Below are 55,846 nucleotides of genomic sequence, written 5' to 3'. Positions count from 1 at the left end.
CACATTGCACTCCCGGAAATGATAGGCGATCTCGTCAAGCGCGCGCTGCTCCCATTCCTGAGCTTGCGCAAGCCAGAAAAGCCGGCGCTGCAAATCAAGCGCGGCACGCTCCCGGCACAGGGATTCCTGACTGCGAATTTCGACCAGCCTGTTCATGCACTCCACTCCTGCCGTGTGAAGCCATTCCCCGCGAATCAGCGTAACAGAATCCCGAACCCTTCGTTCTCATGATTTCTGTGCATGTTGCGACGCAGAATGGGACAGCAGCGCTTCCCGTGCAGTGCGGTAGTTCGCGGACCAACATCAAGCCTACATCATCAATATGTGATCGAGGCTCGGACGGTCCTCGTGACCGAGCGGTCTTAACTCTTGTGGCGCAATGGCGTGCAGCAATTTGTGAAGAGAAGTTCTAAACGCCTCACCGAATTCCCGACTCATTGTCGTCGCACGGTCTTCATGCAGCGCCTCTAACAGAGGCGCACGAACGGCACTACGGCTTGAGGCAACATGAGCAACGACATCGACTTCGATCTTTCGCCAGACCAATGGGAGGTTCTGAAGGCGCTTCGCGACCCGGTGTCGAACGGTCGCCTTTCCAAGGCCTATCTCATCGAGAGCCTCGTCAAGTTCGGTCTTGTCGTCGTCTGCGACGGCGTGCCGGTCATGACGCCGAATGGACGCAAGGTGCTGGTACGCGGATCGTGTCGGCTGCTGGATCTCGCGGCGTGACGCGGCCACCCGCGCGCAGAACGTGACTGTGGACCGCAAAATCGTCTGTCCACGTGACCGACGGCACCTGGAACGGTTTCCCGGCGCCGATGCGGATGCCGGTCGCACCGCAAAAAGACCGAATAGACCTCCTCCTCAGCGAAAACCGCGACAATCTGGCACGCTAGTTGCTCCTTTCGACGATCGAGACGTCGTCAAAACGGGGGAGTCACCATGTCGACCATTGCCGCGGCCCCGGCCGCCGAGCCAAAGCCGCTCTACACGTCGCTGTTCGTCCAGGTCCTGGCCGCGCTGATCCTCGGCATCATTCTCGGGGTGGCCGCGCCGGATTTTGCCATCTCGCTCAAGATTCTGAGCGACGCCTTCCTGAAGCTGATTTCGATGATCGTGGCGCCGATCGTGTTCTGCGTCGTCGTGCACGGCATTGCTGGCGCGGGCGACCTCAAGAAGGTCGGACGGGTCGGCGTCAAAGCGCTGGTCTATTTCGAGGTGATGACCACAGTCGCGCTCGTGGTAGGTCTCATCCTGGCCTACACTTTCGGCCCCGGTCATGGCATGAACATCGACCCCTCGACGCTGGACGCCAAGGCGCTCAATACCTATGCCGACAACGCCCACAAGCTTCAGGGCGGCGGCATCGGCTCCTTCCTCCTCAACGTGATCCCGAGCACCTCGTTCGACGCGTTGTCGCGCAACGACGTGCTCCAGGTGCTGTTTTTCGCCGTGCTGTTCGGCGTAGGCCTCGCACTGGTCGGCGGCGAGAAGGGCAAGCTCGTGACGTCGATGATCGATGCCGCCTCGACCGTGCTGTTCCGCGTCATGGGGCTTATCGTCCGCGTTGCTCCACTTGGCGTGCTCGGCGCAGTCGCCTACACCGTCGGCAAATACGGCGTCGGCTCGCTCAAGCAGCTCGTCTCACTGGTTGCGCTGTTCTACGTCTCGGTCGGCATCTTCGTGCTGGGCGTGCTCGGCGGCGTCATGGCGCTTGCCGGCATCAACATCCTCAAATTCCTCGCCTACCTGCGCGAGGAGTTGACGATCGTGCTCGCGACCGCCTCGTCCGACGCCGTGCTGCCGCAGATCATGAAGAAGCTGGAGCGGATGGGCGTGAAGGATTCCGTCGTCGGCCTCGTGATTCCGACCGGATATTCCTTCAACCTCGACGCGTTCTCGATCTACCTGACGCTTGCGGTCGTCTTCATCGCGCAGGCGACCAACACGCCGCTGTCCTTCGGCGACCTCCTACTGGTGCTCGGCGTCTCCCTGATCACCTCCAAGGGCGCGCATGGCGTGCCGGGCTCCGCGATCGTGATTCTGGCGGCGACGCTGAACGCGGTGCCCAGCATCCCTGCGATCGGCCTCGTGCTGGTCTTGTCGGTCGACTGGTTCATCGGCATGGCTCGCGCGGTCGGCAACCTCACCGGAAATTGCGTTGCGACCGTGGTGGTGGCCACCTGGGAAGGCGACCTCGACCGCGCCAAGGCGGCCAAGGTCCTCGACGGTGGCGAGCTTGTGGACGTGACGGCGGGGTAACGACCGCCGTTCAGTCATTCCACTGGAGGAGCGGCGTTCCATGCGCCCTCCTCCAGACGGAGAGGAAACGCGGAAACCAGGAGTGGGCCACGGCACCCTTGTAGGCCCAGGTGCGATACTTCAGGCCCCGCTCCGAGATCAGTTCCTGATAGCCGCCGTGGACTTCGGTTGCGGTGCGAATGTCCTTCAGAATTCCCTGGGCAGAGGAACGGTAGGTATCGCTGCACGAGAATTCATCATAGTCCAGCATGCGATCCGCGAATTCGACGTTGAACGTCGGCCAGGAGGAACGTCCCTGATAGGCGGGAGCCGCGATCTTGTGGATCATCTTGTTCCGCGGATTATCCGCGGACACCAGGAAGTGGAATGTGCCGGGGATGCGAAAGCGCGGCTCCGCAATGATCAGATCCGCCGTGGCTGCGAACAGCGCGCGCTCGGCCGGCTCGTTCATATCCCAGAAGCCGCGATGCACACTGACGAAATCCAGAGCGACCGAGGACACCGGCGAGCCTGGGGGGCCATCCAGGGAATGCCTGATATAGCCACCCTTGCCGAACAGGCGGAGCAGGTCCCTCTTGTACTGCGCCAGGTCGCGTCCGAGCCGCCGCTTCAGCTCGTTCTCGTCGATGATCCCGAGCCGCACGCCCCACACGAAGGTCGTGTAGACGCAGGCATTGGTGACGAAACGCCTGCGCTCGGCGCGCGTGTCCGTTGCCGCAGAGCGCGGAGCACTGGCATCGCACAGCAAATACGTAGAGCCATCATCATTGAACGGCTCGAGCTCGCTTGCGAGCTGGAGGATCGCGCGCTTCAGATCACCGCAATATTCGGCCAGCAGCAGGCGACCGGCATGCACGCATTGCGACATCGCCAGATAGGACGACGCTCTCTCCTCGGCAGAGATCATCTGCCGCAGGCCGGCCAGAATGCCGAGCAGCGTATCCGAAGGGCGCGAGAAATAGTTCACGCCGAGATACCGGGCGCGCGCCGCCGGGACGATCGTCGTCGTGACGACGTTGGCGCGAACCGCTTCCAGCAGCAGGCGGACGCTCTTTTCGAGCAGACGAGCCCGGCGAACCGCATCCTGCGAATCCATGATGGTGTCGGGGTCGAGGATGTCGGGATAGAACCAGGCAAAGTCGCGCGGATAGTACGCAGAAGCGTGCGGCGCGCCCGTAACGAGAAAGGACTCAGATACCGCAAAAGCACTGTCCATCGAGTGCCGGTAAAGGTCCTCGATAGCCGTGAACGGATGATGCGACTTCCTCAGGAATCGATCACCGAGAAAGTTCACCGCCTGAAGCGCGTTGGCAACGAAGGTCGCCGCCATACCCTGGTAAAATCGGTTTTCGCCATGGGATGGAAAAGAGATGCCGCTGTTCATACGCGCAGTCGAATGTTGTCTCGTGGTCCGGCGGGACGCCGTTACGACGCTAGACCTGTCTGATTCTTATCTCTAGCCGGTGACGTGAGGAGCCGATTTACCCTTGCCGCGGCCGAAAATTCTCGATCAGCCCCAGCAACACTCGCGCGCCGGCGTCGGCATCGGCGAGCTCGACATGCTCGTCGGGGTGATGGCTGATTCCGCCGCGGCAGCGAACGAAGATCATGCCGACGTCGGCAATGTCGATCATGGCCATGCCGTCATGCCCCGCCCCGCTCGGCAGCTCGAACACGGAAAAACCTTCCGCTTTGATCGCCTGCGCGATCTGCTCCTTGAGCCAGGGCGCGCAGGGCGCGGTGCGGTTCTCGTGGGTGACGTCGAGCTGAAGTGTCAATTGGCGGCGCTTTGCGATGGCCTCGATCTGCCTCACGACATCGGCGACCGCGCGCTTGCGGTGCATGTCGGTCGGCGCCCGCATATCGATGGTGAACGACACCTCGCCCGGGATGACGTTGGTCGCGCCGGGCCTCGCCTGGATGTAGCCGACGGTGCCGACCAGCCCACCCTCGTCGGTGCGGCAAAACTGCTCGATCGCACCGATGCATTCGGCCGCGCCCGCCAACGCATCGCGCCGGAGTGCCATCGGCACCGTGCCTGCGTGCCCCGCCATGCCGGTCAGCCGCGCGGCAAGCCGTGTCGCGCCCGCGATCGCAGTGACAACTCCGACGGGGAGGTTTTGCGTTTCCAGCACCGGCCCCTGCTCGATGTGCAGCTCGAAATAGGCAAGCAGCTCGCGCCGGGCCCGCGCGGCCGCGCCGATATGATCGGGGTCGAGCCCGAACTGCACCAGCGCATCGCGCATCCCGACGCCATCGCTGTCGCGTGTGTTGAGGACGCTTTCGTCAAAAGTGCCGGCCACGGCGCGGCTGCCGAGCAGGGTCGAGGCAAAGCGCACCCCTTCCTCATCCGCAAAACCGACGATTTCGATCGCGAACGGCAGGCGCTTGCCGCGGCGGTTGAGATCGGCGACGCAGGCGATCGCCGTGATCACGCCCAACGGCCCGTCCCATTTGCCGGCATCGCGCACGGTGTCGTAGTGCGAGCCGAGCATCAGGCAGGGCGCGCCCGGCCGCTCCCCTTCGTAGCGCCCGCAGACATTGCCGATCGCGTCGAGACGCGCGCTCATGCCGGCGTCGCGCATCCAGCTCAGGATGAGGTCCGCGGCCTTGCGCAGCTCGCCGGTCAGATAGATGCGGGTGAGCTTGTCGCCTTCTTCCGAGATCGCCGCGAGCTCGTTGATTCTTCGCACGATCTCTTCGCCGAGCGAACCATTATGAACGGCGGTACCAGCAGCCATCTCGGCGGGCTTTCCATCTCTTGGGACCGCGGCGACGGCGGTCCTGGCGGCAATCGATTCAAGTTCGGTGCCAGCGAAATCACGCTGTCGACATCGTTCCGATCAGCGCGTGGTTAGCATGAATGCGGTTGCCGGCAGACCACCCGACCCTCGTCATGCACATGTCCAAGCCGGTTAAGACTGCTTAACTCCATTGCATACAATTATAAAATACTGCCTATATTTTCATCTGCTGCTTTCCTGATCAAGCTCGGATCACCGAAAATAGCAAATTGCTCTCAATAACTTAAGTGGAAATCCTCCCTCGGTAGCCTCTGGCACGAAGCTTGCGACAATCTATCCCGGGCTCCGCCAGACCGGCGCAGCGCGAGATGAGGCGGTGCATCCGCCAAGGGGAGCAAGCAATGGAATTTGGCAGGGTCTCACGACGTCATTTGTTGCAGGGCGGCGCGGCCGTCACCCTCGGTGCGGCGACGGGCATTCGTCCGGCCTTCGCGGCCGAGACCACCATCGGATTCATCTACGTCGGCTCGCGGGACGACTATGGCTACAACCAGGCGCATGCGCAGGGCGCGGCGGCGCTGAAGAAGATTCCCGGCCTCAAAGTCGTGGAAGAAGAGAAGGTGCCGGAGACCGACGCGGTCGAGAAGACGATCGAGTCCATGATCAATCTCGACGGCGCCACCCTGCTCTTCCCGACCTCGTTCGGCTACTACAATCCTCACATGGTCAAGATGGCCAACAAATTCCCGAAGCTGCACTTCGAGCACTGCGGCGGCCTGTGGAGCGACAAGGACCCGAAAAACGCCGGCAGCTATTTCGGCTACATCGATGAAGCCCAATACATCTCGGGCATCATCGCCGGCTATAGCTCCAAGAGCGGCAAGCTCGGCTTCGTCGCCGCGAAACCGATCCCGCAGGTGCTGCGCAACATCAACGCCTTCGCGCTCGGCGCGAGGCTTGCCAATCCCAAGGCCACCACGCAAGTGATCTTCACTGGTGACTGGTCGATGCCGGTCAAGGAAGCCGAGGCCACCAACAGCCTGATCGATCAGGGCGTCGACGTACTGACCTGCCATGTCGACGGTCCGAAGACCATGGTCGAGAACGCCGCGCGTCGGGGCGCCATGGTGTGCGGCTATCACGTCAACCAGTCGCCGCTCGCGCCAAAAGCGTATCTCACGGGCGCCGAGTGGAACTGGGAAGCGCTGTACCCCAAGTTCGTCAAGATGATCGCCGCCGGCGAGAGCATTCCGAACTTCTATCGCGGCGGCCTCAAGGAGGAGATCGTCAAGACCTCGCCCTATGGCGAAGCGGTCTCCGCCGAGGCGCGCAAGCACGCCGACCACGTCAAGGCCAAGTTCTTGTCCGGTGACGGCTACGCCATCTTCAAGGGAGGGCTGGTCGATAACAAGGGCAAGACGGTGATCGCGGCCGGCACCGATCGCGGCCAGAAGGATCCCGAACTCGAGAAGATGGACTATCTCGTGGAGGGCGTGGTCGGGGCGACTTCGTGACGACGGAAGCTGCAGATCTCGCTGAAGCGGTCGGGACCGTTGCCCCGGCCGCCGATCCGGGATTCCTCCAGCGTCACGGCGGAGCGATCGAATATATCCTGATCCCGGGCGCGGCGCTGGCCGGCGCGCTCGGGGTCTTCGGCATCTTCGTCGCAATGTTCGGCAAGAGCCCGCTCGACCTCTATTTCTACATGTACTACGGCGCGTTCGGCACCTGGTTCTCATGGCAGAACACGTTGACGCGCGCGGCGCCGCTGATCCTTACCGCACTCTGCACGGCGCTGCCCGCGCAGCTCGGCATGGTTATCATCGGCGGCGAAGGCGCACTCCTGATCGGCGCGCTGTCGGCAACCAGCGCAGCGCTGGTGCTTCAGGGCATGCCGCCGCTCATCGTGCAGATCGCCATGGTCGTCGCCGGCGTGATCGGCGGCGGCCTCTGGGTCATGCTTTCGGGCGCGCTACGGCAATATCGCGGCGTCAACGAAACGATCTCGAGCCTGCTGCTCGTCTATATCGCGCTCGCGGTCCTCAACCATCTCGTCGAAGGCGCAATGCGCGACCCCGGCAGCCTGAACAAGCCGTCGACCCGCGAGATCGGCGCGGCCAACATGATCGGATCGATCCCCGGCACCGATGTGCATTGGGGTCTCGTGTTCGGCCTGATCGCCGCGTTCGCCGCCTATATCCTGATCTATCACACTGTGTTTGGCTTCGCCGCGCGTGTTGCCGGCGGCAACATCCGCGCTGCGAAGATCGTCGGTCTCAATGTCAGCAAGCTGATCCTGATCGTCTGCTTCCTCGCCGGCGGCGCCGCGGGCCTTGCAGGCATGGTCGAGGTCGCCGCGGTGCAGGGGCGCACCAACGCGAACCTCGCCGCAGGCTACGGCTTCACAGGGATTCTCGTCGCCTTCCTGGCGCGGCAAAATCCGCTCGCCATTATCCCCGTCGCGATCCTGCTCGGTGGTATCAGCGCCAGCGGCGGGCTGTTGCAGCGCCGCCTCGGATTGCCGGATGCATCCGTGCTGGTGCTGCAAGGCATCATCTTCGTCTTCGTGCTGGCCAGCGATGCGCTCTACGGCCGCATCGGGTTTCTGAAGGGAAAGTCCTGAGATGGCAGACGGCTCGATCGGACTCTGGACCGTTCCGCTCGCCGTGCTCGGCGGCGCCATTCGAGTCTCGACCCCGTTCCTGTTCGTGAGCCTGGGCGAATGCATCACCGAGCGCTCCGGCCGCATCAATCTCGGCCTCGAAGGCACGCTGGTAATGGGCGCGATGAGCGCCTACGGGATTTCCTACCTTACGGGATCGCCGTGGCTCGGCGTGCTCGCCGCTGGCATCACCGGCGCGCTTCTGGGCGCGCTGCATGCCGGCATCTGCTCGTTGCCGCGCGTCAACGACATTGCGGTTGGCATCGCCTTGATGCTGTTCGGCACCGGGCTTGCCTTCTATCTCGGCAAGCCGCTGATCGAGCCCACCGCGCCGCGGCTGCCCGCGATCGATTTCGGCTGGTGGAGCGACATTCAACAGGTGCGCGCGGCACTACGGGTCAACGTGTTGTTCCTGATTGGTGTCGCGCTCGCCCCAACTCTCTACTGGGCCTTCCGGACCACGCGCTGGGGCCTCCTGATCCGCACCGCCGGCGAGAGTTCGGACGCCGCGCGTGCGATGGGCAACTCCGTGCTGTTGATCCGCTTGCGCGCGACCATGGTCGGCGGCTTCCTCGCCGGCATCGGTGGCTCCTTTCTGTCGCTGTTCTATCCCGGAAGCTGGAACGAGGGCCTGTCCTCGGGCCAGGGCATCACGGCCGTGGCGCTCGTGATCTTCGCGCGCTGGGACCCCTTGCTGTGTCTGTGGGCCTCGCTCGCCTTTGGCGGCGCCGCAGCGCTGGGCCCGGCGCTGCAATCGGTCGGCGTCACCTCCGGCTACCACCTTTTCAACGCCGCACCCTACATCCTGACGCTGGCGATCATGATCATCACCTGCTCGCCGAAACGCACGCTGACCGGAGCCCCGGCCGAATTGTCGATCACCCGCTAGAGAGCCAAATCATGCCCGAGCGCACCATCAAGTCCGAGCCCTATGCCTGGCCCTATAACGGCGACCTGCGTCCGGAGAATACCGCGCTCATCATCATCGACATGCAGACCGATTTCTGCGGCGTCGGCGGCTATGTCGACAAGATGGGCTATGACCTCTCGCTGACGCGGGCGCCGATCGAGCCGATCAAGAGACTGCTCACGGCAATGCGGAGCCGAGGCTTTCACATCATCCATACCCGCGAAGGCCACCGTCCCGATCTCTCGGATTTGCCTGCCAACAAGCGTTGGCGCTCCCGGCAGATCGGCGCCGGCATCGGCGATCCCGGTCCCTGCGGCCGCATCCTGGTGCGCGGCGAGCCTGGGTGGGACATCATCCCGGAGCTCGCGCCGCTGCCCGGCGAACCCATCATCGACAAGCCCGGCAAGGGCTCGTTCTGCGCCACCGACCTGGAGCTGATCCTGCGCGTCCGCGGCATCGAGAACATCGTGCTCACTGGCATCACCACCGACGTTTGCGTTCACACCACCATGCGTGAGGCCAACGACCGCGGCTTCGAATGCGTGCTGCTGCACGATTGCTGCGGTGCCACTGACAAGAGTAACCACGACCACGCGCTGAAGATGATCAAGATGCAGGGCGGCGTGTTCGGCGCGGTCTCGACCGCCGACGCCTTCATCGGAGCGATTTCGTGATCGTCGGCGAAACGTCGCCGCCATCGGGCGCCTTCGGCGTCGATGCCATCGCCATGAGCATGCGTTTCGGTGATTTCCTGGCGCTGGACAATGTCGCGCTGAAAGTGCGGCCGGGTTCGTTCCATGCGTTGCTCGGCGAGAACGGCGCCGGCAAGTCGACGCTCGTCAAATGCATTATGGGCTATTACCACGCCACCGAGGGTGACATTCTCGTCGGCGGGCGCGAGCAGGCGATCGGCAATCCGAAGGACGCCCACGCCCTCGGCCTCGGCATGGTCTACCAGCATTTCACGCTGGTGCCGGCGATGACGGTCGCCGAAAATCTGGTGCTGGCGCGCGATGACGTGCCGGCTGTCGTGAACTGGCCGAAAGAGATGAAGGAGCTCGAGGCCTTTCTCGCGCGCATGCCATTCAAGGTACCGCTCAGCGCAAAGGTCTCCGACATCTCCGCGGGCGAGCGCCAGAAATGCGAGATCCTCAAGCAGCTCTACCTGAAGCGTCGCTTCCTGATCCTGGACGAGCCGACCTCGGTGCTGACCCCGGCGGAAGCCGACGAGGTGCTTGGCATGCTCCGCGACATGGTCGTCAAGGGCGAGCTGACCATCCTGATGATCACGCACAAGTTCCGCGAGGTCATGGCCTTCGCCGACGACGTTACGATCCTGCGCCGCGGCAAGCTCGCCGGCGCCGGCAAGGTGTCCGAACTGACGCCGGACGCCATGGCGCGCACCATGATCGGCGCCGAGGAGCTGACGCTACAGCCGCCGCGCACCGGTGAGGCCGGCAAGGCGAGGCTGGAGCTGGCGAAGATGCGCGCGCGCGACGACGCCGGCGCCATCGCCGTGCACGACGTCTCCCTTACGGTCCGCGCCGGCGAGATCGTCGGCATCGCCGGCGTCTCCGGCAACGGCCAGCGCCAGCTCGTCGAGGTGCTGGCCGGGCAGCGCGGCGCTGAGAGTGGCGAGATCCGCGTCGCCGGCGATCCCTATCACGCCAGCCGCGAGGAGATGCGGCGGCACAATATGTCACTCCTGCCGGAGGAGCCGCTGAAGAACGCCTGTGTCGGCGGCATGAGCGTCGCCGACAACATCGCCTTCCGCGAATTCGACCGCGCGCCTTTCGCTAGCCTCGGCTGGTGGCTCAACCGCGGTGCCTTCCGCGTCGACGCGCGGAAGAAGATCGCCCAGTACAAGATCAAGACCCGCACGCCCGACACGCCGATCTCGGCGCTGTCGGGCGGCAATGTCCAACGCGCCGTGCTGGCCCGTGAGCTCGGCGGCGACGTCGAGGTGCTGATCGCGGCCAATCCCTGCTTCGGGCTCGATTTCGCGGCGGTGGCGCAAATCCATGCCGAGATCATGGCCGCGCGCAACCGCGGCGCCGCGGTGCTGTTGGTCAGCGAGGACCTCGACGAACTCCTTGAACTCTCCGATCGGCTGGTGGTGATGTTCCACGGCGAATTCGTGTATGAAGCACGGACCAGCGAAGCCGATCTCACCGTGATCGGCCGGCACATGGCGGGGCATTGACCAGGGAAGAGCGATGAGCGGCGGGTCCGAGCGTGACGAGCACTTCCTTCGCCTTTCCTTCGCGGTCGCCCGCCGTTCCCTCACGCACGGCAACCATCCCTTCGGCTGCATCGTGGTCGATGCCGAGGGCAAGGTCCTGATCGAGGCCGAGAACGGCTACATGCCGGATCACGACGGCACCGCGCATGCCGAGCGCCTCGCCGCCACGCAGGCCTGTCGCACGCTTGGCCGCGAGGTGTTGGCGAGAGCCACGCTCTATTCCTCCGCCGAGCCCTGCGCGATGTGCGCCGGCGCGATCTACTGGGCCGGCATCGGCCGTGTCGTCTATGGCCTCAGCGAGCACCGCCTGCGCGGCATCACCGGCGATCATCCGGAGAACCCGACGCTCGACTTGCCCTGTCGCGAAGTCTTTGCCAGCGGCCAGCGGCCGACAGAGGTTGCGGGGCCGCTGCTCGAAGACGAGGCCGAAGCGCTGCACGACGGCGTGTGGACGAAGTAGCAAACACCAATTCAATTTCGTAGAGCGGATTGCGCCTACGGCTCATCCCCTACCTACCTTCCTGCCCACAAACGAAGATGACGCCGCGGAGGTTTGACGCGGCGCCATCGTCGTTCACCTGAAGCGTGTCAGGTGGCTAGAATTTCACAGTGACACCGGAGTAGAGCGAGGACTCGGTGCAGGAGCCGGTGCTCACCCTCGCGCCACCGGCCAAAGTGGTGCAGGCCACGGCGTTGTTGTGATCGAGGCCGAACTTGTTCTGCCAATAGCGATAGGCGACCCAGACGTCGACGAAGTGCGAGTACTTATCACCCCAAATCGCCTTCGAGGCATCGAGGGTCAGGCGGATCGGCTCGGAGTTGAACTCGACCTTGGTGGGATAGACGCCGTTGGCGACGCTGGCGGGAAGCGGCTCAGTGTCGGTGCCCTTCTTGCCATACCACGCCGCGCGGCCGCTGATCGAGAAATACTGCACGTTCTGCGGCAGGAAGCCGAGGTCCATATAGTAATTGGTTTCGATCGCCCAGGTCGGCTTGAACGACGTGTTGCCGTCGGCAATACACGGAGCGGACCAACCGGCGCCGCACTGCGAGAAGGAGTTGTGGTTGGCGAACTCCCAATACACCAGCGGCGCGACGTTGAAGTAGCCCTTATAGGGAAGATCGAAGGCAAACTGCAGACCCGCGACAACGTCGCGCTTGGCGGCGCCGAAATACCGGTTCTCCGTGTTGGCATCCATGCCAACCTCGAACGAGATGTTATGCAGCGGGCCCTGAGTGAAGGCCTTGGTGTTGAAGATCTCGTTCCAGCCGAAGGTCGAGCGGAAAAGACCGTAGATTTCTGTCGCGCCGGCACAGCTCGTGGGTGTCGCTGCGAAGCCTGCAGCCGGCGACACGACCACGCCTGTGGCGGTACACGGGCCTGCCGGATCGTTGTGGTCCGACTTGAACATCGAGATGGTGAAGAAGTTGGTGCCGTAAGTCCAGGCATCGAAGTGGGTGAAGGAGTAGACCTGCTTCGTCGTCTTGGCGTTGATCACGCCGTTGGTGTTGGTGAACGCTCCGGGCTGCGAGGCATTGAAGATATAGGAGAAGGTGACGCGGTCGTCGATCACCAGGAAGAACGGAAGGTCGGCCGCCTTCTTGGCAGCCTTGACCGGCAGATCCGCCGCCTGAGCCAGGCCACTGGTAGCAAGCGTAGCAAGTGACAGCGCGCCTGCTGCAATTGCCTTGAAACGAAACGACATCCTGAATACCCCCAAGTTTGGACACGTAAAAATGAACGTCCCTTGGGTGCGACACTTGCGCCGATCTCCCGGAGTGAGAAGCCTCAACTTGTTTCAAGGCATGCCGCTTGTTTGCACAGGGCGCGGCGTTCACCGGCCGATTTGGAAGGCCAACCTCACCGCCACGCCGTCGGCCGAGAGCGACCCATTGCCGGATATCCCCATTTGATTTCGTTCGCCTTTTCATGTCGACCGGACAAGGCAAACAAGATGGGTGGAAGCTACTGTCGCGGTGTTCGCAAATGCATACGCGTGCTGGCGCGTCTCTGCTTAACTTCACGCCAAGCCTGCATAGCGGTTCCGATTTGGCTTGAGCCGTCACAAATTTGCAACAGGCGTCACACGCAAGCCGGGACTGCAAAGGCTGCTCGGAAGGTGTCTGAGGACGATCGCCGCCGGCGAGAGCCGAGACTCGCCGACACCTCCTGCCTGCCGAAGCGTTGAGCAAGGGATGACGCTTTTTCACACCTTACGCGGCGGTTCAAACTAGCCCAGTATTGAGGCACTTCACCCCATGCAAGCGCATCAGCGAATGTTGGATCCCACGGCTAAGAGCCTGCATTCTGGCGAGTCCCCGCTCCTCAGGACGGTCGGGCTCACCAAGCGCTATGGCGATTTCCTCGCCAACGATGCCATCGACATCGATATCTGGCCAACGGAAATCCACGCGCTGCTGGGCGAGAACGGCGCCGGCAAGTCGACGCTGGTCAAGGCGATCTACGGGCTGATCCAGCCCAGCGCTGGCCAGATTTTCTGGCAGGGCCAGCCGATCGTGCTGTCCGGTCCCTCGGAAGCGCGCAGCCGCGGCATCGGCATGGTGTTCCAGCATTTCTCGTTGTTCGACAATCTCACCGTCGCCGAGAACGTCGCGCTCGGCCTCGACGGAAGAGAATCCTTCAAGGACATGTCGGCGCGGCTTGAGCAGGTGTCGAAGACTTATGGTCTGCCGCTCGACCCCAAACGCGAGGTCTGGCAATTGTCGGTCGGCGAGCGCCAGCGCATCGAGATCGTCCGCGCGCTGATGCAGGATCCGCAATTCCTGATCCTTGACGAGCCCACCGCGGTGCTGACGCCACAGGAAGCCGACCAGCTCTTCGTCGTGCTGGAGCGGCTCAAGGCCGAAGGTCGCGCCATCCTCTACATCAGCCACAAGCTCGAGGAGGTGAAGCGCCTGTGCGACACGGCAACGATCCTGCGCGGCGGCAAGAAGGTGGAGACCTGCAATCCCAGGCTTGAGACCGCCGCTTCGCTGGCGCGCATGATGGTCGGCGGTGAGATCAAGGAGGTGAAGGCGGCCGCCGGCCGGCAGACCACGGTGCCGCGTCTCGTCGTCAACGACCTCTCGCTCGCCCCCGGCGAAGCGCATGGCGTGCGGCTCGAGCACATCTCGTTCGAGCTGAAAGGCGGCGAGATCCTCGGCATCGCCGGGGTCGCCGGCAACGGCCAGGACGAACTTTTCGCCGCGCTGTCCGGCGAACGCCTGTCGAGGGATCCCGGCACGATCGTCATCGAAGGCCTTGCTGCCGGCCATCTCTCGATCACGCAGCGCCGCAAGCTCGGCGCGGCATTCGTTCCCGAGGAGCGGCTCGGCCACGGCACCGCGCCGCGCATGAAGCTTTCCGAGAATGCGCTTCTCACCGGGCACGCCGCCAGCGGCATGGTCCATCACGGCTTCATCGATACTGCCGCCACGCTGAAGACGGTTGACCGCGCAACCGAGACCTTCGACGTCCGCAAGGCCAAGCGCGATCCGGAAGCAGCATCCCTCTCCGGCGGCAATCTGCAGAAATTCATCGTGGGACGCGAGATCCTGCGCAATCCCGCGGTGCTGGTGGTGAGCCAGCCGACCTGGGGCGTCGACGCTGGCGCTGCCGCCGTCATCCGACAGGCGCTGCTTGATCTCGCAACCGCAGGCGCCGCCGTGCTCGTCACCAGCCAGGACCTCGACGAGCTCGCGGAAATCGCCGACCGCATCGCCGTGATGTTCCATGGCCATCTGTCCGCACCGCTCGCCACCAGCGAGGCGACGCGCGAAAAACTAGGCCTGTTGATGGGCGGCAGCACGCTGGAGCCGAAGGAGGCCGCGCATGCAGTTGGTGCTTGAGAAGCGCGCCGAACGCTCCAACACGATCGCGCTGATCTCGCCGCTGATCGCGATCGGCCTCACGATCGTGACCATGGTCATCCTGTTCGCGATCCTCGGCAAGAATCCGCTGCTCGCGCTGCACGCATATTTCGTCGCGCCTTTGACCGACAGCTATTCGCTCCAGGAAATCGCGGTGAAGGCGACACCGCTGGTGATGATCGCGATCGGGCTGTCGCTCTGCTATCTCGCCAATGCCTGGAACATCGGCGCCGAAGGGCAGTTCCTGATCGGTGCAGTCGCCGGAAGCTGGATTGCGGTGAAGACGCAGGGCACCGACGCCGGTGTCTGGGTGCTGCCGGTCATGCTCGTGCTCGCCGCCGCCGCAGGCGCGCTCTACGCACTGATCCCGGCAATCTGCAAGGTGAAGTTCGGCGCCAGCGAAATCCTGACCAGCCTGATGCTGGTGTATGTCGCCGATCTCTTCCTCGACTATCTCGTGCGCGGCCCCTGGCGCGATCCGCACGGTTTCAACTTTCCGACCACCGCCGAGTTCGACCCGGTCGCAACGGTGCCGCTGCTGATCGAAGGCGGCCGGCTGCATCTGGGCTCGATCATCGCCCTGCTCGTCGTCGCGGCAGCCGCAATCCTGCTGGGACGCACCATCAAGGGCTTCGAGATCCGTGTGGTGGGCGCCGCGCCACGCGCCGCGCGGTTCGGCGGCTTCAATTCCAACCAATTGATCATCCTGACCTTCGCCGTCTCCGGCGCGCTGGCGGGCCTCGCCGGCATCATCGAGGTCGCGGGTCCGGTCGGGCATCTCCAGCCCGGCATCTCGCCGGGTTACGGTTTTACGGCGATCATCGTCGCCTTTCTCGGCCGGTTGAACCCCCTTGGAATATTAATTGCAGGCCTTTTTCTCGCGTTGACCTTTATCGGCGGCGAGCAGGCGCAGATCGCGATGAAGATCCCGTTGGACGTGACAAAGGTTTTTCAGGGCATCCTGCTGTTCTACGTGCTCGCCTGCGATTCCCTCATCCTCTACCGCTTCAAGCTGGTTTTCCCGAACCGACAGGTGGCTCGTGGAACTCATTGAAGCCATCATCCTCGCGGTGCTCGCCGCCTCGACGCCGCTCCTGATCGCGGCGACCGGCGAGCTCGTGACCGAGCGCTCCGGTGTGCTCAATCTCGGCGTCGAGGGCATGATGATCGTCGGCGCCGCATGTGGCTTTGCAGGTGCGTGGTTGACCGGCTCGATCTTTATCGGCGCACTGTTCGGCATCGTCGCCGGCACGTTGATATCACTGGTCTTCGCACTGATGGCGCTCGGGCTTGCGGTCAACCAGGTTGCGACAGGGCTGGCGCTGACCATCCTGGGTGTCGGACTCTCCGGCCTGATCGGCGCTGGCTTCGTCGGCGAGCGCATCACGCCGGCGCTGCATCTCAACATTCCCGGTCTCACGGATATTCCGCTGGTTGGCCGCGTGTTGTTCGGCGAGGACGCCTTCGTCTATTTCTCGCTGGCGCTGGTCATCGGCGTCTGGTGGTTCCTGTACCGTACGCGGCCGGGATTGATCCTGCGCGCCTGCGGCGACAACCACGTGTCTGCGCATGCGCTCGGCTATCCCGTGCTGCGCATCCGCACCTTAGCGGTGATGTTCGGCGGCGCCTGCGCAGGACTTGCCGGCGCTTATCTGCCGCTCGCCTATACGCCCTTCTTCATTCCGGGCATGACCGCAGGCCGCGGCTGGATCGCGCTGGCGCTGGTGGTGTTCTCGTCCTGGCGGCCGGGCCGCCTCGTGGTCGGCGCGTATCTGTTCGGCGCGGTGACGATCCTGCAACTGCACGCGCAGGGCTGGGGCGTCGGCATTCCCTCGCAGCTGATGTCGGCGCTGCCTTACCTTGCGACTGTCATCGTCCTGGTCCTGCTCTCCCGCGCGCGCACGGGTGGATCGACCGCACCGGCTGCGCTTGGCACCGTGTTCGTGCCTGACCGCTAGCGTTTCATTTCCGCACCGTGCGCGATGGGGCGCGCACGTTGCGGATCATGGCTTTCCCCTGATGTTTGGAGATTGATGATGAGGAAATCACTTCTTGCGCTGGCCGCCGGGCTCTTGCTTGCCGGGAGCGTCGGTGCAGCCTCCGCCGCCGACAAGCTGAAAGTCGGATTTATCTATCTCGGCCCGGTCGGTGACCTCGGCTGGACCTATCAGCATGAGCTGGCACGCCAGGCGCTGGTGAAGGAGCTCGGCGACAAGATCGAGACCACCTTTCTCGAAAACGTGCCTGAGGGCCCCGACGCCGAACGCTCGATCGAGCAGCTCGTCCGCGCCGGCAACAAGCTGATCTTCACCACCTCGTTCGGCTACATGGATCCGACGCTGAAGGTCGCGAAGAAATACCCGAACGTGCATTTCGAGCACGCGACCGGATACAAGCGCAACCCGAACATGTCGACCTATTCGGCCAAATGGTACCAGGGCCGCTACATCCAGGGCCTGATCGCGGCCAAGATGTCGAAGTCCGGCGTGCTCGGCTATATCGGCTCGTTCCCGATTCCCGAGGTCGTCTCCGGCATCAACGCGACGATCCTCGCCGCGCAGACCATCAACCCGAACATCAAGGTCAAGATCATCTGGGCCAACACCTGGTTCGACCCAGGCAAGGAAGCCGACGCCGCCAAGGCGCTGATCGACCAGGGCGCCGACATCATCATGCAGCACACGGATTCGCCGGCGGCAATGCAGATCGCCAGCGAACGCGGCAAGCTCGCCTTCGGCCAGGATTCCGAGATGATCAAGTTCGGGCCGAAGACCCAGCTGACCTCGATCCTCGACACCTGGGGTCCCTACTACATCGCCCGGGTCAAGGCCGAGCTCGACGGAACCTGGAAATCCGAGGACACATGGGGCGGCCTCGACAGCCACATGTTCGCGATGGCGCCCTACACCAACATGCCTGACGACGTGAAGAAGATCGCCGAGGATGCCCAGGCGGCGATCACCGCGGGCAAGCTGCATCCGTTCAAGTGCCCGGTCCTTGGGCAGGACGGCAAGGAGGTCGAGTGCAAGGGCGGCGCCAATCTCGACGACGGCCAGATCCTCGGCATGAATTTCTATGTCAAAGGCATCGACGACAAGCTGCCGGGCAAGTAGCACGCTTCTTGCATCGCCTAAATCACCTGCTCCTCCCGGAGGAGGTTCGGAGGGGGTGGCCAGAAGCACCCGGCACTTGTGGTCGCCCCCTCTTTCTATTTTCGCCTGATTATTGTCCGGCCTGCATGGCCCGCGCCGCCGAACTGTGGCGGTGGATGAGGTCTGCCACATCAAGGCCGGGGATCGCGCCGTCGATCACGGCCCATTTTCCCGCCACCATCACCCTGTCGGCCCGATGCGCCCCACACAGCACCAGTGCAGCCAGGGGATCGCCATGGCCGGAGAAGCGGAGCTCGTCGAGCCTGAACAGCGCGAGATCGGCCGCCTTGCCGATGGCGATCTCGCCAAGTTCCGGCCGGCCGACGCAGGCCGCCGAGCCCTTGGTGGCCCAGCGCAGCGCATCCCTGTGACTGACCTTCGTCACCCCGTAGCGCGCCCGTTGCAGCAGGAACGCGGCCCGCACCTCCTGCATCAGGTTCGATCCGTCGTTCGAGGCCGAGCCATCGACGCCGATGCCGATGCCGACACCAGCCTCCTCCATCTCGCAGACGGGACAGCAGCCGGAGGCCAGGAGTTGGTTGCTGCAGGCGCAATGACTGATCGTCGTCTTCGCCCTGCCTAGCCGCTTCATCTCGTCTGCATTGAAGAAGATGCCATGGGCGAGCCACGTCCGTGCATTGAGCCAGCCACATTGTTCGAGATAGTCGAGCGGACGGCAGCCAAACATCTCCTGGCAGAATTTGTTCTCGTCCTCGGTCTCGGCGAGATGGGTGTGCAGACGTACGTCGAGCTTGTCGGCGAGATCGGCGGTGGCGCGCATCAGGGACGTTGTCACCGAGAACGGCGAGCACGGCGCCAGCGCGATCTGCACCATCGCATCAGCACCGCGCTGATGATATTTCGCCACAACGCGCGCGCTGTCCGCGAGGATGGTGTCCTCATCCTGTACGACGCTATCGGGCGGCAGACCGCCGTCGCGCTGCGACAGGTTCATCGAGCCGCGCGTGAGCAGCACGCGCACGCCGAGCCGCTTTGCGACCTCGACCTCGATGTCGACGGACTCCTCGAGCCCCGCCGGGAAGACGTAGTGATGATCCGTCGTCGTGGTGCAGCCCGACAGCAGCAGTTCGGCCATCGCCACCGTGACAGCGAGCTCGAGCGCATCAGGCGTCAGCTTCGCCCACGCCGGATAGAGCGCCTGGAGCCAGGGAAACAACTCGCGGTCCATCGCCGCGGGAAGCGCCCGCGTCAGCGTCTGGTAGAAATGGTGATGGGTGTTGATGAGGCCCGGCAGCACGACGTGGTCGCCAGCATCGAACACCGCGACGTCAACGGTTGCGGGCGCGCCGCCGGCCGGCACCAGCTCGACGATCCGGCCGTCCTGCACCACGACGCCGCGCTCGGCGCCATCGGCGAGGACGGCCAGGGGATCCCTGATCCAGATCGGCTTTGCGTCGCTCATGAATCTGCTCCTCCTCACATCCGCTCACGACACGCCTGCAAGGCAGGTGCCGGCCTGATTGCGCTTTTGCTGCGACTTGTTGTTGCGACTTGGCGCTCGTCTTGCAAGACTTTCCCTTGGCTCGATTCACTCGTTGGAAGCGTTGGCGTCGCCATGGACTTGAATACCATCACAGCGGTTGCCCATCCGCAAACGCGCGCGCAGCTGCCCGTTTGGACGCCAGGTGATGCATGGCTCGCGGGCGGCACCTGGCTGTTCTCGGAACCGCAAGTTCACCTGACTCGGCTCATTGATCTCACCGACCTCAAATGGCCGGCGCTGACGGTCACCGAGAGCCATTTCAGCATCGCGGCCACCTGCACCGTTGCGCAGCTCGATGGATTCGCCTGCCCACCCGACTGGTTCGCGGCACCGCTGATCAACCAGTGCTGCCGCGCCTTCCTTGCTTCGTTCAAGATATGGAAGACGGCGACGGTCGGCGGCAATCTCTGCATGTCGCTGCCGGCGGGACCGATGATCTCGCTCACCGCGGCGCTGGAGGGCGTCTGCACCATCTGGAAGGCCGGCGGCGGCGAACAGATGATGCCCGTCATCGACTTCGTCACCGGCAACCAGCGTAACCTTCTGGCGCCGGGGGATCTGCTCCGGCAGATCGATATTCCGATCGCCGCGCTGAAGCGTCGTACGGCCTTCCGCCAGATCTCGCTGGCGCCGGTCGGCCGCTCGGCGGCGCTCCTGATCGGCAGTCTGGATGCCGATGGCACGCTGACGCTCACGGTCACCGCATCGACGGTGCGGCCGATCCGGTTGTCCTTTCGCGAGGCCCCCGACACGAAAGCGCTTCGCGACGCCATCGCGCAGCAGATTACGGACGATCTGTACCACACCGACATCCACGGCAAGCCGCTCTGGCGCAAGCACATGACATTGCGGCTTGCCGAAGAGATTCGCGACGAACTCCTCGGAGCACCGTCGTCATGAGCTTCGAGGTCAATGGCACGACGTTTCCGCAGGAGCCACGCGCCGGCCAGTGCCTGCGCACGTTCCTGCGCGAGCTCGGCCATTTCGGCGTGAAGAAGGGCTGCGACGCCGGCGATTGCGGCGCCTGCACCGTGCTGCTGGACGGCGAACCGGTGCATAGCTGTCTGATCCCGGCCTTCCGCGCCGAAGGTCGCGCCGTCACCACGATCGAAGGTCTGGACGGAGACGGCGGCGCGCACCCGATGCAGCAGGCTTTCCTCGATGCGCAGGGCTTTCAATGCGGCTTCTGCACCGCCGGCATGATCCTGACCTGCGCCTCGCTGAACCAGGCGCAGCGCACCGATCTCGGCGTCGCGCTGAAGGGCAATGTCTGCCGCTGCACCGGCTATCGCGCCATCGAGGACGCGTTGCTAGGCAAGACCAACATCGAGGAGAGCGTCGAGGCCGGCGCCGCATTCGGCCGCAGCCTGCCGGCGCCAGCTGGCCCCGATGTCGTGCGCGGCAAGGCGCGCTACACGTTCGACACGCAGATCGACGGCCTGCTGCATATCAAGCTGCTCCGTTCGCCCCACGCCCACGCGAAGATCGTCGCGATCGACAAGTCGGACGCGCTGGGCGTTCCCGGCGTGCAGGCGGTGCTGACGCATGAGGATGCGCCTACGATCCTGCTCTCGACCGCGCGGCATGAGAAGGACTGGATGGATCCCGAGGACACTCGTGTTCTCGACGAAATCGTCCGCTTCATCGGCCAGAAGGTTGCCGCCGTCGTCGCAGACAGCGAAGCCGCCGCCGAGGACGCTTGCCGCCGGTTGAAGGTCGACTACGAGGTCCTCCCCGCGCTGATCGACCCTGAAATAGCAATGGCGCCCGGCGCACCCATCATTCATCCCGACCGCACCACCGCGAACCGCGTCGCCGACGCCCAGCGCAACCTTGCCGCGGAGACGCATGGCGAATTCGGCGACGTGGCGGCTGCGCTCGCGACATCTGCCGTCACCTTCGAGGGCACCTTCCATAGTCACCGTGTGCAGCATGCCGCGCTGGAAACCCATGGCGGCCTCGCCTGGCTCGATGCTTCCGGCGTGCTCAACGTTCGCACCTCGACGCAGGTGCCGTTCCTGACCCGGCGCGCGCTGTCTGATATCTTCGAGCTTCCCATGGACAAGGTTCGCGTCTTCTGCGAGCGCGTCGGCGGCGGCTTTGGAGGCAAGCAGGAGATGTTCGTCGAGGACATTCTGGCGCTCGCCGCGCTCAAGACCGGACGGCCGGTGAAGCTGGAGCTCACCCGGGAGGAGCAGTTCGTCGCAACCTCGACGCGGCACCCGATGCGGGTCCACGTCAAGGCCGGTGCCGACGCGGACGGCAAGCTCACCGCGCTCCAGCTCGACGTGCTCTCCAACACCGGCGCCTTCGGCAATCACGCCGGCCCGGTGATGTTCCACTCGCTGGCGGAATCCATCAGCGTCTACAATTGCCGGAACAAGCGGGTCGACGGCCACGCGGTCTACACCAATACAGTGCCGGCAGGCGCGTTTCGTGGTTACGGCTTGCCGCAAACACTGATCGCGGTCGAGGCCGCGATCGACGAACTGGCCAAGCAACTCGGCATCAGCCCTTACGAGATGCGCCGGCGCAACGTCGTCAAGCCCGGCGATCCCATGGTGTCCCCACCGCCGTCGGAATTTCACGACGTGTTCTACGGCTCCTACGGGCTCGACCAGTGCCTCGACCTCGTCGAGCGCGCGATGCAGGCCGATGGCCCGCAGCCGGACCTGTCGCCGGAGTGGCTGATCGGCGACGGCGTCGCGCTGACCATGATCGACACGGTGCCCCCGGCGGGCCATCTCGCGGACGCGATGGTCACCCTCAACGACGACGCCAGCTTCGACCTCACCGTCGGCACCGCCGAATTCGGCAACGGCACCAGCACCGTGCACCGGCAGATCGCGGCGACCACGCTTGCGACCACCGTCGACCGGATCCGCCTGCGCCAGTCCGACACCGCCCATGGCGGCCACGACACCGGCGCCTATGGCAGCGCCGGCATGTTCGTCGCCGGGAAGGCGACGCATGCGGCAGCCGTGCAGCTCGCAACCGAGCTGAAGGCGGCCGCCGCCGGCGCATGGCTCTGCGAAGTCGGCAGCTGCACGCTCGAGAGCGAGGCCGTCGTCAGTGGCGTGCGGCGCATGTCCTTTGTCGAGCTGGCAAAGCTCGCGCGCGAGCGCGGACAGCCGTTGGCAGGCGCCGGCAATTCCGGCGGGACGCCGCGTTCGGTCGGCTTCAACGTGCAGGGCTTTCGCGTCGCCGTGAACAAGGGCACCGGCGAGCTCCGGATTCTCAGGAGCGTGCATGCGGCGGACGCCGGCGTCGTCGCCAATCCCATGCAATGCCGCGGCCAGGTCGAAGGCGGTGTCGCGCAGGCGCTCGGTGCCGCGCTCTACGAGGAGATGGTGATCGACGCGGACGGCCGCGTCGCCAACCCCAAATTTCGCGACTATCACCTGCCCTCTTTCGCCGATGTCCCCCGCACCGAGGTCTTCTTCGCCGAGACCTCCGACACGATCGGCCCGCTGGGGGCGAAGTCGATGAGCGAGAGTCCGTACAATCCGGTCGCCGCCGCGCTCGGCAACGCGATTGCCGATGCCACCGGCATCCGCTTCACGGCGCCGCCCTACAAGCCGGACCGGCTGTTTCCGGCGCTGCACGAGAAGTTCGGCAATTAACTGCCGCGATAGGTCGAATAGCTCCACGGCGTGACGAGCAACGGCACGTGATAGTGGCTTTCCGGCTCGCTGATCGCAAAGCGTAGCGGGATCTCGTCGAGGAACGGCGGGTCGGTGAGCTGCACGTTGCGCTCGGCGTAATATTTGGCGACGCTAAACCGGAGCTCGTAGCGGCCGATCGGCAGCGGGCGGCCGCCAATCAGCGGCTGGTCGGTGCGGCCGTCCGCGTTGGTCACCGCGCGCGCAATCACGCGGCTCTCGCCGAGGTTCGCGAGCTCGACCAGCTCGACCGGAATGCCCGATGCGGGCTTGCCGGCGTGGTTGTCCAGCACATGGGTCGAGAGCCGGCCGTGCACTTTCAGCTTGTCGTCAGCACTGACGAGCTGGTCCAGCCGCAGCGCAGCGATGCGGGAGATTTCCTCGAGCGCGCGGCGTGTCTCGGTCTTGGCAATGTTCTGCAGTCGCGACTCGAAGTCACGCAGAATGGAGTCCTTGGTGTGCCGGCGCGCACAGACGATATAGGGGATACCGAATTTTTCGCGATACGCATTGTTCGCCCGCTCGAAGGCCGCATATTCGGTGTCCGACAGACGGTCTAGACCAGCGCTGCTCTGCTCGGCAGTCGAGTCAGGCGTGAGTCCCGCTGCGCGCTGGGTCTTGTTCGCGAGGTCGGGATGCGCGCGTATCAACGCCAGCTGCACCTCGGGCTCAGCGCTAGCGATCGCCGCCTTGATCGCGTCGAGCAGTGAATTGATGCCGGCAAACGGACGGCGCGCCGCCGCTTCTTGGGCAATCCAAGGCGAGTACTCGACCACGTTTTCAAGTACGGCCACGAAATCATCGAAGCTCGCGGCATTGAGATCAGACAAGGCGATCTGTGACATTGCTGCCCTATCCGATCTCGAAAGCATCGTCGGCAAGGCCCGCATGCTTGTCGTGCCAATGCTGGGCGATCTGCAACCGTGTCGGCACCCAGACGCGCTCGTGCTTGCCGATATAGTCGAGGAAGCGGATCAGCCCCGCCGCGCGGCCGGGGCGGCCGGCGAGACGACAATGCAGGCCGACCGACATCATCTTCGGCGCGCTCTCGCCTTCGGCATAGAGCACGTCGAAAGCATCCTTCAGATAGGTGAAGAACTGCTCGCCTTCGGCAAAGCCTTGCGGATTGATGAAGCGCATGTCGTTGGCGTCAAGCGTATAGGGAATGATGAGCTGCTTGCCGCTGGCGCCCTTGACCCAATAGGGCAGATCGTCGGCGTAGGAATCGCAGAGATAGAGGAAGCCGCCCTCCTCCATCAACAGACGGTTGGTGTTGATCGAGGAGCGTCCGGTGTACCAGCCGAGCGGCCGCGAGCCGGTCGCCGCAGTGTGGACGCGGATCGCTTCCGCGATCTCCGCGCGCTCCTGCGCCTCGGTCATGTCCTTGTGCTCGATCCACTTCAGGCTGTGGCTGGCGATGTCCCAGCCCGCTTCCTTCATGGCAGCTACGATTTCCGGATTGCGCTTCAGCGCTGTGGCGACGCCGAACACGGTAGTCGGCCACTTCCGCTCGCTGAACATCCGCCAGAGCCGCCAGAAGCCGGCGCGCGAGCCATACTCGAACATCGATTCGATATTGGCGTGGCGCTGGCCGGGCCAAGGCTGTGCGCCGAGCACGTCGGACAGAAACGCTTCCGAGGCCGGGTCGCCATGTAGGATGTTGTTTTCGCCGCCCTCCTCGAAATTGACGACGAACTGCACCGCGACCCGCGCGTTGCCGGGCCATTGCGGGTGCGGCGGGTTGCGGCCGTAACCGCGGAGATCGCGCGGGTAGCGGGCACCAGTCACTCAGACTTCCTCGAAGCGGATCGGCAGCGCGCCCTTCCACAGCACGCTCTTGCCGAGCGTCGCCAGATTCTGCAGGCCAGAGGTCAGCGTGATGAAATGGTTGCCGGCGAGTTGGCCCATCTTGCTCGCGAAGTGCACGCCGCCATAGGCCATCAGGATCTCGGTCTCGCTGATGCCGCCGGGATAGAGGATGATCTGGCCGGGCGCGGGATAACTGGTATGGTTCTCGTAACCGACACCGAAGTCCAAGTCGCCGAGCGGCATCCACACCCCCTCGCCGCTCCAGCGCACGTGGATGATGTGGCTTTCGAACGGCAGCGCCTTGCGGAACGCGGCGACAGTCTTCGGGGCCGCTTGCTCCTCGAAACGAGCATCGAAGGTGAAGTCGCCGGCGCGGATAACGAGTTTGGTCATCTCATCTCTCTGGATCGGGGGCGGTGGCCCCACGGGGAATTTTCAGGCAAAGAGCACTCCGTCGGGCTTCGCGCAAGGGGCGCGGCCCGTTACCTGCGGTCGTAGGACCAGCCGAAAACGCCACTCCGCCGCGTCTCGGGCTCCGGCTCGGCGGCGGGCTGCGGCGCCTCCCTCAGTTCCGCCTGCGGCGACGGAGGCGGCACAGGCAAATTCTCGCATTTCATGGAGTAGACCAGCTTGCCGTCCGCCGTCCGCCCGATCGGCGCGCAGGGGTCCGGATGCGCCGCCGATGTTTTTGGGGTCAGCTTGACCTGCGCCACGGCCGGCGAGGCGATCAGCAGAAGGACCAGCAGATATTTCGACATCATTGTCGCCTGAAAACCAGATTTGGCCCATTGAACCGGATTGGAGCAGGCAAGTCCACCGGTGCCACCGGTCGCGATTGCCGAATATTTAGCCGAGGCTAGAAAATTGGCTCGCCCCAATGTGATGTCGCGAGCGGTGATATCGGCCGGGCGCGTCGCCTTGTCAGCCGCGACGGCGACACACAAAACACACATCTCACAGCCGGGCGTCGTCACGGGAGAAAGAAACAATGCAAAAGACTTTCATCATTCTCGGCGCGACGCTGATTGCCGCCGCCACCATCCAGACTGCCGCGGCGAACGACCGCCGTCATGTCCGCAAGGCGCAGCCCCATCCCATCACCCAGTCGGTGCGCGACTCCAACGCCGCGCTCTGGCCGTCGCAGCCGACCGGGCCCGACTGGTCCCGCTATTCCAACGGCGCGATGTCTGCACCAGCGGGACGGTGATGCCGGAAGCCTAGCGCGATCAGCGAAACTGCCTCCACGTCGTCATTGCGAGGAGCTCTTGCGGCGAAGCAATCCAGACATTTTCCACGGATGCATTTCTGGATCGCTCGCTGCGATCGCAATGACGGAGTATGAGGCGGCAGCGCCACTCTTCCAGCTCGCATTTTTACTTGCAGACACAGCTTCGCGTTCTCGCGGCTGATTTCGCCCGAGCTTTGCTTGATCGCTCCACCCTCTTGTCCAAGAGGGCGCAGGGAAGGCCGGGTGCCGGCTGGCACCCGCGGTCCGCTGCGCGAAAAGCACACGCAGGAAAACCGCACAGCAGCATACAGGTGTAGCCAATCACTCGGCCTTCCCTGCGCGATGGTTGAACGGCTTATGCCGTGCTCTCTCGGGAGCCGAGTTCTCTTTGGCCTCCCTCGCCCCAACGAAAGTCACCGGCACCGCGCCGGTTGACGCGGATGCCGCATTCGCCAGGGCTTGACCGTAGCAACGACGGCCAGGACCACACGGTTTTGCCGTACGCACGGCTCGCCATTTCGCCGCAGTTTTTCCAGCCCTGTCGACGGAGCCGGAAACTTACAGACGAGACGAAGCCTAGCAGCGCCGCTCGTCGGAACGCAGCCTTGGGCTCACGGAGAGCAATCCGCCCTGCCCTTGGCCTCTCGCACCCGAACGCTGCCGCGTCCACCGCAAGCCCGGCTCGCGAACATGACGACCACAAGATCGCCCCTCAAGGATGAGCCGGGATGGGCGACACATACGCCAATTCCGAATTTCGGTAAAGCGGAATCTTTTTTTCTGGAGGGGATTGACGCGCCCGCGACACAGGTCGCGCAATGAGACGCCTCGCGCAGAAGCAACAAGGGGCGGTGCAAAACACCGCCCATTGGCGAGAACGAGACTGCGGCGAGGACAGGCGCCTAATACGGCTGATAATAGCCACGCGGACCATAGTAGGGACCGCCGCCGTAATATCTCTGGCCGCCGTAGTAAGGACCGGGACCGTAATTATAGCGGTCCTCGTAGTACTCCTGGCGCCTGCTCTCTGCGATCGCGCCGCCGATCAGACCTGCCGCCACGCCCATGAAAGCGAGGCCTGCAGCGTTCGGACCTCGCCGATAATAGTGGTGGCGGCGAGCCGCGCTGAAATCGGTGGCAGCCGGAGCGACCGAGCCCGCGGCAGCGGCTTTGGTGGGCGCGGGCGAGTTGGCAGCCGAAGGGGTGATCGGGGCCGTCATCAGAACAAGACTTGCGAAAGCTGCCAGCCCAACGCTGCGGCCGGCTGCGGAAATCATCGGTCCTTTATTCATCTTGACCTTCCTGTTCTCGCTCGAAGCGACATAATCAAACAAGACTAAACGTCCAAACCACTGAAATGGTTTCGTGATCGCGGCAATCTGCCACGCGTTGAACGATTGTAGATCGAACGTCCAGATCCAGCTTGAACCATCCAACATGAGCGGATAATGAACAGGCGCACCGTCTTTCGGTCGCCGTAAGCGTTTTACGTGAACCAACGCATCAACCGACGCCGTCGGGATCGATGCCATTCTTGGGTTCACCGTGACTGACGCGTCTTATTCCAAGAGAAACCAGATGATTGCGGTTCGCAAACTGCCGGCGCGCTATGCGTCGATCGTGATGCCATTTGTGCTGTCCATCCTCATGACAGCCGTGGTGTCGGTCATTTCCACCCTTCGAAGCCTCGGCGCAACGCCGGCGTTCCTCGCGACCTGGCCGGGCGCCTGGGCGCTGTCATGGCTCGTCGCCTTTCCGACGCTGCTGATGGTGCTGCCACTGGTCCGCCGGATCGTGGCTAGCGTCGTCGCTGCTCCCTTGCAGCCAGGCCGATAGCAGGCGCGGACGGCGGCGCATGACGCACGCCGTCCCGCTTCCGCGTGACCTTACGACAGCGCGCCGAGTACGCCGCGCGTCGCCTTGTCGATCTCCTCGACATAGCGGCGGCGGGCGAAGGTCTCGGTAAGGAAGCCGACCACCTTGCGGCTGTCGGTGGAATCGACCACCGCCAGCATCTCGGCCTCCGCCTCGTCGAACACCGCCATCGCCGACTTCACGTTCATTTCCGGGATCAGCACGATCTCGGTCAGGCGCGCGAGCTCGATCACCTGGATTTCGTCGGCGATGGTGTCGAGGTCGCCCGAGAACAGGTCGGGCAGCAGGACAAGGCCGACATATTCGTCCGCATTGTTGACGATGACGATCCCGGGCCGCGAGCCCAGCGCGAATTCGCGGCGGACCGCGGCGATCGTCGTGGTCGACGGCACCTTGCCAACATCTGAGCGCATCAGCCGCTCGACGGTGAGGTTGCGCAGCCAGCCGACGTCGTTGGCGCTGCGGATGGTCTCGCCGCGCAGATGCAGGCGCCAGGTCGAGAAGGAGTGCCCGAACATGAAGCGGACGCAGATCGAGGTGACGATGCAGCCGGCGAGCACCACGGCGGTAACGTCGACGTTGCGGGTCATCTCGAGCACGAGGAACGACATGGTCAAGGGACCGCCGACGATGGCGACGCCCAGCGTCGCCATGCCCGTCAGCATCGCGACCAGCGGATCGATCACGAAGTTCGGGCTGATCAAGAGCAGCACCGCGGAGAAGAACTTTCCGATCAGGCTGCCCACGAACAGCGAGGCAAAGAACAGGCCGCCGCGGAAACCGGAGGCGAGCGAGATCAGGCAGGCCGTCACCTTCAAGGCGATGATCAGCGCGATCAGGCCGATCGTCATGTCGTGAAAGAGATCGAGCACCATTGCGCCGTGGCCGGCCGCCAGCACCTGCGGCGTGACGATCGCAAAACCGCCGACGATGAGGCCGCCGATCACCGGGCGCAACCAGACCGGCAGCCATTTGAACAGGCGCTCGAACATCGAGGACGAGCGCATCACGGCGATGCCGACACCGCTGGTGACGAGCGCGAGACCGATCAGCGCGAGATATTGCTCGACGCCGACGGCGCTGACCTTGGGTATTTCGAGCGAGTATGGCGCGCCGCCGAGCCATTGCGCGGTCAGGGCGCCCGCGAGCGAGGCGGCGAGGATCGGCGCCGCGCTGCCGACCGAGTAGACGCCGACGATCAGCTCGCAGGCGTAGAAGGCGCCCGTGATCGGTGCACCGAAGGCCGCCGCGATCGCCGCAGCGGCACCGCAGCCGACGATCAGGCGCAGATCGTTGCGGCGCAGATTGAAGAACTTGCCGAGCAACGAGGCGATACCCGAGCCGATCTGGGTATAGCCGGCCTCGAGGCCGACGGAGGCGCCGCAGCCGTTCGAGATCAGCGTCTGGCTGGACACCACCACGCTGTCGCGCATCGACAGATTGCCGCCGCGCAGTGCGTTCGCCTCGATCGGATCGACCGCGCTGGAGAGCTTGAGCCGTCGCCGCCACCACTCCATGATCCCAAGCACCAACCCGCCCAGCGCGGGCGCGATCAGCGCGGCCCACGGACTGACGCTGGTATTGGCGGACAGGCGGACGTCGATGGGAATGCCGTAGATCACCATGTGGGCAATCTGCGCAATCTCGGCCATCAGCGTCACGATGGCGCCGGCGAGCGTGCCGATCACCAGCGCCAGCGGGATCAGATAGAATTCGTTGCTGCGTAGCAGCGCCCGCAGCCGAACCATGATGCGGTTCGTCCCCTTGCGGTCGGCGAGATGTCTGATCCGCAGGAACACGTTCTGTCCGCCCTACCCTTCCGACATGCCGTAACCGGACATGCGCTGGCGGACCCGCTCGATCTCGGCGCTCGACAGCAGCGGCGGCTCTCCGATCTGGAGACAGCCGTGATATTGCCGCGCCAGCGTCTCGACCTCGACCGCGAGCCACATCGCCTTGTCCAGCGACTTGCCGATCGCGATCATGCCGTGATGGTCGAGCAGGCAGGCAAGTCGGCCCTCCAGCGCCCGCACGGCATGTTCGGACAGCTCCGCCGTTCCGAAGGTGGCATAGGGCGCGCAGCGGATGCTGTCGCCGCCGGCGGCCGCGATCATGTAGTGCACGGGCGGGATCTCCAGGCCCATGATCGCCAGGATGGTGCAATAGGTCGGATGGGCGTGGACGACGGCGTCGACGTCTGGCCGGGCCTTCAGGATGTCGAGGTGGAAGCGCCACTCGCTGGACGGCTTCTGATCGGGCGCGTGCGAGCCGTCCATCGTCATGAACACGATCTGGTCCGGCGTCATGGCGTCGTAGGGCACGCTGGTCGGGGTGACCAGAAGCCCGTCCACATGCCGGACGCTGATATTGCCCGAGGTGCCCTGGTTGATGCCGAGCGCATTCATGCGGCGGCAGGCGCCGATGATGGCCTGTCTCTTGTCGAGCTCGTCCGCTGTCATCGACATCTCGATTTCCTGACGATGGGCGCCTGTCAGACGGGGAGTACGTCAAGCAATATGGCAGCGCAAGAGAAAGCGGACCGGATCGCGCGCGATCCCGCCAGCCGCCTCATGGCATCATGGAATAAACATGAAAATCAACGCATTAACAGATTGTCGCAGCTCTACGGCAAGCTTGCCCGGACCGCAGCGATGCCGTTGATCACGAACTGCACCGAATAGGCCGCGAGCAGCATGCCGAGCACGCGCGAGAGGACGGCGTTGCCGGTGCGCCCGAGGCTCCGCGCGATCATGTTCGCGGAGACAAAGCAGAGCATGCAGAGCAGGCACACGGCGAGCACGACCGCGATGATGATCGCGAGCCTCGGTCCGTAGCCGGCATCGCCGGTCAGGAGCAGCGTGGTCGCGATCGCGCCGGGACCGGCCATCATCGGGATCGCCAGCGGGAATACCGCGACGTCGGAGGCATGCTCCGAGGTTGCCTTATCGGCCTCGCGGGCCTCGCGATGCGGACGGTCGCCGAAGATCATCTGGTAGGACACGCCGAACAGCAGCAGCCCGCCGGCGATCTGGAAGGCGGGGATGCCGATCCCGAGCTGGCGCAGCAGCCAGTTTCCGATCAGGGCGATCACCACCAGGATCGACGCCGCAATCAGCGGCGCACGCAGCGCGATGGTGCGCATGGTCTTGTCGGGCATGCCTCCGGTCGCAGCGAGGAAGGCCGGCGCAAGGCCCACCGGATCGACCACGAGCAGCAGCGTCACGAACGCGGACAGGGTGAAGTCGATCATGTCTCGGTGGGCTCCCTGGACGCAGGAACGATGGCTGGCGGACTGACTTAGCCCGATAGAACCGCTTTGAAAATCACCGGAGATGCACAATGAGTGACAGTGGAATTGGAATGTTGCTGGGTCACCTTTCGGGCAACCTGCTCTGGCTCTGGTTCATCGGTGCCTTCGTGCTCGGTGCGGTCCTCGTCTACGGCGTGGCGAAGGCGGGGCGCCTGCGGCGCCGCGAGCGCGCGCAGCTCGACCGCAACACCGAGGCGCGGCAGCGGCAGGAAGATCCCTACAAGCGCCCGACCTGAGCGCAGGCTGCAGTTTGGAACTTTCGTTCTCCGAAAGCTTTTGATCGCCTGAGGATTGCGGAAGGCGATGCCTTCGCGCGTCACCTCAAGAGGAGGATGTATGGCAAAACGAGCAAAGAAGCGCACAAGCAAGAAATCGTCGACGGGCCGCGCCCGTCAGGCGCCGAAGATGTTGAGCGACCTATTCCTGGAGACGCTCAAGGACATCTATTTCGCCGAGAACAAGATCATCAAGACCCTGCCCAAGATGGCCAAGGCTGCCAACTCGAAGGAGCTCGCGGCGGCTTTCAACAAGCATCTGCGCGAGACCCAGGGCCAGGTCAAACGTCTGGACCAGATCTTTAAGATGCTGGGCAAGCCGGCCCGCGGCAAGCCTTGCGAAGCGATCAACGGCATCACCGACGAAGGTGCCGAGATCATGAAGGAGTTCAAGAACGCGCCTGCGCTCGACGCCGGCCTGCTCGCAGCCGCGCAGGCGGTCGAGCACTACGAAATCTCCCGCTACGGCACGCTGCGCACCTGGGCCGAGGAGCTCGGCATGCAGGACGCGGCAAAGCTGCTGCAGGCGACGCTGGACGAGGAAGAGGCGACCGATCACGCCCTGACCGAGCTCGCCACCTCCGTGATCAACCTCGAGGCGGAAGAGGAATACCGCCAGGCGGCCTGAGGCACACATAGGGTGACGACGGAACGCCGCGGCCCGGAAGGCCGCGGCGCTTGTTTTCGGATCGCACGATCCGCATGGCACCTGCGCGCAGCCGGGCTGGAATTCTCGGGAACCGGCCCCATATTCAGCGTTCCTCACCCGCCGAGCCCGCATCATGCAACCCAAAAATCCCCTCGACTGGATGCTGTCCGAAGCCTTGGACTCGCTGACCCGCGCCGAACGGCTGCGCCAGCAGTTCGGCCGGCAGGAAGCCTGCTGGGAGCCGCCGATCGACGTGCTCGAAACCGAGCATGAGCTCCTGATCCTGGTCGCGCTTCCCGGCGTCAATCCCGACAATGTCGAGACTGTCATCCATGACGGCGTGCTCGTCATCTCCGGCCAGCGCACCCTTCCGCCAGAGCTTCGCAACGCCCGCATCCACCGGCTCGAACTGCCGCAGGGGCGTTTTGAGCGCCGCATTGCATTGCCCGTTGGCCGTTACGCCATCAGCCGCTTCGTGATGGACGGCTGCGTCGCGCTGCGCCTCGCCAAATCCTGAGGTCGATCATGACCACCGAACCAATGAATACCGCACCGACCAATCCCCAGAGCAATTCCGACGTGAAGATTCCCGAAGACGCGCTGATCATCATTCCCGTGCGCGAAATGGTGCTGTTCCCCGGCGCCATCGCGCCGATCGCGATCGCGCGGCCGAAGTCGGTCGCCGCCGCGCAACAGGCGCTGCGCGAGCAGCGACCGGTCGGCATCGTCCTGCAACGCAGCCCCGAGACCGAGGAGCCCGGACCGGACGACCTCTATCGGGTCGCGACCATCGCCAACATCGTGCGCTACATCACCGCGCCCGACGGCACCCATCACATCGTCTGCCAGGGCGTGCAGCGCGCGCGCATCCTCGACTTCCTGCCGGGGACGCCGTTCCCGGCCGCGCGGATCCAGCAGATTCCGGAGCCGACCACCAGCACGCCCGAGATCGAGGCCCGCGGGCTGAACCTGCAGCGCCAGGCCATCGAGGCGATCGAGCTGCTGCCGCAGGCGCCGCCCGAACTGGTCGCGATGTTCCAGGGCACCACGGCGCCCGGCGCGCTGGCGGACCTGGCGACCTCGTTCATGGACATCAAGCCGCAGGACAAGCAGGAGGTGCTGGAGACCATCGACCTCGCTCTGCGTGTCGAGAAGGTGTCGAAGCATCTGGCCGAACGGCTGGAGGTGCTGCGCATCAGCAACGAGATCGGCCAGCAGACCCGCGCCAGCTTCGACGAGCGCCAGCGCGAAGCGATCCTGCGCGAGCAGATGGCGACCATTCAGCGCCAGCTCGGCGAAGGCGACGGCAAGGCGGCCGAGGTGGCCGAGCTGACCGCTGCCATCGCCAAGGCCAACATGCCGCCCGAGGCCGATGCACATGCGAAGAAGGAGCTGCGCCGCTACGAGCGCATGCCGGAGGCCGCCGGCGAGGCCGGCATGGTCCGCACTTACCTGGACTGGCTGATCGAGCTGCCGTGGGCACTGCCCGCGGAGAAGCCGATCGACATCAAGGAAGCGCGCCGCATCCTCGACGCCGATCACTTTGGCCTGGAGAAGATCAAGAGCCGGATCATCGAATATCTGGCGGTGCGCAAGCTGGCGCCGCAGGGCAAGGCGCCGATCCTGTGCTTCGTCGGACCGCCCGGCGTCGGCAAGACCTCGCTCGGCCAGTCCATCGCACGCGCGATGGACCGTCCCTTCGTGCGCGTCAGCCTCGGCGGCGTGCATGACGAGGCCGAGATCCGCGGCCACCGGCGCACCTATATCGGCGCGCTGCCTGGCAACATCATCCAGGGCATCAAGAAGGCCGGCGCCCGGAACTGCGTCATGATGCTGGACGAGATCGACAAGATGGGCCGCGGCGTGCAGGGCGATCCTTCCGCCGCGATGCTGGAGGTGCTCGACCCCGAGCAGAACGGGACGTTCCGGGACAATTACCTGGGCGTGCCCTTCGACCTGTCGCGCGTGGTGTTCATCGCGACCGCCAATATGCTGGACCAGATCCCGGGTCCGTTGCTGGACCGCATGGAGCTGATCAGCCTCGCCGGCTACACCGAGGATGAGAAGCTGGAGATCGCCAAGCGCTATCTGGTGCGCCGGCAGCTCGAGGCCAACGGCTTGACCGCCGAGCAGGCCGAGATCGAGCCGGAGGCGCTGAAGCTGGTGGTCAAGGGCTACACCCGCGAAGCCGGCGTGCGTAACCTCGAGCGGGAGATCGGAAAGCTGTTCCGCCATGCTGCCGTGCAGGTCGCCGAGGGCACGGCTGCCAAGATCGTCGTGACGCCAAAGGACATCGGCACTGTGCTCGGCCAGCCGCGCTTCGAAGGCGAGATCGCGCAGCGCACCAGCATTCCAGGCGTGGCCACTGGCCTGGCCTGGACGCCGGTCGGCGGCGACATCCTGTTCATCGAGGCCTCGCGGGTATCAGGCCGCGGCGGCATGATCCTGACCGGCCAGCTCGGCGAGGTCATGCGCGAGAGCGTGCAGGCTGCGATGACGCTGGTGAAGAGCAAGGCCACGCAGCTCGGCATCGATCCGCAGCTGTTCGAAAAGAGCGACATCCACGTTCACGTGCCGGCAGGCGCGACCCCGAAGGACGGACCGAGCGCGGGCGTTGCGATGTTCACGGCGCTGACGTCCCTGCTCACCAATCGCACGGTGCGCAGCGACACCGCCATGACCGGCGAGATCTCGCTGCGCGGCCTGGTGCTGCCGGTCGGTGGCATCAAGGAGAAGGTGGTGGCAGCCGCGGCCGCGGGCCTGAAGCGGGTGATGCTGCCAGCGCGCAACAAGCGAGATTACGACGATATCCCGCAGAGCGCGCGGGACAACCTCGAATTCATCTGGCTGGAGCGCGTCGACGAAGCCATCGCCGCGGCGCTCGAGCCGGCCGAGGCCAAAATCGAGGCCAAGGTCGAAGCGGCGGAGTGAATGCGATGAAGAAACTGCTGGAAAAAGCGAAGCAATCGCGAAAGACGCAGCGGTTGCGCCAGTTGCTCGATCGCGCCATAGACGGGGTTCGCGATGCGCTGGCGGCATCCGGACCGCGGCTTCAGCCGATCCCGGTCCGCGCGAAGCGCCGCAAGGGTTGAGCCCTCCGTCTCAAGTCCTCGCGACAGCCCCGAACAAAAGGCCCCCTCGCTCGAGGGGGCCTTTGCGTTGTTAGCCCACGGCGTCCTTGGCGGCCTTGACCGGGCGGGCGCGGACGATCTTCCGGGCCGGCTTGGCCTTGAACATCATCTCTTCGCCCGTGAACGGGTTGGTGCCCTTGCGCGCCTTGGTGGCGGGCTTCTTGATGACCACGAACTTGGCGAAGCCCGGCACCAGGAACAGGCCGTTCTTCTTGAGCTCCTTGTGACCGACGTCGGTCAGCGTCTCCATGACGCTCTTGACGTCACGCTTGGAAAGCTCGGTGGTGGTCGCGATCTTTTCGATCAGCTGCGATTTCGACATTTGGGTGGCCATCGTGTCTCCTCTGATTCGTTGACGGCTGCATATTAGACCAACCGGTGAAGGCCTATAGCCTTCTGCACAGTTTTGTCGGGGTTTTACGGGCTTTTTTGGCCCTCTGTGGCAAAAAACCCTGCTTTTTAGCCACTTCCGGAGCGGGAGAAGCCTCAGGCAGCGGATTTTACCTTGTTTCAAAGGCCCGCACGCAGCCTTGCTAAAGCTGATTCGATGCTTTCGACAAGCGATGACCGGCCTCTTTGTCGGAGTCCGGTCGCGATTCACCCTGGAAAATAAGCCTAGATCGTCGTGATGTGGCGATCGCGGGTACTTTCTCTCCCTTATTTCTAGGGAGCGCGACGAGCTTCGCTCGCGCTAGATACGTTCGATGATGACGGCCGGGGCCATGCCACCGGCCGCGCACATGGTGACGAGACCGCGCTTCAAGTCGCGCCGTTCAAGCTCGTCGAGCAGGGTGCCGATCAGGATCGAGCCGGTGGCGCCGATGGGATGGCCGAGCGCGATCGAGCCGCCGTTGACGTTGACCTTGGCGCGGTCGAGCTTGAGGTCGCGGATGTATTTTTCCGCAACCACGGCAAAGGCCTCGTTGATCTCGAACAGGTCGATGTCGTCGATGGTCAGCCCCGCCTTCGCCAACACCTTGCGCGTCGCCGGCACCGGCGCGTTCAGCATCAGCGTCGGCGAGTCCCCCATATTCGCCATCGCGACGACGCGGGCGCGCGGCTTCAGGCCGTGCGCCCTGGCGTAAGCGGGCGAAGCCAGAAGGATCGCGGCGGCGCCGTCGACGACGCCGGACGAGTTGCCGGCGTGGTGCATGAAGTCGATCTCGAGGTCGGGGTATTTCTGCAGGATCAGGCCGCGATAGGTCGTGCCCCTGTCGTCGAGCGCATGGTCGGCGACTGCGGGGAATGCGGGCTTCAAAGCGCTCAGCCCTTCCATCGTGGTCTGCGGCCGCGGATATTCTTCATGGTCGAGCGCGAGGCTGCCGTCCTCGCGATGCACCGGCACGAGGCTCTTCTTGAAGTGGCCGTTCGCGATCGCATGCGCGGCACGCTTCTGACTTTCGAGGCCGAGCGCGTCGACGTCCCTTCGCGTGATGCCTTCCAGCGTCGCGATCGCGTCGGCGCAGACGCCCTGATGCGACTGCGGATGCCGCGCTCGCAGGCGCAGATTGCCGTTGTCCATCATCATCGGACCGCCGCCGCGGCGTCCTTCCATCGACATCATCTCGCAGCCGCCGGCGACGACGAGGTCCTCCGTGCCCGACATGATCGAGCTTGCGGCCATGTTGACGGCGGTGATGCCGGAGCCGCAGAAGCGGTCGAGCGTTACGGCACTCGCGCGCACGTCGTAGCCGGCGTCCAGCGCCGACATGCGGCCGAGATCGCCGCCTTGCGTTGCGACCTGCGCGCTGCAGCCCCAGATGACGTCGTCGACGTCGGCGGTGTCGATGCCGGTGCGCGTCGCGAGCGCGCGCAGCACGGTTGCTCCCAGCTGCTGCGGATGAATGCCCGAGAGCGCCCCCTTGCCGGCCTTGCCAACGCCCCGCGGGGTCCGGCAGGCATCGATGATGAGTGCGTCGATCATTGGCATTATCCTCTTGTTGAACGGTTGGAAGCGTTTTGAATCAGCGGGCGAAGGGAGTCAATGCGCGCTGGCGGAACCGCCTCACCCCGCCCTCTCAACGCGAGCCAAGCTCGTCGCCCTTCCGCAAGAGCGGGGCGAGGGAGAGCAATCAAACCCCCGCTGCGTTCTTCGCGATCACGTTGCGATAGAAGCTGGCGCTGAGTTTCGGCGTACGCACCTGCGTATCGAAATTGACGTGGTAGAGCCCAAAGCGCTTGTTGAGCCCAAATACCCATTCGAAATTGTCCATCAGGCTCCAGAGGAAATAGCCGCGCACCGGCACGCCTTCGGCGGTGGCGCGCTGGAGCTGGGCCAGGTAGTTGCGCAAATACATGATGCGGTCGGTGTCGTAGATCTTGCCGTCGGGCGTCACGACGTCGTCGCCGGAGGTGCCGTTCTCGCTGATATAAATCGCGTCCGTTTTCCAGATCTTTGCCGCCAGCTTGGGCACCCAGTAGATCGTCTCGGGGCCGACGCGCAGCCAGTCCGAATTCATGTGCGGGAAGGATTTCGGGATCGGCAGCGGCATGAAGCCCGCGCCCTGGTCGGAGGCCACCACATAGTTCTGCGGCGCGTAGATGTTGAGGCCGAGGAAATCGACCGGCGAGGAGATGATCTTCAGCTCCGCATCCGTGTATTTCGGCGCGTCGCGCCCGGCGAAATTCAGGAAGGCGTCGGTGTACTGGCCCGTCATGATGACGTTGAGATAGCCGGCGTTCATTTCGCGCAGCGCGATCTCTGCGGCGCGGACGTTCTCCGGCGTGTCGATCGCGGGGGCACAGGCATCGATGTTCTCCGCCGGCCCCACCCTGGTGCCACGGCGGCCATGGGCGCGTACCGCCTGCACCGCAAGCCCGTGCGCGAGCGCGCTGTTGTGCCTGATCTGGTTGACCTCGGCTTGTGGCAGCGTCACGCCGGGCGCGTCGATGCCGATGCCGTAGCCGAAATAGACGAAGCGACCGCTCTCGTTCAGTGTGAATACGTTCTTGACGCGATCGGTCAGGTGCTCGGCGACATAGGCCGCGTAATCACCGAAGATCTTGCAGGTCTCCGTCGACCGCCAGCCGCCAAACCGGTCCTGGAGCGATTGCGGCAGGTCCCAATGATAGAGCGTCAGCCACGGCTCGATGCCGTTCTTGAGGAGTTCGTCGACCAGGCGGTTGTAGAAATCGAGTCCCTTCGGGTTGGGCTTGCCGTCGCCGTCCGGAAACAGCCGCGGCCAGGCCACCGAGAAGCGATAGGCCTTGCAGCCGAGCTCCCTGATGAGCGCGATGTCCTCCTTGTAGCGGTGATAGTGCTCGTTGGCGCGGTCGCCGGTCGAGCCATCCTCGATCTTGCCGGGGATGCGGACGAACTTGTCCCAGATCGAGGCCCCTCGCCCGTCCTCGTTGACCGCGCCCTCGACCTGATAGGACGAGGTCGCCGTGCCCCAGACGAAGCCCGCGGGGAAACCGTCCACGTTTCGCGGCGGCGATGCGGGCTTGGCGTCCGCGACCTCGAGAGGATTGGCGATTCCGGCTGCGGACAATCCCGCCAGCGTGGCGAACTGGCGACGCGAGACCTTGTCCGACATTGATCGTGCTCCGGGGTGATGCTCTTTCGGTGGCACCATGGCGAATCGCGGGTCGTTTGAGAAGCGGGCGAGCCGAGGGCCGAGGATGCAGGATTGCGGAATGCGACAAAGTTGTCCGAAAGGGGCTAGGGCGATCGTCGGCAGAGCTACCCCAAAGCCGAAATACCAGCCCCACCGTCATTCGAATTCCAGCCCAATCCGGCAAGGAAGTTGTCAGTTCCCTCGATACGAGGGCCCGTAGGCTCACAGAATGCCATATACCGCTCGGAAATTACGACCAAACTTCGCAAATATGGCGTATGCTGCAGCCATCGCCGCTCCGCTCTGGGCGATTGTCTGTCTGCACCGGTCAAGCAAGAGAACGACTGACTTATGACGCGGTTTGACCGCATCAGACTGTGGTAACCTCTTCCGCTTGACCAAGCGCCTGTCCTGCCAGGGATACAATGACTGACCCGCGTCAGAGCCACCGTGAATTCGAGGTAGATATATGTCGTATGCCTACAAGCTGAATGAAGACGTTCGCCACCAGCCCCAAGGCCCACAAGGACGTGCCGCAACTGAGCCACCGATGATTTACACCATCGTCCAGCATATGCCCATCGAGTCCGATGGACGTCTCCGATACCGCATCAAGTGCAAGTCGGAGAAAATCGAGCGAGTCGTCACGGAAGATCAGCTTTCGTATTCGCAGTGATCGCTTGATGACGGCGGGAATCCAGCGCGGATGAATTGGCTCGGTGTTGCCATGACCAACGACGGGACCGTTCTCGTTGCTTGGCGAGCCTGGATTGCGGAATGTCTGCCTGGGTCGGGAGCAGACATGAGGTCCTTCCGCCGCGGTGGCGCGCGGGCTTCCGCGATCAGCGCGAGCGCTTCGGCAACTTTGGCAGCTTGTCGGGATTGAACGGCGGCATCTGCCCGGTTCGTTCAGGTGCGGGCGCCTGCTGTTCCGTCAGAATCAGCGTACCCTGGAGGATCATTCCCGGCGCTTGCGCTGCCGTCGCCGTGTAGGTCGCCACCTTGCCCGGGCAGTTTCCCTCGATGTCCAGCGTGAGCTCATCGTCGACGCCGAACACGGTTGCGCGTCCGTCGGTATGGCGCTTCGTCGACACGGTGGCGGTGAAGCGATCGCCGTCGACCTTGCAAGAGCCGTGATAGGTCATCAGGCTGTCGCAGCCCCAGATCTGTCCGTCTGCGATATGGACGATCCCGGTCCCCTGATCGAGCGGCGTCTTGTACCAGGCGGCGTAGGTGCCGTCCTTCAACATGGGAGCAGTCTCCCCTGGTATTTCCTCGCGCATATCGACACGATCAGCGCTAACAAAGCGTTAATCGCGCGGCCCGAGCCAATCCGGGCTATTCCTGCGCAGCTCGGCCTCCAGGTCTTCAATGATGCTGTGAAGCAGACAGGCGGCAAGTGGATCGGTCACTTCGCGCTCCAAATGCCGGTACCGCGCGATCTGGAATTCCTGCTCTCTCAACTGGTGCTCTGTCATCGGACGGGCCCTCCGACGAACCGACGCAGAGACAGCCGAACAGTTTCGTTACAATTTTAGGATCATTCGCTATGGTTTCCAATCGGTAAAAACAACGCGACGCCAAGCTTCGCCGGCGGGCGGGATCATCGGAGATGTCAAAAGGTCGATACGCTGACACGCACCGCTGTCACGGCACGTCGCCGCCGCTGCGACTTCCACCGATGCTGTGCGGCTTATTGAGGAAGAACTCCCGGTTACCGAGAGCCGCCTCCGCGTACTGATCAATCGCAACCTGGATGGCCTCGATGTGCATGCGGCACCAACCCTCGAGGCAGGACAGGCGCCGCGCATGATGAAGCGCCTTCAGAAATTCCGGCGGCTCCTGCATGTCGGAGAAGTAGGTCGGCCTCTCCCCCTTCATGCTCGTGCCATCTTTCGCGGCGGAACAAGGCTGCGCTTCTCAACCCCGACGCGCGATGGCATCGGCCGACGGCGGGGAACGAACAGGCTGGCGACGACGATCGGGTCGGTGTCTCCGAGCGCGGCCCGCTCCTGAACGAGCCCGCTCATTACCGTGCGCATCTTCATGACTTCGCCTGCGACGAAGCTGCAGTCCTCGTCCCTGTTGATCTGCTCATGCATGATCGCCTCGGCCTCACGCATGCTGACGCGTAACGCCCTGATGATCCTGCGGATTTCGTTGATGCGGTTGTCCATGGCTCGCTCCCTTGGCTGGACGAGCAGCATAAGAACAAAACATGAACAATGAGTCAATCGGCTTGAGGTAGAGCAGAGCCGGCGTGACACGCCATGCCGGGCGGCGCCAACCCGGGCTTACCGAGCCAAGATCAGAACGTCACCCGCATCCCCGCATAGAACGCACGCGGCCTTGCCGGACTGAGCGAGCGCGGGTCGGTGAACTCGGCACCGCCATTGGTGAAGTTGGGCACGGCTTCGCGGTCGAAGAACTGTCCGTAGGTCGCGTAGCGCCTGTCGAAGATATTGTCGATCTTGCCGTAGAGCTGGACGTTCTTGGTCACCTGGTAGGACGTGTGCAAGTTGAACACGGTGTAGGACGGCAGCTTCGTATATTGGTTGGACTCGTCGCCGACCAGATATTGGCTGGAGACGAACAGCGCGTTGCCGCCAACCTTCCACACGTCGGTGACGGCATAGTCGATGCCGACCTTGACGCGATGGCGCGGGATCGCGGGGAGCTGGTTGCCGGGTAGCACCTGAATGGTCTCGGTGACAGTATCCCTGAACGGGCTTTCGGAACCGAGCGCGAAAGCGTCGAGATAGCGTGCGTCGACGAAAGCGTAGCTCGCCTGAAACTGAAGCGTGGGCGACTTGATGTTGACCTCAGCTTCGAGCCCCTGACGCCTGGTACGGCCGACGTTGGAGAAATAGCCGAAGCCGGTGCGGCCGACTGCGGGAACGGCGACGATGTCGTCGTAATTGGTGGCGCGGAAGCCGCCGATTTTCCAGCCGAGCGTGCCGATGTTCAGCTCCCTGCTGCCGCGCAGGCCCGCTTCCACGGTCTTGGACACGACCTGCTTCAATGGCGGATCGGAGACGAGAAACGCGGCAATCAGACAGGGACGGGCTGGATCCGAGCAGCCGAGCTCGAGCGGCGTCGGAACGCGGTTGGCCTCGGAATAGCCGGCGTAGGCCGTCAGCTCCGGCGTGATCTTGTAGGTGCCGCCGATTACCGGATTGAAGCGGGTGAAGGTGTGATCGCCGTTGAGATCGGTCCCGAGCTGATCCTCCAGCGTGATGCCCGCGACGTTGAACCGGCCGCCGCCGGTGACGGCGAAGGCGTCCGTGATATTGAACGTGTCCATTGCGTAGAGGCCGTTATATTGATTGACGGTCCGCAGCGAGACAGGGCCGGCAACGGTATCAGGTACGCCAGTCGGCCCCAGGAAGAGGCCGCCGCCGCTGACGACGTAGCTTTCTCCGATCGTGCCGATTTCGGCGGTGGCGTTATAGCGCGTGACACTGGCGTCATAGGTCGCGCCCATCACGAAGCGGTTGTCGTGGCCGAACAGCTGGTCGGTGTTGGTGGCCTGCCCCGACACGCCGAAGGTGGTCGAACGTATCGAGCTCCGGTCGATCTCGCCGAGGATGGTCCCGGACGCGAAAGGATTGGCAAGCGGCAGGCCGTTCACGCCGTTTGCCGGTGTGGCGCCGTCGCCGAAGCAAAGAAGCCCAGCGAGCCCCGGGTCAGTGCATTCCTGCGCGTCGGTCGGATTGCCGTCGACGAGCTTCTGCTCGTACCTGCGCACATGCGCGGTGCCTTCGAGTGTCCAGGTCGGCGTCGCATCGACCTTGCCCGTCAGGTTGAGATAGCCGACGCGGTTGGAAGTGGTCTGCGGGGTCGTGTAGGTCGCGCCCCAATATTTGTCGAGCAGCTCGGCGGGAACGGTGGCGTTGGCGCCGAAATCGTTCTTGGCGACGCCCATGTTGGCGTGGAATTCGCTGTCGCCCGCCTTGTAACCGACGTCGCCGTAGAAGCGCCGCACGTCCGATTGGGAGAAATTGCGGAAGCCGTTGTCGTGCAGGCCTTCGAGCGCGGCATAGACGCCGTAGTTCTTGTCGACCGTCTTGCCCCATTGCGCCGAGCCCTGAATGCGGCCGAACGAGCCGCCCATGAGATCAAGCTCCGCGCCCTGATAGGTAAAACCGTCCTTCATTTGCAAATTGATCGCGCCGCCCAGCGCGTTGAGGCCGAAGGCGGGATTGTTGGTCACGAGCGTCACCGACCGGATCGCCGCGGTCGGGATCAGGTCCCAGTTGACGGCGTCGGAGAAGGCCTCGTTGATGCGAACCCCGTTCTGATACACAGCGAGGCCTTGCGGCGTGCCCGTCACCGGCGAGGCAACGAAGCCGCGGAATTCGACATCCGGCTGAAATGGATTGCCGGTAACCTCGCTGATGTTGACGCCGGCGATGTTGTCGCGAAGCGCGTCGGTGATGTTCAGCGAGCCGGTGCGCTTGATCTGGCTGGCGTCGACGGCGTTGATCGCCGAGGGGACCTTGTCGACGTCAAGACCTCTGCCGGTACCCGGCGCGGTCGGATAGACGTAGAGGCGCGTCTTGGGGCTGGCGGATGACGGCGCTCCGATGTGCGCGACCGGACGCGATGACGCGGTGCGCCGCGCCGTTGACCGCGGCGGCGCCGTCACCTCGACCGGCGGCAGGTTCTGGACGTTGGTTTCCTCGTCCTGCGCGGCCCCCGCGGGGATCGCGAAGACGGAGAGCAGCCCGGTCGAAACCAAGGCGATCAACAAACGACGATTGAACCCAAGAGGCTTGAACCCAATAGGCTTGAACCGAAAACGCTTGAACCAAACACGATCGCCCATCCCAGCCTTCCCATCCGTGACCACCGACTGTTTTGATCTTCCCCCGGTTGGTCGAGACGAGTGTAATCGGCAGGAATGCGTGCGCCAGCCACAAAAGGTCGGGCCGTATCGCACCAAATTTCCCGACCAAATCGGGAATTTTTCCCGACGCGATCAGGCCGCTGCCGTCGGGACCAGGGCCTCTACGGTCAGACCACCGTCACCCGAGACGACGTTGAGCGTGCCGCCCAGCGCGAGAATCCGCTCGCGCATGCCGACGAGCCCGAAGCCGAGCTTTTGGCCGGGCTCCATGCCGCGGCCATTGTCGCTGACCCGCACCCGGGCACAGCTGCGGCCGTCGCTTGCCGCCTCCGCCACCGGCTCGATGACGACGTTAACCGAGGTCGCGCCGGCGTGGCGGAACACGTTGGTGAGCGCCTCCTGCACGATGCGGTAGATGGTGAGGTCGGCGGTCTCCCCGGTGACGCCAAGCGCCGGCGAGATCACGGTCTCGATGGTGACATCGGGATGCGACTCCCGCCACAGCCGCGACAGCGATTCCAGCGCCTGGCGCAGGCCGAACTCGGCCAGGCCGACTGGCCGGAGGCGCTCCAGCACGCGGCGATTGAACTGCTGAAGCGCGTTGATCTGCTCCAGCATGGCACTGCCGTGTTTTCGCACGGCCTCCGCATTCGGGGCGCGTCCGTCCGCCTGCTTCGCCAGCGCGCTGGCATGCGCGCGTAGCGAGAACAAGTATGGCCCGAACTCGTCATGGAGCTCGCGCGCGATCTCCTTGCGCTCGACGTCCTGGAGCGACACCGTTCGCTCGGCGAGGCGCCGCTTGTCCTCGATGGCGTCACTGAGCGTTGCCGCAAGATGGTTGAGCTTGGTGCAGATCGCGGCGAGTTCCGGCGCGCCGCCCGGCGCGACGCGCGCCTGATAACGCCCGTCTTCGAGCTCGGCCATCACGTCCGCAAGGGATTGGAGCGGCGCCAATGCCCGGCCGATCACATTCATCATCACCAGGAACAGCGCCAGCGCGATCACCGAGCCGACCTCGAGCTGGGTCACGATGGCGTCCCAGATCTCGGCGATCTCGTCATCGGGATGGGAGGTGATCAGCAGCGAACCCGGCTTGCCATGGATCGAGACGGGCACGCTCACCGCGGTCTGCTCGGGATGAACCAGGCTGACGAACCAGGCCGGCGGCGCGCGGGTGTCGTCATCGGCGTCGGTCCGGGGCTGCGTCAGCGGACGGCCGGCTTCGTCCCGAAGCGCGATGCTGACATGGCGCAGGCGGCTGAGGTCGCGTGCGATCTGGTTCAGCCTGGCATCCGGATCGGGCGCCTCGTTGAGATCCGCAACGATCATCTCGATGAATTCGCGCGCGAGCCGGATCACGCTCTGGTCCTCGGCCTGCACGCGCGGCCCGGCTTCCGCGACCTGGCGGCCGATATTGACGGCGAGTCCCAGCGCCAGCAGCAGCGCCAGCAGCAGGTTGATGCGCCCGCGCAAGGATAGATTTTGCCACATTGGTATCGCCCGTGCCCCCGCGAAGGATTGGCCTGCCCCTTGTCCGATAACGTTGACAGAGGCGAAGCGCCCGATATCTAATCGAAAGCGTACAGCAATCCCGGCCGGGCGCGAAACAGGCCAAGACGCTGTCGCGAGGAACGCCTATGCGCATTTTGATCGTCGACGATCATCCCATCGTCGCCTCCGGCTGCCGTGCCGTGCTGGCGGACGAGGGCGAGATCGAGATTTTGGAGGCCGCCGACGCCGAAGACGGCGAGTGCGTCTTCATCGTCGAGCGCCCCGACCTCTCGATCATCGACATCAACCTGCCGACCGTGTCCGGCTTCGAGCTCGCGCGCCGCATCCTCGAGCGCGCGCCCGAGGCCCGGATCATCATGTTCAGCATGAACGACGACCCTGCTTTTGCCGCGCGGGCGATCGAGTGCGGCGCCAAGGGCTATGTCTCCAAGACCGGTGACCCCGACGATCTCGTCGAGGCGATTCGCACCGTCGGCGGCGGCGGCACCTATCTGCCGAGCGCGATCGCGCGCAGCATCGCCTTTGCGGGACCCGCGCTGGCGCAAAGCCCGCTGTCGAAGCTGAACGCGCGCGAGATGGAGATTTTGCGGCTGCTCAGCGCCGGAAAGAGCCTATCCGAGATCGCCTGGCTGGTGCAGTCGTCCTACAAGACTGTCGCCAACACCTCGTCCATCATGCGCCAGAAGCTCGGGGTGAAAACCTCTGTCGAGCTGGTGCGGCTGGCGATCGACAGCGGCGTGGCCTGACGGCCGCCGCGAATTCGGTCACACAAGCGTTGCAATCCTGATGTGGTTTGATGCCACGGAGCATAACGGCATGACGATCCAGACTGTCTCGACCAATACATCCTATGGCGGCGTGCAGGGCGTGTATCGCCATGCCAGCCAGGCGACCGGAACCGACATGACGTTCTCGGTCTATGTTCCCCCGCACGCACAGGGCGCCAAGCTGCCTGTGGTCTGGTATCTCTCCGGCCTCACCTGCACGCACGCCAACGTCACCGAGAAGGGCGAATTCCGCAAAGCCTGCGCCGAGCTCGGCTTGATCTTCGTCGCGCCCGACACCAGCCCGCGAGGCCCCGACGTGCCCGGCGATGCCAATAATGCCTATGATTTCGGTCTTGGCGCCGGCTTCTATGTCGACGCGACGGAAGCGCCGTTTTCAAGCAATTATCGCATGTGGAGCTACGTCACCGACGAACTGCCGAAACTCGTGGCGGAAAATTTTCCGGTCGATGCGAAGCGCCAATCGGTGATGGGCCATTCGATGGGCGGCCATGGCGCGCTGACGGTCGCGCTGCGCAACCCGCACCGTTTTCGCGCGGCCAGCGCCTTTGCGCCGATCGTCGCGCCGTCGCTCGTGCCCTGGGGCATCAAGGCGTTGACCGGCTATCTCGGGCCGAACAAGGACATTTGGCGCAGCCACGACACGGTGGCGCTGATCGAGGACGGCGCGAAGTTTTCAGGCTTCCTCGTCGACGTCGGCGAGGCCGATAACTTTTTGAAAGAGCAGCTTCGTCCTGAATTGCTGCAGGCGGCCTGTGCCAAGGCCAACATTCCGCTGACGCTGCGGCGGCAGGCGGGCTACGACCACAGCTATTACTTCATCTCGACCTTCATGGGCGATCACCTGCACTGGCATGCGGAGCGATTGAAGGGGTAAATATCTCCCTCACGGCTTGCCGTAGTTCGGCGCCAGCAAGCGGTTGCGGATCAGATAGCTCATCGTGCGCGTCCAGGATTCATCGGTGTTGCCGCGCATATCGGCGCTGGCGGCCGTGATCATGTTGCCGGTCTTCACGTCGCGCAGGTAGATGTTCAGATTGATGATCAGGTTCGAGACCTTCTGCACCATGCCAGTGATTTCCAAATCGGCACCCAGCTGCCCGGCAAGCTTGAGGTCGCAGCCGCCGCAGGCCTGCAGATTGGCGTGACGGGCCGCATCCCGGACCGGCGCAATATCGATCAGCTGGAACCTGCCTGACTCAACCAGTGCCTTGCGCAACTGCTCGCTGATGAGGTCGAGCCGCGCTTCCTCGGGCTTGGAGCCGTAGAACTCGCCAGGCAGGCTGGTGTCGATCAGTTCGAAATCGAACACCGCGAGTTTCGGCGGATCGGCGAATGCGGCCGAGCCCGTCAACAGCAAAGCGGCGAAACATATCAGCGCTCGCATGATCGTGATTCCCGGCGTGGCGGCGTGAGGACGAAATGCGGGGTTGCATGCCCTGACAAATCGGTCATGCTTTAGCAGAGACAATTCTCCATCGGCGGTCAAGCCGGGGAGAACATCTGGAGGAAACATGATCCGATGGTTGGTCGGCCTGATCTGCCTGGGTTTTGCTGCGACGAGTGCGCTCGCAGCCGACCCTGTCATGATCGGCGTCGGCTATCTCGGAATCGCCGGCACCAGATCAACGCTGTCGCTGGTCGAGCAGCCCGCGGAGAATGACGGCGTCGCCGGCGCACGCCTGGCCATCGAGGACAACAACACTACCGGCAAATTCCTCAACCAGCGATTTGCGCTGGAGGAGCGTCGTATCAAGGAGGGCGAAGATGCCGTGCAGGCCGCGACAGAGCTCGCCGCACGCAACGGCTTCATCATCGCCGACCTGCCGGCCGACACGCTGCTGAAGGTCGCCGACGCCCTGCGCGAGCGCGGCACGTTGCTGTTCAACGCCGGCGCGATCGACGAGCGGCTGCGCGAGGCCGATTGCCGTGCCAACGTCATCCACACCGCGCCGACGCGCGCAATGCTGGCCGATGCGCTCGGTCAGTATCTGGTGTGGAAGCAATGGAAGCGCTGGCTGCTCGTGGTTGGCTCGCATGACGAGGACAGACTGTTCGCCGATGCGCTCCGGCGCACCGCGACGCGGTTCGGCGCCAAGATCGTGCAGGAGCGCAGCTTCGAAGACAAAGGCGGCGCGCGCCGCACGGACTCCGGCGTGACGCTGATCCAGCGGCAGATGCCGGTGTTCACGCAACAAGCTCCGGCCTATGATGTACTGGTCGCCGCTGACGAGAGCGAGGTGTTCGGCGCCTACCTGCCCTATCGCACCTGGGATCCACGGCCTGTCGCGGGCTCGGCCGGCCTCGTGCCGCGGAGCTGGGACGCTGCGCAGGACCAGTGGGGCGCGATCCAGATGCAGAACCGCTTCGTCAAGCTCAACGCGCGGCGGATGACTGCGCTCGACATGCAGGCGTGGACCGCCGTGCGCATGATCGGAGAGGCCACGTCGCGCACCAATTCCGGCGAGGTCAAGAAGGTCACCGATTTCATCAAGGGCCCGGAGTTCTCGGTCGCCGCCTTCAAGGGCACGAAGCTGACCTTGCGCGACTGGAACCTGCAGCTGCGCCAGCCGATCCTGCTGGTCGATGGCCGCATGGTGGTGTCGGTGTCGCCGCAAGAAGGTTTCCTGCACCAGGTCTCCGAGCTCGACACGCTCGGCTATGACCGCCCGGAGAGCAAATGCAAGCTGAAGTGAGGACATTAAAGTGAGGACTTGGACGTTCCGCGCGTGGCGTGTTGGGTTGCTGTCCGGATTGGCGCTGGCGGCAGCGCCGGCGCATGCGTTCATCGCCTATGTCTCGAACGAGAAGAGCAACACGGTGTCGGTGATCGATACCGAAAGCTGGACGGTGACCAAGACCATCAAGGTCGGCCAGCGCCCGCGTGGCATCGACTTCACGCGCGACGGAAAGTTCGTGATGGTCGCGGTCGGCGACGACGACACGATCCAGATGATCGACGCGAAGACGCAAACCGTGGTGGACAGCCTGCCCTCCGGTCCCGACCCTGAATTGTTCGCCCAGGATGCCGCCGGCAAGGTCCTCTATGTCGCCAACGAGAACGACAACACAGTGACCGTGATCGACCTCGAGAAGCGCGCTCGCCTTGGCGACATCCAGGTCGGCGTCGAGCCCGAGGGCATGACCATCAGCCCGGACGGCAAGACGCTGATCAACACGTCCGAGACCACCAACATGGCGCATTTCATCGACACGTCGTCGCGCCAGATCGTCGCCAACGTGCTGGTCGACGCGCGACCGCGCTTTGCCGAATTCAAGCACGACGCTTCCGAATTGTGGGTGTCCTCGGAGATCGGCGGCACCGTCTCGATCATCGACCCCGGAAAGCACGAGGTGACCGGCAAGATCAATTTCGAGATTCCGGGGTTGAGGAAAGAGGCGATCCAGCCCGTTGGCATCGGCATGACCCGGGACGACAAGACCGCCTTCATCGCGCTCGGTCCCGCCAATCGCGTCGCCGTGGTCGATACCGCCTCGCGCAAGGTGACGAAATATCTGCTGGTGGGACAGCGGGTCTGGCACATGGCATTCACCCCGGACGAAAAATTTCTGCTCACCACCAATGGCGTCTCGAACGACGTCTCCGTCATCGACGTCGCCGCGCAAAAGGTGATCAAGACCATTCAAGTGGGCGAACTGCCCTGGGGTATCACGATCGCGCCATGACCAGCCCTGTTCCCATCGCCGAACAACGCGAAACACCAAGGCCCGATCCGGCGACCGTGCCCGCGCTATCGATCGACGACGTCAGCCACGCCTATGGACCGCGCCGCGCGCTGATGGACGTGTCCTTCAACGTGCAGCCCGCGAGCTTCACGGCCCTGCTTGGCCTCAACGGGGCGGGCAAGAGCACGCTGTTCTCGCTGATCACGCGCCTGTTCGGCATCCAGTCCGGCCGCGTCGGCATTTTCGGCCATGACATCAGCAAGAGTCCCGGCGAGGCGCTGCGGTTGCTCGGCGTCGTGTTCCAGCCGCGCACGCTCGATCTCGATCTGTCGCTGACGCAGAACCTGCTCTATCACGCCGCACTCCACGGCATCAGCCGCCGCGAAGCCGGCGCTCGAGCCGCCGAGCTGCTCGGTCGCATCGGGCTTACCGAGCGCGCCGGCAGCAAGGTGCGCGATCTCTCGGGCGGGCAGATGCGGCGGCTGGAGATCGCCCGGGCGCTGCTGCACCGGCCGCGCCTGCTCTTGCTGGACGAGCCGACCGTCGGCCTCGACGTCAAGGCGCGCGCCGACATCATCAGCCATGTGCGCCAGCTCGTGAGCGAGCAAGGCATCGGCGTACTCTGGGCCACGCATCTGTTCGACGAAATCATGGCCGGTGACGATCTCGTGGTGCTGCATCAGGGCAAGGTGCTGGCGCAGGGACCGATGAGCCGCGTCGTCGCGGAAGCCGGCGCGCAGGACGTCAACACCGCCTTCATGCGCCTGACCGGCGCGCAGACCCTGCCGGGCGGCGGCGCATGAGCAGCATCACCACGCGCGAGGCGCAGCGCGGCTTCTCGGCCGCCGAATACATGACCTGCCTCACGGGCATTGTCTGGCGCGAGGGACTGCGCTTCCTGCACCAGCGCGAGCGGTTCGTCTCGGCGCTGGTGCGGCCGCTGGTCTGGCTGTTCATCTTCGCCGCCGGTTTCCGCCAGGTGCTCGGCATCTCCATCATCCCGCCCTACGAGACCTACATCCTCTACGAGGTCTTCATCGCGCCGGGGCTGATGGCCATGATCCAGCTCTTCAACGGCATGCAGTCCTCGCTCTCGATGGTCTATGACCGTGAGATGGGGAACATGCGCACGCTGCTGGTGAGCCCACTGCCGCGCGGCTACCTGTTGTTCTGCAAGCTGCTCGCGGGCACCGCGGTGTCGCTGCTCCAGGTCTACGCGTTCCTGCTGATAGCCTGGTTCTGGGACATCACCCCTCCCCTATCGGGCTATCTCACCGTGCTGCCGGCCCTGATCCTGTCCGGACTGATGCTGGGCTCGCTGGGCATGCTGATCTCCTCCGGCATCAAGCAGCTGGAGAACTTTGCCGGCGTGATGAATTTTGTCATTTTCCCGATGTTCTTCGCTTCATCGGCACTCTACCCGCTCTGGCGGGTGCAGGAGGGCAGCCCATATCTCTACTATGTTTGCGAGGCCAATCCGTTCACCCATGCGGTCGAGCTGATCCGCTTCGCGCTGTACGGACAGATCAACTGGATCTCGCTGGCGGTGGTCGCGACCTGCACAATCGTCTTCATGATCGGCGCGATTCTGGCCTATGATCCCTCGCGCGGGCTGGCGCGACGGGGGCCTGCGGGAGGCGAAGGATGACGGTTCGGGTTCTGGCCATGGCCGCTCTGATGCTCGCAGCCGCGAGCACGGCGGCACGCGCGGCCGATCCGCGCTATCCGGATTGGCCCTGCACGCAGGCCAAAGTGCCGGAAATTTCGCTCGCCGCCGTATGGGCCGGTCCTCCGCTCGACGACGTGCAGAACAAATGGAAGGACGACGCCAAGGTCAGCGCGCTGGTCGCCAAACTGTCGGCACGCAAGACGCCGCTGGACGAGGGCGAGAAGTTGGTGAAGGAGTTTTTGGCGGGCTCCGCGGCCGACAAGACCACGAACGCAAAACTGCTGTTCGCAGGCCTGTTCGACACGCTCAACGCTCAGCGCTCGCAGGTCATGAGCGGGCTGGAACGCGTCAGCCGCAAGCAGCGCGAAGCCGCCGACAAGATCCGCGAGGAGAGCGTCCAGCTTCAGGCGCTCCAAGGCGCCACGCCGCGCGACGAGGCTAAGGTCGATGCGCTCAGCAACGAGCTGATCTGGAAGACTCGCATTTTCGAGGACCGCCACAAGGTGGTGCGATTCGTCTGCGAGGTTCCCACCACCATCGACCAGCGGCTGTTTGCGCTTGGACGCGTGATCCAGCAGGAAATGGAATAGAGTCAGCCTCATTGACCGCTTGCGGCCGGTTCCCGCGCCTCCATGGCGATCATTAACCTGCCGCCGTGCTATATGCCGGAACCAAATCGGTCTAGGATGTCTTGTCGACGGGTAATCCAAGGCATCGGGAGGCCTCGATGGGAACCACGAAATTCATCCTCGCAGGCGCTGCAGCCATCAGCATGCTCGCAAGCAGCGCATTCGCTGACGATCTGACCGGAATGGTCACCCGGATAGATCGGCTCAACAGCACGATTTCGATCCAGCAGACGCAGAAGGGCACAGTCGGCGGCAGCGCAGGCGGCGCCGGCGCGCTCCAGGAGTATAAGGCCAAGGATGCCGCGATGCTCGACGCCGTCCACGCCGGCGACAGGGTGAGCTACTCTGCGACCGACAATAACGGGACGGGCACGCTGACGAAGTTGCAGAAGCAGTAAGCTTTTCCTCGCCTCTTCCCACGTGCGACAGGGCGTCATGGCCGGGCTTGTCCCGGCCATCCACGCACAGCCACGAGGCACCAAGAACGTGGATGCCCGGGCAAGCCCAGGCATGACGATCTCTTGCCTATTGCTCCGGCCGCGGCTCGGGCTGCGCCTCCTCAGTAGGAAGCTTTGCACGCTCCCAGCCGTCGGTGCCATCGGGATACCAGGCGATGTTGGAGTAGCCATACGCGAGCGCGCGCTTGGCGGCGTTCCAGGACATCCAGCAATCGGCCAGGCAATAGATCACGAGCAGCGCGTTCTTATCGCCGTGTGATGCACGCGCCAGGCCGCGCTGGAAATAGTCGTCCATGGCGGGCGGCAGCGTGCCGTAGCCGGTATCCGGCAGCCAGATGCTGCCCGGAATATTTTTGCGCGGCGCCTCGCGCCAAACGGTACCCGCGGGAAGGTTTTTCGGCTTCGGCGCGCGCGGCAGCACGTCGATGAAGGCGCCGCTCTTCGCGCGCCAAATCGCCTCGGCTTCTGACGTCGACAGCACGCGCGCGCCGCCGAGCGTCGGCGGCACGGGCGCGCGGTAGTTGTCGGTGCGATAGCCTTCGGGCTCGAACGGCTCCTGCTGCTGCGCAACGACCGGCGCCACCAGCACGGCGCCGACCAGCGCAGCCGCAAGGTGCCGCCTCATGGCGTCTGCCTCATGGTGCCTTCTTGGTCGTCTCCGCGCCAAGCGGCCGATCGTTCTCGTCCAGCAGCGGCACGCCGAAATCGAGCAGGATCTTGTTGATCTCGCCCTGGTTCTCCTGGATCAGCTTGTTGAGCTGCCGCTTCCAGTTCTGGTCGGCGCCACGCACGCCCATGCCGATGCGATAGACCAGTTTTGGCCCGGTGGTTTCCTTCACCAGCGGCGTGACATGAAGCGACCCCGCCTTCTTCGCGTAGAACCCTGCCATCGGTCCCCACAGCACGCCGGCGTCGATCTTGCCCGCCGTGAGATCATCGATCATTGCCTGCGCCGAATTGTCGTAGCGCGTGTCGATCATGAGCGGATAGGGCTTTGCATCACCCATCAGTCCCGCAATGGCCATGTTGGTCGCAGGCGGCGTGCCGGCGACGATGCCGACATGCTTGCCCTTGAGCCTGGCATCCTCCAGCGTGTCGACCTCCTCCAGCCCGCTACCTGCTTTCGCGACCAAGGCATAGCTCGTGCGGTAGTAGGGATTGGTGCCTTGCACGAGGTCATCGCCTTGGGGGAAGCCCATGATGACGTCGCAGCGATGCGAGCCGAGCGTCATGCGCACGAAGCCGGTGGCTTGCGGAAAAAAGACATAGTCGAGCTTCTTCTGGAGCTTGTCCGCAAACAGCTCGGCAAGCTTGTTCTCGAACCCCTCGCCCTTCTCATTCGAGAACGGCAGATTGCGCGGGTCGGAACAGACGCGTAGCACCTTGGGGTCGACCAGTTCGAACGAGAGGTCACCCGTCTCGTTGGTCTGCGCTATGGCGACGTCGCCGAACGCGCAAGACGCAACCAGGATACTCAGTGAAAGCAACCAGCGACGATGTCGTCCGGCCTCCGTCATCGCGCTTCCTCCTAGGCTTGTTTGAATGCTAGCCATGCAACGCATGACGCGCCATGTTTTGCCAGACTTTGTGCTGGCTTTCTTTGTTGCAGTGCAATGCGCGCAACCTTTGAACTGAGGCTGAAAAGTGTCTCGCATCGCTCTCGTGATCGCAGCCTTGTCCCTGGTAACAGCGACGCTAGCATGCGCCGCAGCGGCCGAATTGCCTGTGAGCGAAGTCGCGCCGGGAATCTTCGTACACTCCGGGACCATCGCCCTGATGACCCGCGAGAACGAGGGCGACATCGCCAATGTCGGCTTCATCGTGGGCGAAGATGCGGTGGCCGTGATTGATACCGGCGGTAGCGTTCGCGAGGGCGAGGCGCTGCTGGCGGCGGTGCGGGCCCGCACCAGCAAGCCGATCCGCTACGTCATCAATACCCACGGCCATCCCGACCATGTTTTCGGCAATGCGGCTTTCGTCGCCGGGGACACCATTTTCGTCGGTCACAGCCGATTGCCGCGGGCGCTCGCTGCCCGTGGGCCGTACTATCTCGACAATTTTAGGCGCATCATGGGCGACGAATTGATATCTCCCGTGAAAATCGTGCCGCCCACAATGCTCGTCACGGACACCCTGATGCTCGATCTCGGTGCGCGCCGCCTCAACCTGCGGGCTTGGCCGGCCGGGCACAGCGACAATGACCTGACCGTGTTCGATGAGATGACGAAGACGCTGTTCACTGGCGACCTCATCTTCCTCCGCCATATTCCGGTGATGGACGGCAGCATTCGCGGCTGGCTTCGCATCCTCGCGGAACTCGAGAGCATTCCGGCGCAGCGCGTCGTTCCCGGTCACGGACCTGTGAGTGAATGGCCTGCCGCGCTGACCGATGAACGGCGCTATCTGACGGCACTGCTGGCGGACATCCGGGCGTCGAACAAGAAGGGCGAGCCGATCCGAACCGCTGCAGACAGGGCCGCCGCCTCGGAACGGCCGCACTGGGAGCTGTTCGACGACTACAACGCCCGCAACGCAACCGCAGCATTTTCGGAAATTGAATGGGAGTAGCGGACGCGCTACGATGCGTGAAACGTTGCTTCGTCCGCGGGACCATGACCATGACGGGATGCACGCGCCGACTGCCTCTGATCGCCCTGCTCCTCGGCATTGCATTCGCCGTGCCGGCGCAGGCGGAAGAGGCTTACGATCCCTGGCCGGGCCTGGTGCAGGACATCTTCAGCAGCCGTCCGATGAATGACGGCGGCAATGTCATTGGAATCGAGATGCCGTATCGTGCCGAAGACGCGGCCATCGTGCCGGTGACCCTGCGCAGCAAGCTCTCGCCCGGCGATGCCCGCCGCATCCGTTCGATCACGCTGGTGATCGATCGTAATCCCGCGCCGATGGCGGCGAAGTTCGAGCTCGGACCGGATGCCAACGTCACTGAAATCTCGACCCGCGTGCGCGTCAACAATTACACCGACGTTCATGCGGTGGCCGAGCTCAGCGATGGCCAGCTCTATGTCTCGAAAGTCTACGTGAAGGCCTCCGGCGGCTGCTCGGCACCAGCAGGGAAGAATGCCGAGGAGGCCCAGAACCGGCTCGGCCAGATGCGCTACCGCCAATTCGCGCGCGAGGAGGCCCCGGCGAGCCGCATGCGGGAAGCGCAGATCATGATCGGCCATCCCAACAATTCCGGCCTGCAGATGGACCAGGTCACACAGCTCTACATTCCCGCCTTCTTCATCAACCAGCTCAAGCTGACGCAGGACGACAGCCCCGTGCTGTCGATGGAAGGCGGCATCTCGATCTCGGAAGATCCAAATCTGCGCTTCACCTATGTATCCAACGGCGCCAGGCGTTTTCGCGCGGAAGCCAAGGACACGGACGGACACGTGTTCCGGAACGAGTGGGA

Annotated in this window: 56 protein-coding genes (1 of these 56 running past the window's edge); 31 read left to right on the top strand and 25 right to left on the bottom strand. The window is 64.1% G+C overall.

The window, feature by feature from the left end; all coding sequences use genetic code 11:
• Positions 1 to 156: the 5' portion of a hypothetical protein gene (locus tag IVB13_RS13310; protein ID WP_018456679.1), read on the bottom strand. The gene continues 27 nt to the left of window position 1, outside the view; only the first 156 of its 183 coding nucleotides appear in the window; it begins with the start codon at positions 154 to 156; its stop codon lies beyond the left edge, outside the window.
• Positions 157 to 507: 351 nt separating this feature from the next.
• Between IVB13_RS13310 and IVB13_RS13305 the strand changes: the two genes are divergently transcribed.
• Both IVB13_RS13305 and IVB13_RS13300 read left to right on the top strand, forming a co-directional pair.
• On the top strand, positions 508 to 729 hold the full coding sequence (locus IVB13_RS13305; RefSeq protein ID WP_018456680.1) for a hypothetical protein: 222 nt from the start codon (positions 508 to 510) through the stop codon (positions 727 to 729).
• A gap of 213 nt (positions 730 to 942) precedes the next feature.
• Entirely contained in the window at positions 943 to 2,262 is a 1,320-nt protein-coding gene (locus IVB13_RS13300) for a dicarboxylate/amino acid:cation symporter (protein WP_247489098.1), read from the top strand.
• A 10-nt stretch (positions 2,263 to 2,272) separates the two neighbouring features.
• Here IVB13_RS13300 and IVB13_RS13295 read toward each other — a convergent pair whose 3' ends face one another.
• Together IVB13_RS13295 and IVB13_RS13290 are read right to left on the bottom strand one after the other, a co-directional pair.
• Positions 2,273 to 3,646, bottom strand: a complete 1,374-nt coding sequence (locus IVB13_RS13295) for a hypothetical protein (RefSeq protein WP_247489095.1) — start codon at positions 3,644 to 3,646, stop codon at positions 2,273 to 2,275.
• Between the two features lie 97 nt (positions 3,647 to 3,743).
• Complete coding sequence (locus tag IVB13_RS13290) at positions 3,744 to 5,003, bottom strand: allantoate amidohydrolase (protein ID WP_018456684.1); 1,260 nt, start codon at positions 5,001 to 5,003, stop codon at positions 3,744 to 3,746.
• A gap of 404 nt (positions 5,004 to 5,407) precedes the next feature.
• On the opposite strand from IVB13_RS13290, the gene IVB13_RS13285 reads away from it, so the two are divergent.
• From IVB13_RS13285 to IVB13_RS13260, 6 genes are read left to right on the top strand one after another with little or no spacing between them, the layout of a single operon-like run.
• A complete protein-coding gene (locus IVB13_RS13285) occupies positions 5,408 to 6,520 on the top strand; it encodes a BMP family ABC transporter substrate-binding protein (RefSeq protein WP_247372381.1) in 1,113 nt (370 codons plus the stop codon).
• Positions 6,517 to 7,629 (top strand): ABC transporter permease, encoded by a 1,113-nt coding sequence (locus tag IVB13_RS13280; RefSeq protein WP_247375636.1) that lies wholly within the window; start codon positions 6,517 to 6,519, stop codon positions 7,627 to 7,629. The genes IVB13_RS13285 and IVB13_RS13280 overlap by 4 nt, the downstream gene beginning before the upstream one ends.
• A gap of 1 nt (position 7,630) precedes the next feature.
• The gene (locus IVB13_RS13275; RefSeq protein WP_247297927.1) at positions 7,631 to 8,557 is read left to right on the top strand and encodes an ABC transporter permease; all 927 of its coding nucleotides are present in this window, start codon (positions 7,631 to 7,633) and stop codon (positions 8,555 to 8,557) included.
• Between the two features lie 11 nt (positions 8,558 to 8,568).
• Positions 8,569 to 9,252: an isochorismatase family cysteine hydrolase gene (locus IVB13_RS13270; RefSeq protein WP_247375635.1), complete on the top strand. Its 684-nt coding sequence runs from the start codon at positions 8,569 to 8,571 to the stop codon at positions 9,250 to 9,252.
• Positions 9,249 to 10,781, top strand: coding sequence for an ABC transporter ATP-binding protein (locus IVB13_RS13265; protein WP_247384001.1), 1,533 nt, complete (start codon positions 9,249 to 9,251; stop codon positions 10,779 to 10,781). The genes IVB13_RS13270 and IVB13_RS13265 overlap by 4 nt, the downstream gene beginning before the upstream one ends.
• Positions 10,782 to 10,794: 13 nt before the next feature.
• The gene (locus tag IVB13_RS13260) at positions 10,795 to 11,280 is read left to right on the top strand and encodes a nucleoside deaminase (RefSeq protein WP_085361054.1); all 486 of its coding nucleotides are present in this window, start codon (positions 10,795 to 10,797) and stop codon (positions 11,278 to 11,280) included.
• A 136-nt stretch (positions 11,281 to 11,416) separates the two neighbouring features.
• Here IVB13_RS13260 and IVB13_RS13255 read toward each other — a convergent pair whose 3' ends face one another.
• Positions 11,417 to 12,526, bottom strand: coding sequence for a hypothetical protein (locus IVB13_RS13255; RefSeq protein ID WP_247383999.1), 1,110 nt, complete (start codon positions 12,524 to 12,526; stop codon positions 11,417 to 11,419).
• 571 nt (positions 12,527 to 13,097) lie between these two features.
• Between IVB13_RS13255 and IVB13_RS13250 the strand changes: the two genes are divergently transcribed.
• From IVB13_RS13250 to IVB13_RS13235, 4 genes are all read left to right on the top strand, one after another.
• Positions 13,098 to 14,669 (top strand): ABC transporter ATP-binding protein, encoded by a 1,572-nt coding sequence (locus IVB13_RS13250; RefSeq protein ID WP_247383997.1) that lies wholly within the window; start codon positions 13,098 to 13,100, stop codon positions 14,667 to 14,669.
• A complete protein-coding gene (locus IVB13_RS13245; protein ID WP_247338200.1) occupies positions 14,653 to 15,744 on the top strand; it encodes an ABC transporter permease in 1,092 nt (363 codons plus the stop codon). The genes IVB13_RS13250 and IVB13_RS13245 overlap by 17 nt, the downstream gene beginning before the upstream one ends.
• The gene (locus tag IVB13_RS13240; protein WP_247297941.1) at positions 15,731 to 16,648 is read left to right on the top strand and encodes an ABC transporter permease; all 918 of its coding nucleotides are present in this window, start codon (positions 15,731 to 15,733) and stop codon (positions 16,646 to 16,648) included. The genes IVB13_RS13245 and IVB13_RS13240 overlap by 14 nt, the downstream gene beginning before the upstream one ends.
• A 78-nt stretch (positions 16,649 to 16,726) precedes the next feature.
• Positions 16,727 to 17,803 carry a BMP family ABC transporter substrate-binding protein gene (locus tag IVB13_RS13235; RefSeq protein WP_026233223.1) on the top strand — a complete coding sequence of 359 codons (1,077 nt, stop codon included), beginning with the start codon at positions 16,727 to 16,729 and terminating at the stop codon, positions 17,801 to 17,803.
• Positions 17,804 to 17,912: 109 nt separating this feature from the next.
• On the opposite strand, the gene IVB13_RS13230 is transcribed toward IVB13_RS13235, so the two are convergent.
• Positions 17,913 to 19,265 carry an 8-oxoguanine deaminase gene (locus IVB13_RS13230; RefSeq protein ID WP_247489092.1) on the bottom strand — a complete coding sequence of 451 codons (1,353 nt, stop codon included), beginning with the start codon at positions 19,263 to 19,265 and terminating at the stop codon, positions 17,913 to 17,915.
• A gap of 153 nt (positions 19,266 to 19,418) precedes the next feature.
• On the opposite strand from IVB13_RS13230, the gene IVB13_RS13225 reads away from it, so the two are divergent.
• Both IVB13_RS13225 and IVB13_RS13220 read left to right on the top strand, forming a co-directional pair.
• Positions 19,419 to 20,246: an FAD binding domain-containing protein gene (locus IVB13_RS13225; RefSeq protein ID WP_018456698.1), complete on the top strand. Its 828-nt coding sequence runs from the start codon at positions 19,419 to 19,421 to the stop codon at positions 20,244 to 20,246.
• Positions 20,243 to 22,969, top strand: a complete 2,727-nt coding sequence (locus tag IVB13_RS13220) for a molybdopterin cofactor-binding domain-containing protein (RefSeq protein WP_247489089.1) — start codon at positions 20,243 to 20,245, stop codon at positions 22,967 to 22,969. The genes IVB13_RS13225 and IVB13_RS13220 overlap by 4 nt, the downstream gene beginning before the upstream one ends.
• Here IVB13_RS13220 and uraD read toward each other — a convergent pair.
• The 4 genes from uraD to IVB13_RS13200 all read right to left on the bottom strand — a co-directional run bounded on the left by uraD (position 22,966) and on the right by IVB13_RS13200 (position 25,578).
• Complete coding sequence (uraD, locus tag IVB13_RS13215) at positions 22,966 to 23,853, bottom strand: 2-oxo-4-hydroxy-4-carboxy-5-ureidoimidazoline decarboxylase (RefSeq protein ID WP_018456700.1); 888 nt, start codon at positions 23,851 to 23,853, stop codon at positions 22,966 to 22,968. The genes IVB13_RS13220 and uraD overlap by 4 nt on opposite strands.
• A gap of 7 nt (positions 23,854 to 23,860) precedes the next feature.
• Positions 23,861 to 24,796 carry an allantoinase PuuE gene (gene puuE, locus IVB13_RS13210; protein ID WP_018456701.1) on the bottom strand — a complete coding sequence of 312 codons (936 nt, stop codon included), beginning with the start codon at positions 24,794 to 24,796 and terminating at the stop codon, positions 23,861 to 23,863.
• Entirely contained in the window at positions 24,797 to 25,210 is a 414-nt protein-coding gene (locus IVB13_RS13205) for a DUF3830 family protein (protein ID WP_018456702.1), read from the bottom strand.
• Between the two features lie 89 nt (positions 25,211 to 25,299).
• Positions 25,300 to 25,578: a hypothetical protein gene (locus tag IVB13_RS13200; protein WP_018456703.1), complete on the bottom strand. Its 279-nt coding sequence runs from the start codon at positions 25,576 to 25,578 to the stop codon at positions 25,300 to 25,302.
• Positions 25,579 to 25,805: 227 nt separating this feature from the next.
• Between IVB13_RS13200 and IVB13_RS13195 the strand changes: the two genes are divergently transcribed.
• Complete coding sequence (locus tag IVB13_RS13195) at positions 25,806 to 26,024, top strand: hypothetical protein (protein WP_007612884.1); 219 nt, start codon at positions 25,806 to 25,808, stop codon at positions 26,022 to 26,024.
• Positions 26,025 to 26,947: 923 nt separating this feature from the next.
• On the opposite strand, the gene IVB13_RS13190 is transcribed toward IVB13_RS13195, so the two are convergent.
• Positions 26,948 to 27,337 carry a hypothetical protein gene (locus tag IVB13_RS13190; protein ID WP_247335410.1) on the bottom strand — a complete coding sequence of 130 codons (390 nt, stop codon included), beginning with the start codon at positions 27,335 to 27,337 and terminating at the stop codon, positions 26,948 to 26,950.
• Between the two features lie 286 nt (positions 27,338 to 27,623).
• On the opposite strand from IVB13_RS13190, the gene IVB13_RS13185 reads away from it, so the two are divergent.
• Positions 27,624 to 27,881 (top strand): DUF2798 domain-containing protein, encoded by a 258-nt coding sequence (locus IVB13_RS13185; protein ID WP_085350586.1) that lies wholly within the window; start codon positions 27,624 to 27,626, stop codon positions 27,879 to 27,881.
• A 50-nt stretch (positions 27,882 to 27,931) separates the two neighbouring features.
• On the opposite strand, the gene IVB13_RS13180 is transcribed toward IVB13_RS13185, so the two are convergent.
• The 3 genes from IVB13_RS13180 to IVB13_RS13170 form a co-directional block, all read right to left on the bottom strand.
• On the bottom strand, positions 27,932 to 29,719 hold the full coding sequence (locus IVB13_RS13180) for a chloride channel protein (RefSeq protein WP_085361046.1): 1,788 nt from the start codon (positions 29,717 to 29,719) through the stop codon (positions 27,932 to 27,934).
• Between the two features lie 12 nt (positions 29,720 to 29,731).
• Positions 29,732 to 30,385 carry a class II aldolase/adducin family protein gene (locus tag IVB13_RS13175; RefSeq protein WP_198957640.1) on the bottom strand — a complete coding sequence of 218 codons (654 nt, stop codon included), beginning with the start codon at positions 30,383 to 30,385 and terminating at the stop codon, positions 29,732 to 29,734.
• A gap of 158 nt (positions 30,386 to 30,543) precedes the next feature.
• Positions 30,544 to 31,170 (bottom strand): MarC family protein, encoded by a 627-nt coding sequence (locus IVB13_RS13170; RefSeq protein WP_247335370.1) that lies wholly within the window; start codon positions 31,168 to 31,170, stop codon positions 30,544 to 30,546.
• An 89-nt stretch (positions 31,171 to 31,259) separates the two neighbouring features.
• Between IVB13_RS13170 and IVB13_RS13165 the strand changes: the two genes are divergently transcribed.
• The 5 genes from IVB13_RS13165 to IVB13_RS13145 all read left to right on the top strand — a co-directional run bounded on the left by IVB13_RS13165 (position 31,260) and on the right by IVB13_RS13145 (position 35,246).
• Positions 31,260 to 31,466, top strand: coding sequence for a hypothetical protein (locus tag IVB13_RS13165; protein WP_007601434.1), 207 nt, complete (start codon positions 31,260 to 31,262; stop codon positions 31,464 to 31,466).
• Between the two features lie 100 nt (positions 31,467 to 31,566).
• Complete coding sequence (locus IVB13_RS13160; RefSeq protein ID WP_085384836.1) at positions 31,567 to 32,133, top strand: ferritin-like domain-containing protein; 567 nt, start codon at positions 31,567 to 31,569, stop codon at positions 32,131 to 32,133.
• A 154-nt stretch (positions 32,134 to 32,287) separates the two neighbouring features.
• Entirely contained in the window at positions 32,288 to 32,671 is a 384-nt protein-coding gene (locus tag IVB13_RS13155; protein WP_007601432.1) for an Hsp20/alpha crystallin family protein, read from the top strand.
• 8 nt (positions 32,672 to 32,679) lie between these two features.
• The gene (gene lon, locus IVB13_RS13150) at positions 32,680 to 35,085 is read left to right on the top strand and encodes an endopeptidase La (protein WP_247335373.1); all 2,406 of its coding nucleotides are present in this window, start codon (positions 32,680 to 32,682) and stop codon (positions 35,083 to 35,085) included.
• A gap of 5 nt (positions 35,086 to 35,090) precedes the next feature.
• Entirely contained in the window at positions 35,091 to 35,246 is a 156-nt protein-coding gene (locus IVB13_RS13145) for a hypothetical protein (RefSeq protein ID WP_247295101.1), read from the top strand.
• A gap of 70 nt (positions 35,247 to 35,316) precedes the next feature.
• On the opposite strand, the gene IVB13_RS13140 is transcribed toward IVB13_RS13145, so the two are convergent.
• From IVB13_RS13140 to IVB13_RS13100, 9 genes are all read right to left on the bottom strand, one after another.
• Positions 35,317 to 35,619, bottom strand: coding sequence for an HU family DNA-binding protein (locus tag IVB13_RS13140; protein WP_007601427.1), 303 nt, complete (start codon positions 35,617 to 35,619; stop codon positions 35,317 to 35,319).
• A 357-nt stretch (positions 35,620 to 35,976) separates the two neighbouring features.
• Positions 35,977 to 37,209 carry an acetyl-CoA C-acetyltransferase gene (locus IVB13_RS13135; RefSeq protein ID WP_247335377.1) on the bottom strand — a complete coding sequence of 411 codons (1,233 nt, stop codon included), beginning with the start codon at positions 37,207 to 37,209 and terminating at the stop codon, positions 35,977 to 35,979.
• A gap of 148 nt (positions 37,210 to 37,357) precedes the next feature.
• Entirely contained in the window at positions 37,358 to 38,821 is a 1,464-nt protein-coding gene (locus IVB13_RS13130) for a GH1 family beta-glucosidase (protein WP_085361044.1), read from the bottom strand.
• A gap of 863 nt (positions 38,822 to 39,684) precedes the next feature.
• On the bottom strand, positions 39,685 to 40,092 hold the full coding sequence (locus IVB13_RS13125) for a hypothetical protein (RefSeq protein WP_018460275.1): 408 nt from the start codon (positions 40,090 to 40,092) through the stop codon (positions 39,685 to 39,687).
• A gap of 60 nt (positions 40,093 to 40,152) precedes the next feature.
• Positions 40,153 to 40,320, bottom strand: coding sequence for a hypothetical protein (locus tag IVB13_RS13120; RefSeq protein WP_162847266.1), 168 nt, complete (start codon positions 40,318 to 40,320; stop codon positions 40,153 to 40,155).
• Positions 40,321 to 40,489: 169 nt separating this feature from the next.
• Positions 40,490 to 40,723: a hypothetical protein gene (locus IVB13_RS13115; protein ID WP_018460276.1), complete on the bottom strand. Its 234-nt coding sequence runs from the start codon at positions 40,721 to 40,723 to the stop codon at positions 40,490 to 40,492.
• Complete coding sequence (locus tag IVB13_RS13110; protein WP_085384859.1) at positions 40,720 to 41,019, bottom strand: hypothetical protein; 300 nt, start codon at positions 41,017 to 41,019, stop codon at positions 40,720 to 40,722. The genes IVB13_RS13115 and IVB13_RS13110 overlap by 4 nt, the downstream gene beginning before the upstream one ends.
• 131 nt (positions 41,020 to 41,150) lie before the next feature.
• A complete protein-coding gene (locus IVB13_RS13105) occupies positions 41,151 to 43,670 on the bottom strand; it encodes a TonB-dependent receptor (RefSeq protein ID WP_247489086.1) in 2,520 nt (839 codons plus the stop codon).
• Positions 43,671 to 43,823: 153 nt separating this feature from the next.
• A complete protein-coding gene (locus IVB13_RS13100; RefSeq protein ID WP_026233990.1) occupies positions 43,824 to 45,182 on the bottom strand; it encodes a histidine kinase in 1,359 nt (452 codons plus the stop codon).
• A gap of 146 nt (positions 45,183 to 45,328) precedes the next feature.
• Here IVB13_RS13100 and IVB13_RS13095 point away from each other — a divergent pair, with 146 nt between their 5' ends.
• Together IVB13_RS13095 and fghA are read left to right on the top strand one after the other, a co-directional pair.
• The gene (locus IVB13_RS13095) at positions 45,329 to 45,949 is read left to right on the top strand and encodes a response regulator transcription factor (RefSeq protein ID WP_018460280.1); all 621 of its coding nucleotides are present in this window, start codon (positions 45,329 to 45,331) and stop codon (positions 45,947 to 45,949) included.
• Between the two features lie 70 nt (positions 45,950 to 46,019).
• On the top strand, positions 46,020 to 46,865 hold the full coding sequence (gene fghA, locus IVB13_RS13090) for an S-formylglutathione hydrolase (RefSeq protein ID WP_018460281.1): 846 nt from the start codon (positions 46,020 to 46,022) through the stop codon (positions 46,863 to 46,865).
• 9 nt (positions 46,866 to 46,874) lie between these two features.
• On the opposite strand, the gene IVB13_RS13085 is transcribed toward fghA, so the two are convergent.
• Positions 46,875 to 47,375: a DUF3280 domain-containing protein gene (locus tag IVB13_RS13085; protein ID WP_018460282.1), complete on the bottom strand. Its 501-nt coding sequence runs from the start codon at positions 47,373 to 47,375 to the stop codon at positions 46,875 to 46,877.
• A 127-nt stretch (positions 47,376 to 47,502) separates the two neighbouring features.
• Between IVB13_RS13085 and IVB13_RS13080 the strand changes: the two genes are divergently transcribed.
• From IVB13_RS13080 to IVB13_RS13055, 6 genes are all read left to right on the top strand, one after another.
• Positions 47,503 to 48,684, top strand: a complete 1,182-nt coding sequence (locus tag IVB13_RS13080; protein WP_018460283.1) for an ABC transporter substrate-binding protein — start codon at positions 47,503 to 47,505, stop codon at positions 48,682 to 48,684.
• 10 nt (positions 48,685 to 48,694) lie between these two features.
• Complete coding sequence (locus IVB13_RS13075) at positions 48,695 to 49,675, top strand: YVTN family beta-propeller repeat protein (protein ID WP_026233991.1); 981 nt, start codon at positions 48,695 to 48,697, stop codon at positions 49,673 to 49,675.
• Positions 49,672 to 50,478: an ABC transporter ATP-binding protein gene (locus IVB13_RS13070; protein ID WP_018460285.1), complete on the top strand. Its 807-nt coding sequence runs from the start codon at positions 49,672 to 49,674 to the stop codon at positions 50,476 to 50,478. The genes IVB13_RS13075 and IVB13_RS13070 overlap by 4 nt, the downstream gene beginning before the upstream one ends.
• On the top strand, positions 50,475 to 51,323 hold the full coding sequence (locus IVB13_RS13065; RefSeq protein ID WP_018460286.1) for an ABC transporter permease: 849 nt from the start codon (positions 50,475 to 50,477) through the stop codon (positions 51,321 to 51,323). Before IVB13_RS13070 ends, IVB13_RS13065 begins: the two co-directional genes overlap by 4 nt.
• Positions 51,320 to 51,934, top strand: a complete 615-nt coding sequence (locus IVB13_RS13060; RefSeq protein ID WP_026233992.1) for a hypothetical protein — start codon at positions 51,320 to 51,322, stop codon at positions 51,932 to 51,934. The genes IVB13_RS13065 and IVB13_RS13060 overlap by 4 nt, the downstream gene beginning before the upstream one ends.
• Positions 51,935 to 52,071: 137 nt before the next feature.
• Positions 52,072 to 52,371, top strand: a complete 300-nt coding sequence (locus IVB13_RS13055; protein WP_007601401.1) for a copper-binding protein — start codon at positions 52,072 to 52,074, stop codon at positions 52,369 to 52,371.
• 127 nt (positions 52,372 to 52,498) lie between these two features.
• Here IVB13_RS13055 and IVB13_RS13050 read toward each other — a convergent pair whose 3' ends face one another.
• Both IVB13_RS13050 and IVB13_RS13045 read right to left on the bottom strand, forming a co-directional pair.
• Positions 52,499 to 53,056, bottom strand: coding sequence for a PQQ-dependent catabolism-associated CXXCW motif protein (locus tag IVB13_RS13050; protein ID WP_018460288.1), 558 nt, complete (start codon positions 53,054 to 53,056; stop codon positions 52,499 to 52,501).
• 10 nt (positions 53,057 to 53,066) lie between these two features.
• Positions 53,067 to 53,948, bottom strand: a complete 882-nt coding sequence (locus IVB13_RS13045; protein ID WP_247295105.1) for a substrate-binding domain-containing protein — start codon at positions 53,946 to 53,948, stop codon at positions 53,067 to 53,069.
• A gap of 127 nt (positions 53,949 to 54,075) precedes the next feature.
• Between IVB13_RS13045 and IVB13_RS13040 the strand changes: the two genes are divergently transcribed.
• Both IVB13_RS13040 and IVB13_RS13035 read left to right on the top strand, forming a co-directional pair.
• A complete protein-coding gene (locus IVB13_RS13040) occupies positions 54,076 to 54,999 on the top strand; it encodes a quinoprotein relay system zinc metallohydrolase 2 (protein ID WP_026233993.1) in 924 nt (307 codons plus the stop codon).
• 50 nt (positions 55,000 to 55,049) lie between these two features.
• On the top strand, positions 55,050 to 55,846 hold a 797-nt coding region (locus IVB13_RS13035; protein ID WP_247489084.1), incomplete at its 3' end, for a quinoprotein dehydrogenase-associated SoxYZ-like carrier.

Origin of the sequence: Bradyrhizobium sp. 17 (genome assembly GCF_023073515.1) — a bacterium.
GTDB classification, from domain to species: Bacteria; Pseudomonadota; Alphaproteobacteria; order Rhizobiales; family Xanthobacteraceae; genus Bradyrhizobium; species Bradyrhizobium canariense_D.
Note: the sequence above shows the minus strand (reverse complement) of the source record. Positions and strands in the feature narration are given on the sequence as shown.

Coding starts and splice junctions, on each gene's coding strand:
- IVB13_RS13190 (WP_247335410.1), bottom strand. CDS start 27,337: ATGAATAAAGGACCGATGATTTCCGCAGCCGGCCGCAGCGTTGGGCTG.
- IVB13_RS13080 (WP_018460283.1), top strand. CDS start 47,503: ATGATCCGATGGTTGGTCGGCCTGATCTGCCTGGGTTTTGCTGCGACG.
- IVB13_RS13045 (WP_247295105.1), bottom strand. CDS start 53,948: ATGACGGAGGCCGGACGACATCGTCGCTGGTTGCTTTCACTGAGTATC.
- IVB13_RS13305 (WP_018456680.1), top strand. CDS start 508: ATGAGCAACGACATCGACTTCGATCTTTCGCCAGACCAATGGGAGGTT.
- IVB13_RS13255 (WP_247383999.1), bottom strand. CDS start 12,526: ATGTCGTTTCGTTTCAAGGCAATTGCAGCAGGCGCGCTGTCACTTGCT.
- IVB13_RS13115 (WP_018460276.1), bottom strand. CDS start 40,723: ATGAAGGGGGAGAGGCCGACCTACTTCTCCGACATGCAGGAGCCGCCG.
- IVB13_RS13130 (WP_085361044.1), bottom strand. CDS start 38,821: ATGTCGGACAAGGTCTCGCGTCGCCAGTTCGCCACGCTGGCGGGATTG.
- IVB13_RS13245 (WP_247338200.1), top strand. CDS start 14,653: ATGCAGTTGGTGCTTGAGAAGCGCGCCGAACGCTCCAACACGATCGCG.
- IVB13_RS13235 (WP_026233223.1), top strand. CDS start 16,727: ATGAGGAAATCACTTCTTGCGCTGGCCGCCGGGCTCTTGCTTGCCGGG.
- IVB13_RS13185 (WP_085350586.1), top strand. CDS start 27,624: ATGATTGCGGTTCGCAAACTGCCGGCGCGCTATGCGTCGATCGTGATG.
- fghA (WP_018460281.1), top strand. CDS start 46,020: ATGACGATCCAGACTGTCTCGACCAATACATCCTATGGCGGCGTGCAG.
- IVB13_RS13290 (WP_018456684.1), bottom strand. CDS start 5,003: ATGGCTGCTGGTACCGCCGTTCATAATGGTTCGCTCGGCGAAGAGATC.
- IVB13_RS13195 (WP_007612884.1), top strand. CDS start 25,806: ATGCAAAAGACTTTCATCATTCTCGGCGCGACGCTGATTGCCGCCGCC.
- IVB13_RS13070 (WP_018460285.1), top strand. CDS start 49,672: ATGACCAGCCCTGTTCCCATCGCCGAACAACGCGAAACACCAAGGCCC.
- IVB13_RS13260 (WP_085361054.1), top strand. CDS start 10,795: ATGAGCGGCGGGTCCGAGCGTGACGAGCACTTCCTTCGCCTTTCCTTC.
- IVB13_RS13270 (WP_247375635.1), top strand. CDS start 8,569: ATGCCCGAGCGCACCATCAAGTCCGAGCCCTATGCCTGGCCCTATAAC.
- IVB13_RS13135 (WP_247335377.1), bottom strand. CDS start 37,209: ATGATCGACGCACTCATCATCGATGCCTGCCGGACCCCGCGGGGCGTT.
- IVB13_RS13175 (WP_198957640.1), bottom strand. CDS start 30,385: ATGTCGATGACAGCGGACGAGCTCGACAAGAGACAGGCCATCATCGGC.
- IVB13_RS13250 (WP_247383997.1), top strand. CDS start 13,098: ATGTTGGATCCCACGGCTAAGAGCCTGCATTCTGGCGAGTCCCCGCTC.
- IVB13_RS13125 (WP_018460275.1), bottom strand. CDS start 40,092: ATGTTGAAGGACGGCACCTACGCCGCCTGGTACAAGACGCCGCTCGAT.
- IVB13_RS13295 (WP_247489095.1), bottom strand. CDS start 3,646: ATGAACAGCGGCATCTCTTTTCCATCCCATGGCGAAAACCGATTTTAC.
- IVB13_RS13200 (WP_018456703.1), bottom strand. CDS start 25,578: ATGATGTCGAAATATCTGCTGGTCCTTCTGCTGATCGCCTCGCCGGCC.
- IVB13_RS13220 (WP_247489089.1), top strand. CDS start 20,243: ATGAGCTTCGAGGTCAATGGCACGACGTTTCCGCAGGAGCCACGCGCC.
- uraD (WP_018456700.1), bottom strand. CDS start 23,853: ATGTCACAGATCGCCTTGTCTGATCTCAATGCCGCGAGCTTCGATGAT.
- IVB13_RS13285 (WP_247372381.1), top strand. CDS start 5,408: ATGGAATTTGGCAGGGTCTCACGACGTCATTTGTTGCAGGGCGGCGCG.
- IVB13_RS13225 (WP_018456698.1), top strand. CDS start 19,419: ATGGACTTGAATACCATCACAGCGGTTGCCCATCCGCAAACGCGCGCG.
- IVB13_RS13060 (WP_026233992.1), top strand. CDS start 51,320: ATGACGGTTCGGGTTCTGGCCATGGCCGCTCTGATGCTCGCAGCCGCG.
- IVB13_RS13100 (WP_026233990.1), bottom strand. CDS start 45,182: ATGTGGCAAAATCTATCCTTGCGCGGGCGCATCAACCTGCTGCTGGCG.
- IVB13_RS13275 (WP_247297927.1), top strand. CDS start 7,631: ATGGCAGACGGCTCGATCGGACTCTGGACCGTTCCGCTCGCCGTGCTC.
- IVB13_RS13105 (WP_247489086.1), bottom strand. CDS start 43,670: ATGGGCGATCGTGTTTGGTTCAAGCGTTTTCGGTTCAAGCCTATTGGG.
- IVB13_RS13055 (WP_007601401.1), top strand. CDS start 52,072: ATGGGAACCACGAAATTCATCCTCGCAGGCGCTGCAGCCATCAGCATG.
- IVB13_RS13160 (WP_085384836.1), top strand. CDS start 31,567: ATGGCAAAACGAGCAAAGAAGCGCACAAGCAAGAAATCGTCGACGGGC.
- IVB13_RS13230 (WP_247489092.1), bottom strand. CDS start 19,265: ATGAGCGACGCAAAGCCGATCTGGATCAGGGATCCCCTGGCCGTCCTC.
- IVB13_RS13110 (WP_085384859.1), bottom strand. CDS start 41,019: ATGGACAACCGCATCAACGAAATCCGCAGGATCATCAGGGCGTTACGC.
- IVB13_RS13205 (WP_018456702.1), bottom strand. CDS start 25,210: ATGACCAAACTCGTTATCCGCGCCGGCGACTTCACCTTCGATGCTCGT.
- IVB13_RS13145 (WP_247295101.1), top strand. CDS start 35,091: ATGAAGAAACTGCTGGAAAAAGCGAAGCAATCGCGAAAGACGCAGCGG.
- IVB13_RS13140 (WP_007601427.1), bottom strand. CDS start 35,619: ATGGCCACCCAAATGTCGAAATCGCAGCTGATCGAAAAGATCGCGACC.
- lon (WP_247335373.1), top strand. CDS start 32,680: ATGACCACCGAACCAATGAATACCGCACCGACCAATCCCCAGAGCAAT.
- IVB13_RS13050 (WP_018460288.1), bottom strand. CDS start 53,056: ATGAGGCGGCACCTTGCGGCTGCGCTGGTCGGCGCCGTGCTGGTGGCG.
- IVB13_RS13155 (WP_007601432.1), top strand. CDS start 32,288: ATGCAACCCAAAAATCCCCTCGACTGGATGCTGTCCGAAGCCTTGGAC.
- IVB13_RS13120 (WP_162847266.1), bottom strand. CDS start 40,320: ATGACAGAGCACCAGTTGAGAGAGCAGGAATTCCAGATCGCGCGGTAC.
- IVB13_RS13165 (WP_007601434.1), top strand. CDS start 31,260: ATGAGTGACAGTGGAATTGGAATGTTGCTGGGTCACCTTTCGGGCAAC.
- IVB13_RS13300 (WP_247489098.1), top strand. CDS start 943: ATGTCGACCATTGCCGCGGCCCCGGCCGCCGAGCCAAAGCCGCTCTAC.
- IVB13_RS13170 (WP_247335370.1), bottom strand. CDS start 31,170: ATGATCGACTTCACCCTGTCCGCGTTCGTGACGCTGCTGCTCGTGGTC.
- IVB13_RS13065 (WP_018460286.1), top strand. CDS start 50,475: ATGAGCAGCATCACCACGCGCGAGGCGCAGCGCGGCTTCTCGGCCGCC.
- IVB13_RS13095 (WP_018460280.1), top strand. CDS start 45,329: ATGCGCATTTTGATCGTCGACGATCATCCCATCGTCGCCTCCGGCTGC.
- IVB13_RS13085 (WP_018460282.1), bottom strand. CDS start 47,375: ATGCGAGCGCTGATATGTTTCGCCGCTTTGCTGTTGACGGGCTCGGCC.